Below are 57,671 nucleotides of genomic sequence, written 5' to 3'. Positions count from 1 at the left end.
TCGGTACGCTGACGCACCTCTTTAGGAAGTTCACTCATTTCAGCAACTCCTCCTGCGTTATCGGCAATCGGACCAAAAGCGTCAATAGCCAATTGCATAGCTGTAGTTGCCATCATTGCCGAAGCAGCAATAGCTACTCCGTAAAAACCAGCGAGTTCGTAAGAGCCCCAAATGGCTACCGCAAAGAGTAATACTGAAGAGAAAGTTGATTTCATCCCAGTTGCCAAACCAGCAATAATGTTGGTTGCAGCTCCAGTAGATGAATTTTTAACAATATTTAACACAGGTTTTTTACCCAAAGCTGTATAAAATTCAGTAAACGCAGAAATTAGCAATCCCACTGCTAAACCAACCACAGTAGCAAAAAAGACATTGGTTCTTGATATCTCACGGTATCCTTCACCAAAAAATTTCATTTGAATGGTTTGAGGGAGCATCAAATCAATTAAAAACCAACAAGCTACCAAAGTAAGTGCCAATGCCACGTAGTTACCAATATTCAGTGACTGTTGTACGTGTTTTTCTTTGGCTTCGTTGTTTTTAATACTTACAAAAAATGTTCCGATGATAGAGGCGATAACTCCAACTCCAGCAATAACCAGAGGAAGCAATATTGGTCCCATATTTCCAAAGTTGTCTGAAAAAGCTCCATTTTTTTCAGCCATATCTTTGATAATATAGTTTCCTAACACCATAGAAGCCAATACGGTAGCTACATACGAACCGAAAAGGTCAGCGCCCATACCAGCAACATCACCTACATTATCTCCCACGTTGTCGGCAATAGTAGCGGGATTTCTAGGGTCGTCTTCTGGAATACCAGCCTCTACTTTTCCTACCAAATCTGCTCCAACATCAGCTGCTTTAGTGTAGATTCCGCCACCAACACGAGCAAAAAGAGCGATAGACTCTGCTCCCAACGAAAATCCTGCTAAAGCCTCTAACACCACAGTCATTTCGTGGTAAAAGCTTGCTTTTTCTTCTAAAAAGACATTAATAAATATGATGAAAAAAAGGCTCAAGCCTAGTACAGCTAAGCCTGCTACACCTAAGCCCATAACCGTGCCTCCACCAAAAGATATTTTAAGTGCCTTAGGCAGACTGGTACGAGCGGCTTCAGTGGTGCGTACATTTGATTTTGTGGCAATTCGCATCCCTATATTTCCTGCTAATGCAGAGAAAATGGCTCCAAATACAAAAGCCACAACAATAAGCCAATGTGAGGTTTCCACCATACGCGAAACCACAAAAAGAGCCACCGAAGCAACTAACACAAAAATAGCTAAGATGCGGTATTCAGCATTCAAAAAAGCCAAAGCCCCTTCTTGAATACTCTTTGAGATGCGTTGCATTTTGTCGTTACCAGTAGCTTGTTTGTTAATCCAAATAGCTTTACTGAGCATAAAAACTAAGCCCACAACTGCTAAAATCACAGGTAAATAAAGGATGTATTTTTCCATAAATTCAATATGATTAAAAAATTAAATATATTTGTTAATATAAGGTTACAAATGTATAATTTTTTATAGCATAAAAAAAGAATTTAAGGTTTTTATTTTAACAAGCTATTTACTTTTTATGACTTTTGTTAAGGTTTTTATACATAAATGTATTTTAATAGTTTTCTTCAATTGCCTTTAAAATCTCATAGGCTATGGCATATTGGTCTTCAAAGACGAAGACCTCGGCTTGCATAAAAATTTCTCCTGCAAATCCTGCTAGAATTCCAGATTCAGAACGGTCTTTTACGATGGGCTGAATGCCCGCTTCCTCTAAAGCTGATTTCAATCGTTGCACCTCAATTATTGATCCTTCAAAAAGTTTTCTCAACTTAGTCTCTAACATAATTTAATTGTTAAGTTTCTAAAATAATTTTACAATATCAGTAATTTAAAAATGGTGTAATTTAGTACTGATTTAAGTAGGTGAATTGTCTGACAAAGTTACAAATAAGTTCTTTAGTAAACCAAAAGAGCTACCTTTTTAGGTAGCTCTTTTCAAATATTGCAGAAATTTTTATTTTTTCTCTATTGCAGAACCTTCTTTAGTGATATAGGTCAGTTTAAGAGCATTTACATCTTGTAATTTTTCTTTAATGTCACTGATTAGTCCCATATTGGTTTCTGCGTCAACTTTTAATGCAGTAATAAATTGCTCACGCAGTTCTTGGCGTAATCCGTCTTTGTATTGTAAGATGAATGGCGCTATTTCCGAAACATCAGCAAATTTATCGTTTACCTGAATTTTAGCATTTGTTCCGTACTTATCTTGATACTTAGGAAGAGGCTTCCCAGCATAGATATACACAACAGGGTCTTTTTTGTCTAACCTTTGAACTTGGTCGGCTGACGGAACTTTATTGACTACCATTAGGTCACTATCCTTCATTTCAGTTACTGTCATAAAGAAGAACAGCAACATAAATACGATATCAGGTAAAGATGCCGTTGAAACTGGTGGTAACTCACTACCTTTCTTTTTTGCGAATTTAGGCATTTTAATTCTGAATTTTAATTTTTCTTAGATTCAGCTTCAATAAGTTTTCTTGGGAAAAGCTCTTGAAGCTTTTTAATTTTAGGTTCTAACTCATTCTTACGGCTTTTTGGAGTTCGTGCCGCGTTATATTCGGCATCCATTTCCATAAAGGATACTTCGTTAGGAAATAATCGCACACGCTCACGCTCACGTAACTCGTTGTAGGCAGCAATTAGTTCATTTTGAACAGCTACATACGTTTTGTAAGAAGTTTCACGGTCATTACGCAATGAAATTACTGCTTTGTCAGGGTTTTCTGATGATTCTACCAATTTTTTTCCTTGGCAATGCGCACAAGAACCATCGGCTCCGTTATCCAAAAACTCTTTGGCAGCTTTTCTAACATCTTTCAGTTCCATTAATTGACCATCTACCAACAATTGATTGTTCTTGTTTACAACCACCTCTAAAACGTTTCTTTCTTTAACAGGAGGTGGAGGAGTTTTTAAATCAATTTTAGGTGGCAACTTGGTCATAATACCTGCATTGGTTTCAATAGTTGTTGTTACTAAGAAGAAAATCAACAGAAGAAACGCAATGTCAGCCATAGAACCGGCATTTACTTCGGGTATTGATCTTTTTGCCATAATTGTATTTTTATTTTACAATTGCACTTTTGATTCCGGAGTAAATCATCAATCCTGTAGCTACTGCTCCTAAAATATAGAATGATATAATTCCAGTCTCAACTAATTTTTCAGTATTGTTTTCTCCTGAGGCAAAAGCGTATGATAGTAGCACGATTGCAAAGAAAACACCAGTATAGATTAAAGTTTTCTTTAATTTTTTAGGAGATGATACAATGTTCAATAAACCGAAGACAGTTACCGCTAATATTGATGCAAATAACAATATGTAAGAGGTATAGAACATTAGCTCAGTGTATGGGTCAATGTCAGAGTACACTAATCCTCCGAACAGAATGATAGCCAACACTGCAAAAACCAATGCAACTATTTTTGATATTTTATACATAATATAAAGTTGTTTTTTATGTTTTACAATCTAAAATTATCTTTTGTAGGCAGAAAGCATATCAATCAATGTGATAGAAGCATCTTCCATATCGTTTACAATAGCATCAATTTTAGCAATGATGTAGTTGTAAAATACTTGAAGAATAATAGCTACAATAAGACCGAACACCGTAGTAAGCAACGCTACTTTAATGTCTCCAGCAATCAAAGACGCATCTAAACCTCCTGCAGCACTGATTTTGTCGAAAGCTTGAATCATACCAATTACCGTACCCATAAACCCAAGCATCGGTGCGATAGCGATAAACAAAGATACCCAAGAAACGTTTTTCTCTAATTGTCCCATCTGAACCCCACCATAAGCAATTACTGATTTTTCAGCCATATCAATACCTTCGTGGTAGCGATCTAAACCTTGGTAGTAGATAGAAGCTACAGGTCCTCTGGTGTTACGGCAAACTTCTTTGGCAGCTTCAATACCGCCTGATTGTAAAGCAGCTTCAACATCAGCAGCCAATTTTTTAGTGTTTGTAGTAGCCATATTCAAATAAATGATACGCTCGATAGCAACGGCTAAACCTAAAATCAAACACAATAATACAACCCCCATAAACTCAGGTCCCCCCTCAATAAAACGGGTTTTCAATACTTGTGTAAAACTTTCTTTTGTTTGTTCTTCTTGAGCTACAACAGTTGTTACATTTAAAATTAACATTGCTAGAAGTACTAGCTTAGAATACATTTTTTTCATCTTAATTTTTTTAATTTGTTAGTTAATAAAGATTGTTTCGTTTTAAATAAAGCAGAGAGGAAGGGATTCGAACCCTCGATACGTTTTTGACGTATACACACTTTCCAGGCGTGCGCCTTCGACCACTCGGCCACCTCTCTTTTGAGTTTCAGAAAGCCAAATAACGAATTTTTTTTTGATTATTAAAGAAAATTGAAGTTTTTTTATTCAATTTCCCCATATAAATTTTCTTCAAAACTGTTTTTCAGTGAGTTATAATTTATATTTTTTTTAAGTAAAAACATCATTTTTGTGACTGCTGCCTCTGTGGTAATGTCTTTTCCATTGATGATGTTGAGCTCTTTTAGGTATTCGCTGGCTTCATATTTGCCTAAAAGTACGCTTCCACCAGAGCATTGGGTGACATTTACTATCGAAATTCCTTTTTCAATGGCTTCTTTCAAGGTTTCCAAAAACCATTTTTCAGTAGGGGCATTACCCGAACCATAGGTTTCTAAAATAACTGCTCGTAATCCTTCTATAGAAAAGATACCTTTCAAAATTTTTTCAGTGATTCCTGGAAATATTTTGATAATGATGATATTTTCGTCAAACTCTTTATGAACGATAAGGGGTAAATTGTCTTTTTGAGGTAGCAAATTTTCCCTAAAAACCTTTAGGTGTACGCCACTTTCGGCAAGGGTAGGATAATTCATCGAAACGAATGCCTGAAAGTTCTCAGCATTGATTTTGGTAGTTCTGTTACCACGATATAGTTTATATTCAAAGTATAAGCAAACTTCTTGAATGACCGACTTGCCATTTTCTTTTAAACTAGCTAAATGTATGGAGGTAATTAGGTTTTCACGAGCATCCGTTCGTAAATCTCCAATAGGAAGTTGAGAACCTGTAAAAATGACAGGCTTGGAAAGATTTTCAAGCATAAAGCTCAGTGCCGAAGCCGAATAGCTCATCGTGTCACTGCCGTGTAAAACTACAAAACCATCGTAATTATCATAATTTTGTTCAATTACTTCTGCTATTTTGCGCCAGTGCTTTGGGTTCATATCCGAAGAATCAATCGCTTTGTCAAAAGAATATGAACCGATGGAGCAGTCTAATTGTGAGAGTTCGGGCAATCGTTGTACGATGTTTTCAAACTGAAAGGCTTTGAGCGTCCCTGTGTTATAATCCTTGACCATTCCTATGGTACCTCCAGTGTAGATGAGTAAAATTTTTGATTTTTCGGTTTGCATAACTTATCCAAAAAGCTTATTTTTTACAGGATTTGAGTACATTTCAAGGAATTTTCTTTTAGAAATATCGCTCTCCGATTTGCTCCGATTGTTCATTCTTCGTTCAAATTGACGAATTTCTTTTTCGCTATAATATTGTTGATGCGCATTGGTTTGGTACAACATATCGTAAGCGATGTAATTGGTAGGAAATAGTTTATATTGTTGATGAATTTTTTGGTCTAAATAATCGGCAAGTTGCTGTAATTGTTTGTTTACGTGAGTATTTTCAATTTCAATCTTGTCAAAAATATCGTTTAGCGGAGTGCCTACCGAAATATGTACCCTGCCTTTTTGCCCCACAAGCCCTTGGAAGATGTTTTCAAAATCTTCTTTTTTTGATTTTACGTATTCAACACCGTAATGTTGCGCCATTAGTGCTGGTATTTTCATCATATCGGTAGGATCAAATTCGTACGAAATTGCCATAGGAACAATGTTCAGTTGCTTGAAATATTGCATAACCGACTGATTTTCGGGTTTTGCTAAGGAAAGCATTTTCAGTACGCCCTGTTGGGTTCTGTCGTCACCATCTTTGGTTCTTCCTTCGCGCTGAGCAATCCAAACTGAACGATTCTGAGCCGTAATACAATATTTTATGTATTTGGAAACGATTTTAGATTTTTCAAGAGCCTCACGTGGTGGCAAATTTCGATGAATGATAAAGTTCCGATTTAGCAACGATAGCGCTTTGAGTACTTTTTTTCGAATCAGATTATCACCCACTGCCGATGCGGTCATTTTTAAGTTGTGGTCGTGAAGAGTAACATTGAGTAGTGACGTATCTAAAATAATATCCCGATGATTGGAAATGAAAAGGTAAGCCGTGTCGGGCTTTAGTTTTTCAAATCCTTCAAAGGTAAAATCGTCCATACTTTTGGCAATGGCTTTCTTTACCACTTGATACATAATTTGCCTTTGAAAGTCAAAAATACTATGATTGGATAGTAATTTTTCGTTACGCTGCTCTTGTGAGAGCTCAGGGAAGGCATAAAGCATCATAGCTTGCATCAGCGAATGCTCATAAATATCTTCTAAAATATTATGGATTTCACTGTCGTGATAGGGTCGTATAGATTCAAAATGGTCCAAAATATGCCTTCAAGCTGTTAAAATTTGTAGCAAAAAAACAAAAAAGTTTTTTAAAAAGCAATTAAATTCTAAAAACACTTTTGGAGTTTTCCGTGGTAATACGTGCAATTTCTGTTTCGGGAAGTGCGTATATGCTTGAAAGTTTTTTGACCACCTCAACAATATAGGCACTTTCATTGCGTTTTCCACGATAGGGCACGGGTGCCAAGTACGGAGCATCAGTTTCTAAAACAATATGCTTTAAATTGATATTTTTTAAAAAGGTATCTATTTTTCCGTTTTTGAAAGTAACCACACCGCCAATACCTAATTTTAAACCGTATGAGATGGCTCGTTGTGCTTGTGCTTCATTGCCCGAAAAACAATGAAAAATCCCGAATAAATCATCTGATTTTTCGCTTTCAAGTACTTCAAAGACTTCATCAAAGGCGTCACGACAGTGAATAACGATGGGCAGTTTGTGTTTTTTTGCCAGTTGTATTTGTTTACTAAAGGCTTTTTGTTGTTCTGAAAGAAAAGTTTTATCCCAATATAGGTCGATTCCCGTTTCGCCTATGGCATAAAAAGTATGTTCTTCGAGTAACTTTTCGACAATAGATAATTCCTCCAAATAGTTTTCTTTGACGTGTGTAGGGTGTAAGCCTGCCATCAAAAAGATGTTTTTCGGGAAATTTTTCTGCAACTCAAACATTCGTTCCACATACGTAGAATCAATGGCTGGGATAAAAAAACGACTTACCCCTGAGGAAATGGCTCGGTGTATCATTTCATTTCTATCCTCATCGAAAGCTTCACTATATAGATGTGTGTGGGTATCGGTAATATTCATTTTTTGTATTTATATTTGCAAAAGTACGATAAAGATTAACAAGTAGCAATAAGGCTACAAATCCATTTTGAACCTTTTACGATTCTATTATTTATGACTTCATTGAAGAAAATTCTTAAGGAACAAGGCTATAGCGCTATTGAATTGTTACCCACTAAAACATTGCATTTGGAGCTGAAAGTCAGTATCAATGGGGTAGAGGGACGCTTTTTGTTAGATACAGGAGCCTCTAATACGTGTTTGGGACTGGATAGTATTGATTTTTTTAATTTGCAGACCGATTTTTCGGAAATTAAGGCTGCTGGAGCTGGAGCAAGTGAAATGGACACCCAAATTTCACTTAAAAATACACTTGAAATCGGGAAATGGAAACGAAAAAATGTTTCCTTAGTATTATTTGATTTAAGCCACGTGAACAACGCTTTGCAACGATATGATACCCAGCCCATTCACGGAATCATCGGTGCTGATATTCTCAAAAAAGGCAAAGCAATTATAGATTATCCTAAAAAAACACTTTTTTTGAAATAAGCTATTGTTGTTGAGTAAAATAGAGAATAAGCAAAATCCCGACTACGATACGATAGTATCCCCAAATTTTAAATCCGTATTTTTTGATGGTGTTTACAAAGCCCTTGATTGCCAGTATGGCTACGATATAAGCGATAACATTTCCTAAGATGAAAAGACCTAATTGGTCGGTGCTGTTCATCAAAAATTCGTAGCCCTTAAGTGGGATTTCATTTTCTGTCCAAGTCTTTAAAAATAAAGAATAAACCATTACGGCAAGCATAGTAGGCACAGCCAGAAAAAACGAAAATTCGGCGGCTGTTTCGCGGGTGAGTTTCTGTTGCATCCCACCAATAATGGAAGCTGCAGAACGGCTGGTTCCAGGCATCATTGCCAAACATTGCCAAAAACCGATGATTAAGGCACGCTTAAATCCGATTTTTTCTTCGCAGTCAATAGGTTGGGTTTTAAACAATTTATCGACGAATAGCAAAACGATACCGCCTAAGACCAACACAAAAGCAATATATATGGGTTCACCCATTACTTTTTCTATCTTTTCATCAAATAGCTTACCTAGTATCAGAGCGGGGATTACTGCCAAGGCTAATTTGGCATAAAACTGCCATCGAGAAAAATCAAAGAATTTTTTCCAATAAAGGGTAACCACTGCTAAAATAGCTCCAAACTGGATGCATAATTGAAACATCTTTACAAATTTATCTTCCTGAATGCCCATTAACGAACTTGTAAAAATCATATGGGCAGTTGATGAAATGGGGAGATATTCTGTAAGTCCTTCAACGATAGCGATGATGATTGCCTCTAACGTGTTCATTTACTTTTGTTTTTTCTTTGGATTATACAAAATAGCTACCACTTCAATAGCAAAACCTATCAAAACTAAGGTAGGAGCCAGACGTATGCGTTGAAAATTAAATACCGAATCATCAAAAACTTCAGGATTATCGCTACCACCACCGCTCATTAGTATAAATCCTAAAGCGATAACGGCTAATCCGATAATCATAATAATGTAATTTTCACGTTTGAAAATCAATTCTGAATGATGTTTATTCTTCTCTGTCATAGGTTTATTTATGTTTTATCACTGAGTTATACTTTAGTAATATAAGTCGTTGGTATTCAGGTTTAGAAAACGTTGTGCAGCAAAAAAAGTGCTTAACCAAGTAATCAAAATGCCGATAATCAAAATACTTGAAAAAACCATAATGGTAATACTACGGTCAGTCATTAGTCCGAATTCAGGGAAACTATTGTTTAAATAGCTGATGCAACCATACAAAAGCAACATTGCAAATACAGCACCGTAAATTCCTAAGCGAACATTGGTTATAATAAACGGACGACGAATAAATCCGCGTGTAGCTCCTACCAATTGCATCGTTTTTATGGTGAAGCGCTTCGAATAAATGGAAAGACGTATTGATGAGTTGATGAGTAATATGGCAATTATGGTGAATAAGCCGCTTATAATGAGAATGATGAGGCTTATTTTTTCTACATTTTCGTGGATTAAAGCCACCAAAGGTTTATCGTAAGTTACCTCCGTAACGAATGGATTTTGACCGATTTCTTTAGCAATTTCTTCCATCTTTCCAGGTTCGGCATATTCTGCCTTCAAACTCAAATCAATAGAATTTTGTAGCGGATTCACACCAATAAATGATAAAAAATCCTCTCCAATTTCTTGGCTGAATTGTTCGGCAGCTTCTTCCTTAGAAACAAATCGAACGGATTTGGCAAATTCAGCAACCGAAAGTGTTTTTTGCAGATGAAGTACATCGGCTTCTTTGGCGTCGTCTTTTAAGGAAATACTTACAGAAACTTGCTCTTTGAAATAGTTTGCCAAACGTTGGGCATTGAGGAGTAAAAACCCGAGCAATCCGAGCAAAAAAAGCACTAATGTTATGCTTAAAGTGACTGAAAAGTACGAAGTTATCAGTCTTCTTTTGTTGAATTTATCTATTGATTTAGCCACTGTTTTTCAAGGTTCTGTTTAACGATTGGGTAAAAGTACAAAAACTTTAAAAATAATAAGGTCTTATGTAGGCGAAATATTTTTTCATATCACCAAACAAGATTTATTTTCCTTGTATTCGTTCCCACAAAGCAGAGAACAATTCTTTAGCCCGACTTTTAGATTTGTTAGCCACTTCTTGGGCTTGTAGTACTCCATTTTGCTGGTAGAGTTTGTAGCTAAAGGCATATTCGGGCTCGGGTTGGTCGTATCCTAATACTCCGAATCGGATGTCGTTGAAAAATAATTCATTGTTCTTTTCAGTAATGACCCACCAGTCTTCCGAAATCCAAAAGAGTTGTTGTAGCACTTTTTCTGATTTTTTATCGGAAATCAAATGCGGTTGTTTCGGATAGAAATTAAAACTTATTGGCGAAGTATCAAAAAAGGAATAATCGCCCATATAATACCCTTCTTCAGTTTCAAAAATCCCATTCCAGAGAATGATGTTTAGCGGAGCAGGTTTTACTATTTTTCGGGAATACTGAATGTTTTGAGCTTGTAATTGATTTTCAAACTTGTTTTTAACGATTTGCTGAACCAAAACGGTAATAAGCAAATAGCAAGAGCTAATGATAAGCCCAATGTTATTCCATTTTCTTCGTTTTGGATGGTCGCGTTTTAGTCGCATCACCATAATTAAACAAAATGAAAACGGAAGCGTGTACAAGGGGTCAATTACGAAAATGGAGTGTTGTGCCAAACGAAGGTTAGAGGGGTAAAAAAGCTGTGTTCCCCAAGTGGTAAAGGCATCTAATAGGGCGTGGGTGAGTAGTCCTAAAAACCAAAAAAGTGTTGTCTGTTTGAAAGAAAGTTGTTTTTTGTATTCCCATTTCTGTAACAGGATTCCTAGAACGGGGGATAAAATCAAGAAAAAAAGGATGGAATGACTAAATCCTCTATGGATGGTTATTGCGGTTATGGGGTCGTATAGTTTCCCTACAAAAACATCTAAATCGGGTATAGTACCTGCAATGGCTCCGTATAAAAGGGCTTTGTTGCCTAGTTTCTTACCAAGTATAGCTTCTCCGATTGAAGCTCCCAAAACAATTTGTGTTAACGAATCCATATATTATGTGTCAGCTGTTATTTTCTTCAAAAGTAATAAATACAAAAAAGCCTTAAAACACTATTGTTTTTAAGGCTCTTGCTTTGTACCTGAGGTGGGAATCGAACCCACACTCCGAAGAACACGAGTTTGAGTCGTGCGCGTCTACCAATTCCGCCACTCAGGCTTGCTATTTCATTGCGGTTGCAAATGTATAAAACTTTTTGGAAGATGCAAAAAAATAAATGAAAAAAATGAAAATATTATTTTTATTTTTAAATTTGCACTGTCAAAGAAACAAACCAAAAAAACTAAAATAAATTATATCAGTATATTATGGCATATATTGTACCCGAACCTAAAATTTTTGCTTGTACACAAAGCGTAGAATTGGCTGAAAAAATAGCTAAGGCATACGGAACTCAACTCGGAAATGTAAAATTTTCTCACTTTAGTGATGGAGAATTTCAGCCTTCTTTTGAAGAGCCGGTTCGTGGGGCGAGGGTATTTATAATAGGGTCAACAAATCCTGGGTGTGAAAATTTAATGGAAATGTTGTTAATGCTTGATGCTGCTAAAAGAGCTTCTGCGCGCCATATTACAGCGGTAATGCCTTATTTTGGTTGGGCAAGACAAGACCGAAAAGACAAACCTCGAGTGCCTATAGCTGCTAAATTGGTAGCCAATCTTTTAGAAACGGCAGGGGCAACCCGAATTATCACTATGGATTTACACGCTGACCAAATTCAAGGTTTCTTTGAAAAACCCGTTGATCATCTATTTGCCTCTACAATCTTTTTGCCCTATTTGCAAAGCCTTAGCCTAGAGAATATGAGTATTGCTTCACCTGATATGGGAGGTTCTAAAAGAGCCTATGCGTACTCAAAATATTTGAACAGCGACGTGGTAGTGTGTTACAAGCAGCGTAAAAAGGCTAATGTTATTGAAACAATGGAGCTTATCGGTGAGGTAAAAGATAAAAATGTTGTTTTGGTAGATGATATGGTAGATACGGCTGGAACTTTGGTTAAAGCGGCTGAACTGATGAAAGAAAAAGGAGCAATTAGCGTTAGAGCCGTTGCAACACACCCTATTTTGAGCGGTGGAGCATATGAACGTATAGAAAATTCTGAATTAGAGGAGTTAATTGTAACAGATTCCATACCTTTGCAACGCCAGAGCAATAAGATAAAAGTGTTGAGTTGTGCTGAGCTTTTTGCCGAGGTGATGCATCGAGTACACGATAATAGCTCAATCAGCTCCAAATTTTTAATGTAAACTAATTTTTAATACTAATATTTTTTAAATGAAATCAATTACAATCAAAGGATCTCAAAGAGAAAGCGTGGGCAAAGCAGCAAGCAAAGCCCTACGTAATGCTGGAAAGGTACCTTGCGTATTATACGGAGGGGATAGTGCTGTACACTTTTCGGCAGAAGAAATGGCGTTCAAAGGCATCGTTTATACTCCTAACGTATATACTGCTGCAATTGAATTAGATAACGGACAAAAATACAACGCTATTTTGCAAGACATTCAGTTCGACCCAGTTTCTGATAAAATCCTTCATATTGACTTCTATCAACTACACGATGATAAAGAGGTGACTATTGAGGTGCCAATCAAAGTAACGGGTACTTCTCCTGGTGTTATGGCAGGTGGGGTTTTACGTATCGTAAACCGTAAATTGAAAGTTAAGGCATTGCCAAACAATTTACCTGATTTTGTTACTGTTGATATTTCAGGTATGGAGATGGGTAATAAGTTATATATTACTAAATTACCACAAGAAAACTACAAAATTATGCACCCAGATAATACCGTGGTTCTACAAGTAAGAATTTCACGTGCTGCGATGAAAGCTGCTCAAGAGGCTGCCAAAGCAGAAAAAGGTGGGAAAAAGAAATAATTTTACCAAATAACATAAAAGAAGCCTTCCAAATCAACTTGGAAGGCTTTTTAAATTTTTACAGTTTTACATAAAAAAGTTATTCCTCTTTTTCCTAAAATTTAGGTTTACCTTTGAGGAATGTTCTTCAAAATTTCAAGCAAATATTTCCAGAATTTTTGAACAGATTTAATATTCACTTTTTCATCAGGAGAATGTGCTCCTTTGATGGTAGGACCAAAGCTAATCATCTCCATATTCGGGTAATTTTGCCCTAAAATTCCGCATTCTAATCCTGCGTGACAAGCAACCACATTGGGTTTTTCTCCAAATAATTTTTCGTATTGTTCTTTTAAAACCTTTAATATAGAAGAATTTACATCAGGTTCCCAACCTGGATAACTTCCTGTAAATTCCACCTCGAATCCTGAAAGCTCGAAAGCAGAACGCAACGCATTTGCCAAATCAAATTTTGCCGATTCCACCGAAGAACGTGTCAAACAATGAATTTTTATTTCTCCGTCTTTAACAACCACACGTGCAATATTGTTGCTGGTTTCTACCAAATCCGAAATACTTTTACTCATCGCGTAAACGCCATTGTGTGCCGTGTAAATGGAACGCAAAACTCCTTCTTGAACGCCCAATTCCATAACGTTTTCGGGCAAATTTGTACTTTCCAAAGCGATAGACAGATTAGGCTCGGTTATTTGCAATTCGTGTTTTATTACTTCAGTAAGTTGCTTGAATTCAAATTCAAACGCTTCATTTTGGATTTTATCAACTACCACAATGGCAGTACTTTCACGAGGAATTGCATTACGCAATCCACCGCCATTTATTTCCGAAATTCGTAATCCAAAATTTTCAAAACCATCGAAAAGCAAACGATTCATTATTTTATTGGCATTGCCAAAACCTTTGTGAATATCCATTCCGCTGTGTCCGCCTTGTAATCCTTTCACAACGATTTTGTAAGCAACCACATCTTGCGGAATTTCTTCTTGGTCGTATTCACGGAAAGCGGTAACATCAACACCTCCTGCACATCCTATATCAATTTCATCATCTTCTTCAGTGTCCAAATTCAGAAGAATATCGCCATTGAGTAATCCGCCTTTAAGTCCCTTTGCTCCAGTCATTCCAGTTTCTTCATCAATAGTAAAAAGAGCTTCAATATCAGGATGTTCAATATCAGCGCTTTGTAAAATAGCCATTATTGCCGCCACTCCAATTCCGTTATCAGCACCAAGGGTGGTTCCTTCAGCTTTTACCCAATCGCCTTCAATTTTCATTTTGATACCTTCTGTACTAAAATCGAAAACGGTATCGTTATTTTTTTGATGAACCATATCCAGATGCGACTGAAGGACGACTTTTTTGCGATTTTCCATTCCTTTTGTTGCTGGTTTTCGGATAATTACGTTTCCCACCTCATCTTTTAGGGTTTCCAAACCTAATTTCTTTCCGAAATCCATCATAAAAGCAATTACTTTTTCTTCCCTTTTTGACGGACGAGGCACCGCATTCAAATCCGCAAAATTTCCCCAAAGGGATTGGGGCTGTAGTTTTTTTATGTCTGTATTCATTTTTTGTTATTTTTGTGTGATGCTACAAAGTACCTAAATAAAATCTATTTATGAAAGTAAAATCAAAAGTTTTTAAGGGAATGGTAATATTGATACTGGTGGCTATTTGGCTCTTGTTTCGTAACTTTCCGCACATTACTGAAAAGTTTTACAGCCTTTTTCTGTATCCGATAATAGCTCAAATCTTTCATTTTTTATTCGGATGGTTACCTTTTTCCGTGGGTGATATTTTTTATACCGTTTTGATAGGTTTTGTAATTTTTTATTTAGTAAATAATAGAAAGAAAATTCGTCAACAGCCAATAATTTTTTTAGGGAAAGCTACTTTTTTTGGAGTACAACTGATATTTGTCTTTTTTTTGCTTTGGGGATTCAATTATTTTCGTCTTCCGCTTGAAAAATCACTTAAAGTAGCGCAGGAACATTCTAAAGTCGCTCTTCTTCGTAGTACACAAAAGCTTGTCAATAAAGCCAATGTATTACACTTGCAACTGACCTTAAATGCTGATGAAAAAGTAGTTTATAAGCAATCCTTACAAAATATTTATCAAGAAGCATTTCGCTGTTTTTCAACTGATTTTATCATTCCTTTTGCTTTTGAATACCGATATAAAAGTGTTAAAAACTCGTTATATAGCCCATTGCTCACTTATATGGGGTATAGTGGTTATCTGAATCCGTTTACTAATGAAGCTCAGGTAAATGCCTTAATGATTGGCTATTCACTTCCTGTGACGGCTTGTCACGAAATTGCTCATCAGATGGGGTATGCTGCTGAAAATGAAGCTAATTTTATAGGTTACGTGATGGCAAAAGAAAGTCAAGACCTTTATTTTCAATACAGTGCTACTTTGTTTGCTCTCAAATATTTACTTGCAGAAGTACGTAAAAATGATACTCAAAAATATAATGAATTTATTGGGCAACTTCGTCAAGGAATTTTTGAAAACTACAAGGAAGTACGCCAATTTTGGCAACAATATCAAAATCTAGCAGAACCCTTATTTAAAGCTAGTTATGATGCATTTTTGAAAGCAAATAATCAACAAGAAGGAATCCGTAGTTATGACTTTGTAACTAAACTGATTATTTGGCAGTTAGAGCAGGAATAAATTATTTAATAAATTTATAATGAAGTTCAAAATTAAGAGCCTGTTTAAAAAAGATATTACAAAAATTCGTATTGAGAATTTTTATAAAAACAAAAAAAATGATTGTCAGCTGTTGATATTAAATATTTTTTCGTAACTTTTTGGTGAATAAACAATTATGTTACGATGAAAAATTATCCAACAGATATCACTGACAATCAGTGGCAATTTATAAAAAAAACTTTGAATTTCAATGAAAGAAAGCGAAAACACGATTTAAGAACTATTTGGAACGCCATAATGTATCTTGTAAAAACAGGATGCCAATGGCGGATGTTATCTGGTGATTTTCCAAAATGGCAATTGGTTTACTACTACTATAACAAGTGGGCAAATGCAGAGGATTTTGATTTACTTCTTTCCAAATTACGCGAAGAAGTAAGGACTAAAAGAAACCAAAACAAAGTACCTAGTCTCGGAATAGTGGACAGCCAGAGTGTAAAATGGGGCAATAATCGTTCGTTGAAAGGATTTGAAGGAAACAAAAAAGTGAAAGGCATTAAACGACATATAGTAGTGGACAAAAACGGATTTTTATTAGCAGTAATAAGTAATAGCCACAGTAGCCAATATTCACGATGGTAAGGCGACAGATTTTCTGATGAGAACTTTGGCATATTTATTCATTCCTTTAAAGATTATCCTTGCCGATGGAGGTTATAGGGGAGAGATTATCGAACAAGTGAAGAATAAATTTGGTTATATCATTGAGGTAGTTATGAGAAATGATCAAAGGAAAAAGGATTTTCATCCCATTTCTAAAAGATGGGTGATAGAACGCACTTTTGCTTGGCTAGACAATGATCGAAGATTATGTAGAAATTATGAATTACTGCTAGAAAACTCAGAAAATATGGTCAAATTATCCGCTATAAAATTTTACTCAAAAAAATTTAAACAGGCTTTAAAAATTGAAGGGTATTATTTTGGTTTAAGTATTGATAATTTCAATAAAAAACGTTACCTTGTAGCCGTTTTAACTTTTAAAATTTTTCTATTTTGAACGAAATTATCTTGGAACTAACCGATGTAAGTCCTCAACAATTTTTTGGAGAATCGGAATCAAACATTAAAAAAATAAAAGAATATTTTCCAAAGCTAAAAATTGTTGCTCGTGGTAATAAAATTCTTGCTTTCGGAGAGGAACTACTTCTGAAAGAATTTGAAGAAAAAATAACAGCTTTGGTAAGCTATTTAGGAAAGTACAATCAGCTTGATGAACGAGCCATTGAGGGGATATTTGCCTCTGGAGGAATGCCTCAACCTGAGGTGTCTGCTCAAAACAGTAAAGATGTTATTGTTCACGGGGTAGGAGGGAAGATAATCCGTCCGCAAACCAAAAATCAAACCAAATTGGTAGATTTGATGCAGAAAAACGATATGGTTTTTGCCGTAGGACCTGCTGGTACAGGGAAGACATATACTGGGGTGGCATTGGCTGTAAAGGCATTGAAAGAGAAGCAAGTAAAACGAATTATTCTCACGCGTCCTGCGGTGGAAGCGGGCGAAAACTTAGGGTTTTTACCTGGTGACCTTAAAGAAAAGTTAGACCCCTATATGCAACCCTTGTATGATGCTCTTCGTGATATGATTCCGCACGAGAAATTAGCAGGGTATTTAGAAACGGGAGTCATTCAAATTGCTCCTTTGGCCTTTATGCGTGGACGTACCCTCGACAATGCCTTTGTTATTCTTGATGAGGCGCAGAATACCACACACGCACAAATGAAAATGTTTCTTACTCGTATGGGGCGTAATGCCAAATTTATGATAACGGGCGACCCAGGACAGGTCGATTTACCTCGCAGAGTTACCTCTGGACTTAAGGAGGCGTTGCTTATATTGCGAAACGTAAAAGGTATAAGTATATTGCATTTGGACGATAAAGATGTCATTCGTCATCCTTTGGTAAGAAGTATCATTGAAAGCTATAAAAATGTAGAGTCAGGAAATTAAAGTCTTTTTTTCTTTTTTTTGACCTGCAATTTTTGTATTTTAGCGTCTGTTTGAGAAAAAGTTTTTTAAAGTGATAAATTATTGAATAACAATCAAAAATTTAATATAATGAAGATAACATTAGCCGTATTGGCCGCAGGATTAGGAACTCGTTTCGGTTCCGATAAACAGTTAGAAGGAGTTTATAACGGAAATACGCTGTTCGATTATAGTATCTATGATGCTTTGGAAGCAGGTTTTGACGATGTGGTGCTAATCATTCGTTCCGAAATTGATGAGCTTGTCCGAAAACATTTTGAAAATCGTTTTAAAGGATTGCCTGTTTCGTTTGTTTATCAAGATAAGATGGCGCCTAAAGGTATTGAACGCCAAAAACCTTGGGGAACGGGTCACGCGATGCTCTGCTTGAAGGAGAAAGTGAAAAATCCGTTTTTAATTATCAATGCCGATGACTATTACGGAAAGGATGCTTTTGAACATATGGCTAAGGCACTAAAGTCGGGAAAAGGAAAAACTTTTTTTGCAGCGGGTTACAAACTTTGTAATACTTTGAGTGAAAACGGAACCGTAGCTCGTGGTATTTGTACTGTCGATGCAAATAATCATTTGAAGTCTATTGTTGAAGCCGTTAAACTCAGAAAAATTGACCAAAATACGGTACTCGACGAAGAAACTAATGTAAAATACGACATTAACAGCTTCGTTTCGATGAATTTCTGGGGCTTTACCGAAGCGGTTTTTGAGGTTTCTGAAAAACTTTTTGCTCAATTTGTTCAAGAAAACAAAAATAATCCGAAATCGGAGTTTTTCATTCCGCTAATTGTACAGCATTTTATTGAAAAAGAAGGATATGTATTGGAAGTATTGCCTAATAATGATGCTTGGTTCGGAATGACGTATCGTCAAGATTTGGAAATGGTACAAAACGAAATCACTTCACTAGTTAAGGCTGGTAAATATCCTGAAACATTATAAAAAAAACATTTTTAAAGAGCTGTAAGTATTTTACTTACAGCTCAATAAATAATATAACTTTAAAAATAATGAAAACTACAGCAGAAAAAATAGCGCCTTTGTTTGATATGAAGGGCGAAATACAATCCGTAACTCCTTTTGGAAACGGACATATAAACTATACTTTTTTGGTAAAAACCTCACAAACAGAATATGTTTTGCAAGGGATTAACACCAATGTATTCAAAAAACCACACGCTATAATCAAAAACATAGAATTGCTTTGGGAATCTGAACCTAATAATGAAATCATTTTAAATATGATACCCACCAAAGCAGGAGGTTATTCCGTGGAGGCGGACAATGCCGTTTGGCGTGTTGTACCTTTTGCCAAAGGATATACCGCCTATGAATTTGTACAAGAGCCTTGGCAGGCAGAAAAAGCAGCCTCGGCTTATGCAACTTTTATAAAAACCTTTGCCAATATTGACACCCAAAAATTAGAAGATACTATTCCTGATTTTCATAATGGAATGCTTCGTTATCAGCAACTTGAACAAGCTTACGCACAGGCTAAACCCGAGCGTATCGAAAAAGCCAAAGAATTGTATGCCTTTGCTCAATCCCACAAGGTGATTTTTGACGAGGTTCAAAAAGCTGTTGATAGTGGTAAAATTCAGAAAAGAGTTACGCATAATGATACCAAGATAAATAATGTACTGATTAACGAGGAAAATCCAGATGATTTCAAAGTTATTGATTTGGATACAGTTATGCAAGGTATTTTGCTTTATGATTTTGGGGATATGGTGCGTACTTCGGTAAGCCCGACCAATGAAAATGAAATGGATGATAGCAAAATCGTTTTTAATGTTTCATTTTTTGAAGCTATCTGTAAAGGCTTCTCCGTAATGAAAGAAGTAATGACGCCAACGGAAAAGGCAATGATTCTCGATGGTGCGAAATATATGATTTTTATCATCGGGGTACGTTTCTTGACCGATTATTACAATAACGATATCTATTTCAAAACTCATTTTGAAGAAGAAAACTTCATCAGAGCTCGAAATCAATTTGTATTATTACAACGATTGGAAGCTAAGGAGGCAGAATTACGCCAAATCACCCAAAAATATTTTGGATAGATAGCTTTAAAATTCGTACAATTTTATACTACAAAATATCCTAAAGCAAGGTTTTGTTAAGGTTAAGATGTGATATCATAAAAAAAAATCGTATTTTTGTAACTAGCAGATTTTCTTATCGATGATATTATGAAAAAAACTATAAAACCATTGCTTTGGGGTATTTTTTTATTTATAGTAGCTTGTAAGAGTGAAAGGGAGACATACCAGCCACGATTGGCAGCACTTTCCCAGATGAAATCCTTTGAAATTGAGGCAACAAGTGTTAGAGCAATGACACTTTTGGATGAAAAAAATGTCGGATTTGCAGGTAGTGGAGGTGTTTTTGGATTTATTGATACTAAGAATGCTACTATTTTTCATAGTACTCTCAAAAATAAAGGAATAGATGCTGATTTTCGTTCGGTAGGAGCAACACAGCAAGACTTTTTAATGCTTTCGGCAGGAAATCCTGCGATGATTTTTAAAACTTCGGATAGTCAAATGAGAGAGGTGTACCGTGAGCAACACGATGCTATTTTTTATGATAGTATGCTGTTTTTTGACTCCGAAAATGGTATGGCAGTAGGCGATGCTACTGAGGGTTGCCTTTCGGTACTGACCACCAAAGATGGTGGCGCTTCTTGGAAGAAAATCACTTGCGAAAAACTTCCTAAAATGGCACAAGATGAGGCTCTTTTTGCGGCAAGTAACTCTAATATAGCTCAAATTTTCGGTAAGGTATGGGTCATTACAGGAGGTAGTCAAAGTCGTATATTTATTACCGATACACAATGGAAAAACTGGGAAGCAGTAACCTTGCCAATCATTCAAGGCAGCAGCTCTCAAGGAGCTTTTTCTGTAGATTTCTACGATACTCAAAAAGGAATAGTTATGGGAGGGGATTATTTGCAACCTGAAAATAAAAAAGCAATAGGGGCTTTAACTTTTGATGGTGGAAAAAAATGGCAAACCATTGATGAAAAATTTGCTCCAGGATATGTAAGTTGCGTAAAATATATACCAGACACAAAAGGCAATGAACTTTTGGCAACTGGCCCAAATGGTATTTGGTTTTCCAATAGTGGTGGGAAACAATGGCAAAAGGTGGACGAAGGGGCTTATCACGCGATGCTGTTTCTCGATAGAAATACTTTTGTTGCCTCTGCGAATGGTAAAATAACCCTTTTCCGTATTAAATTCACATTACAAAAATAACCCTTTTTTGGAGTTTATCTCATCATATATTTAAGTAGAAAAAGCATCAAAAGAAAGAAAACGAAACCTAAGAGAATATATCTGCTACCCTTGTAATATTTCTGGTGTAGTTTTTTATCCTTGCGGTAGCTGTATGTGGTAATTAGTACAAAGCCAATGAAGAAAACTATGGCAAAAATTAGTTGTCCTTGAGTAATCATATTATTTTTTGGGTAAATGTAGCGAAAATATTATTTTAACTCAAAACAAATTCTACTGATATTTTTTAGCTTTTTCAAACTGTCCTTGTTGTGCATAAAGGGTGTAGAGCGCATAGCGGAGGTCTTTGTGATCTGCCCATTGTTGTAATCCTTTTAGAAAAATATTTTCAGCTTGTTTTACTTTGCCCATTTCTTGTAGTAGCAATCCGTAATTGTAGTAAACGCGTGGGTTTTTATCCTCTAATTGTATTGTTTTTTCAAAATATTTGAGGCTTAATTCGGGTTGTTCCATTTCATAAGTCAGTAGCGCAAGCCGAAAAACGATTTGAGCATTTTTAGGTTCATACGATGCCGCTTCTTGTAACATTTTTAAGGCTTCTGAGTTGCGTTTTTGCCCATTTAATAGGGTAGCCAAATTCAAACGTACGTAATTGAGTGTTTTGTCTTTATGTAAAGCACGTTGGTAAAATTTCAATGCTTTTTGGTGCTGTTCGGTTTTTGCATAGAAATCACCTGCAATGGCACTTCCGCTGGCAAAATCAGATTGATGCAAGATAAAACTTTCCAATTCGTTAAAGGCTTTTTGAAATCCGTTTTTAGTGAGTGCCGCTTGTAGCCCGTAGTGATTTAGACATAAATCGGCTGTAGCGATACGTACGGCTCTTATTTTATCTTTCAGAAGAGGTAAAATTTCAGTTTCGTAATAAGTAATTGGGAAATTATTGAGCCCTCGAACGGCTTGGTATCTAATTTGTTCGTTGTTGTGATTAAGATGTGATTTTAGCAACTCAATGCTTGTTTGAGTAGGGATTTCACTTGTATAATGTAAGGCTGTAGCTTTTATGATTTCAGGATAATCTTCCGAGGCTAACAATCGTTTTAAATTTTCAATACGATTTGGGTTTTTAGAAGAGCTTCCTAATATTAAATCTTCATCGAAATGGTTGTTTTTGTTTAAGTTACCATACCATTTTTTGGCGTGAGTATTTGCCCATTGCGCCGATTTGTCACTGTGGCATTCGTTACAAGCGTTAGGTACGTTGTATTTGGCAGAAAGGTCAGGGCGCGGAATGCGAAATACGTGGTCGTGACGAATGTCATTTCCCATATAAGTTTTGGTAGGCATATGGCATTTTACACAAAGGCTACCTTCACTCTGAGGCTGATGAAAGGTATGAGTTTGATGATTATATTTTTCCGTATCGTGACATTGTAAGCACAATTGATTGCCTTGTGCTTTGAGCTTGGTGGTGTGTGGGTCGTGGCAATTACTACATCGAACACCGTGCTGATACATTTTACTTTGCAGAAAGGAAGCATATTTGTAATTCTCTTCTAAAACTTGTCCATCAGCATAATAGTTGGGGGTACTTGGTATTTCGGGTAAATAATTGTCTAAAAAAGAATTCGAATCAATAAATTCTCCTCCAATTTCGCCCCTTCGGGAATGACACGGAGCGCAACGCAATATCTCGGTGTGCTGTTCCGATATATTCCACAAAGAATCACTTCCCTTTACATAATTTTTGTCTTTAACGGCTTGTAAATGTTTTTGTGTATTGCCGTGACAACTCTCACAACTTACTGTTAGATGCGTATAGGTGGTTTGGTAAGTATCGTCGGTAGGATTGTAATTCTTTTTTAGGTTGGTGCTATGACAGGAGGCGCACATTAGGTTCCAGTTTTGGGCATTTCCTGTCCAATGTAACCAATCATCGTGCGGAATGTGCTGTTTTTCATATTGATGAAACCAACGTTGCTTTCTACTATCCCAACTTTGTCGAGTTACTTGTAATCTTCCACCTTCAAAGGCAACCAAATATTGTTGTAGCGGATAAAAACCAAAGGTATAGCGTACTTCGAAATCGTGAGGTTTACCATCACTATCCGTTGTGGTGATGTAGAATTTATCTTCTTTTTTATAAAAATGTGAGGTTACCCCATCGGCAGTGTAAGTGGTGTTATTGAAATCTCCTAAAACGGTTTCTTGCGTAGCAATTTCCATTGCTTTGAAGTGATGCGACGATTGCCAATCGGTATATTCTTTTTGGTGGCAATCTCTACAAGTTTCAGGGCTGATGGGTTTTGAGTGTTGATTTTCAGAAGAAACAATATTAGTATATCCTTTTTCCGAAGTTTTTGGTAGGTGAAAAAAGAATCCTACTCCTATGAGAATAATAACCAGGGGAATGATGATATAAAGATATTTTTTTTGCATAGGTTTTCAATGTCAGCTACCGACAAAGGTACAACAATGTTATCATTTTCCGAAGCGTATTTTTATGAAAAAAGCCGATAGTTGTTCTCTATCGGCTTAACGTTTTTTCTATTTGCGTTCAATTTCTCGCAAGTTTTCCATTTTTTTCTTTTGTAAGAATCCGTAAATGTCTTCAAGGTGTTCGGTAACTTTACCATCAGCGAATTCATATACTTTTGATACTAATCCGTCCAAGAAATCTCGATCGTGTGACACTACAATTAGGGTGCCGTCAAATTCCAAAAGAGCTTGTTTTAGAATATCTTTGGTACGCATATCTAAGTGGTTTGTAGGTTCATCTAGAATAAGTAGATTTACGGGTTCCAGTAGTAACTTTATCATAGCTAGTCGCGTACGTTCGCCTCCGGAGAGTACCTTTACCTTTTTTTCACTCGCTTCCTTATTAAACATAAACGCTCCGAGGATGTCACGAATTTTAGTTCGGATATCTCCCACGGCAATATCATCAATAGTTTGAAAAACAGTAAGTTCATCATCTAAAAGGGAAGCTTGATTTTGAGCGAAATATCCAATTTGGGCGTTATGACCTAAGGTTAGCGTTCCATCGTGCTTGATTTCCTGCATAATACACTTAATCATAGTTGATTTTCCTTGCCCATTTTTACCCACGAAAGCTACTTTTTCTCCTCGTTTTATGGTGAAATTGGCATCAGCAAACACTTTTTTGCCTTCGTACGATTTACCTACATCTTCAGCGATTACCGGATAGTTCCCTGAACGAGGTGAGGGCGGAAATTTCAAACGTAAGGCTGAAGTATCTTCCTCATCAACCTCAATGATTTGTAATTTTTCAAGCATCTTTACTCGTGACTGTACTTGCAAGGTTTTTGAATAGGTACCCTTGAATCGTTCAATAAATTCTTGCGTTTCGGCAATCATTTTTTGCTGTTCTTCATATTGTTTTTGCTGTTGTGCCCGACGTTCTTTACGTAACTCCAAATAGTGTGAATATTTGGCTTTGTAGTCGTAAATACGCCCCATTGTAACTTCAATGGTTCGGTTGGTGATGTTATCCACAAAGGCTCTGTCGTGTGAAATTACCACTACGGCTTTACCCGAACCTATAAGAAAATCCTCAAACCAACCGATGGAGTCAATATCCAAGTGATTGGTAGGCTCGTCTAAAAGGAGTACATCGGGCTTTTGCAGTAGTAATTTGGCAAGTTCAATACGCATACGCCATCCTCCGCTAAATTCATCGGTTTTTCGGTGAAAGTCATTACGGGTAAAGCCTAATCCGAGTAATGTTTTTTCAATTTCGGCATCTGTATTGGTATCCTCTATGTTGTAGAATTTTTCGCTCAATGCAGATACTTCTTCAATGAGCTTCATATAATCGTCTGATTCGTAATCGGTTCTTCGGGTAAGTTCATCATTGAGGAAATTGATACGCTCTTCCATTTGGTGTAGATGCGAGAATGCTTGTGCCGTTTCTTCAAATACGGTACGTCCGTCACGAGTCATTAAATGCTGAGGCAGATAGGCAATATTACAGTCTTTAGGAAAGGAAATACTGCCTTTGGTAGGCTGACGCACACCTGCCAAAATTTTTAATAAAGTGGATTTACCCGCGCCATTTTTGCCCATTAAAGCAATTCGATCTTGCGGATTGATTACAAAAGAAACGTCTGAAAATAGGGTAGTTCCCCCAAATTCTACTGATAAACCATTGACTGAAACCATTACATTAAACTCAAAAATTAGTCTGCAAAGGTAAACAAAAAGACCAAGTACAAAATTTGTATATCAAAATTTTAAAAAAATCATCAAAAATCATTATGTTTGTACCCTGCGTATGCCCTATTGAAGTGTACAGAGGATGATTTTTATAATTTATTGATAAATAAAAAGTTAATGAATACTGTTTTAAGAGAAGTATCAGTTTCTAAAAAAACTTTTTTTCGGGAGAAAGTTGCCTTATGGTGTTTTCGCTCGGTTTTATTGCCCAAGTTCCCTTTTGTTGTACTACAAAAGGGGCTTTGGTCGTTGCGTATTTGAGATTTTTTGAGCTATTTTAGGATGTGTTTCCTATAAAATATTGATTTTATAAGCATTATAACTTAATTACTCACTCCTTTTTAGGATAAAAAATCATCAAAAATGAAAAACAAATACATCGACCTAATAGATCAAACCTACTACTTCCCACAAGATGAATTCCGTTTAGAGGCTGACGAGCTTCGTTTCCATAATATTGATTTAATGGAGCTAGTTCGCCAATACGGAGCTCCTCTAAAATTTATGTATTTACCCCGAATTTCCGAAAATATTCAACGCGCAAAACGTTGGTTTGACAAAGCCATCAAAAAACATCGTTATAAAGGGGTGTATAATTATTGTTATTGTACTAAAAGCTCTCATTTTAAGCACGTAATGACTGAGGCACTTAAAAATGATATTCATTTAGAAACCTCATCGGCTTTTGATATTGATATCATCAATAATTTGATAAAGGAAGGGCGCATTACCCAAGATAACTACATCATTTGTAACGGATTCAAACGAAATGGATACATCGACGGTATTGCTGATTTGATAAATCGCGGATACAAAAATTGTATGCCTGTGATTGATAATTATGAGGAAATCAATCTTTTCGACCAAAAGGTTGAAGGTCAGTACAATATCGGTATTCGTATTGCTTCAGAAGAAGATCCTCGTTCGGAGTTTTATACCAGCCGCCTCGGTATAGGATATAAGAATATTGTTCCTTTTTACAATAAGGAAATTAGAGATAATAAAAAGGTAACTCTTAAGATGTTACATTTTTTTATCAATACAGGTATAAAGGATAATGCTTACTATTGGAACGAGCTTTTGAAGTGTTTAAAGGTGTACATACAGCTTAAAAAAGCAGCACCAGAATTAGATAGTTTGAACATTGGCGGAGGTTTTCCTATCAAAAATTCATTGGCTTTTGAGTATGATTACGCTTATATGGTAGATGAAATCATTCGCCAGATAAAAATTGCTTGTGATCAAGAAAAAGTGCCTGTACCTAATATTTTTACCGAATTCGGAAGCTTTACTGTAGGTGAGGCTGGTGGAGCCATTTATGAAATTATGTACCAAAAGCAACAAAATGATCGCGAGAAATGGAATATGATAAACTCTTCGTTTATCACCACTTTACCCGATTCTTGGGCAATAAACAAGCGATTTGTGTTGCTGCCGATAAATCGTTGGAATGACGAGTACGAGCGTGTTTTACTCGGAGGGCTCACTTGTGATGGTGACGATTATTACAATAGTGAGCAAAATATGAATGCAATTTATCTTCCTAAATATAACAAAAACAAGCCTTTGTATATTGGTTTTTTCAATACAGGAGCCTATCAGGATACCATCGGTGGAGTAGGAGGATTGCAACACTGCTTAATTCCACAGCCTAAAATTATACTCATCGATAAAGACGAAAATGGTAAAATCACTTCTCGTTTATTTATGGAGCAACAAAAGGCAGAAGAAATGCTGAAAATATTAGGATACTAAATAATTACAAGAAGAAAAATGAGAACTTATGCAGCTATTCCAGAGAAAAATGCAACGCTGGAAAATTCAAAAGTAATGCTAATTACCGTGCCTTATGACGGAACTTCAACTTGGGGGAAAGGGGCTGATAAAGGACCTGAACTTTTTTTGAATGCTTCCGAAAATATGGAACTTTATGATATAGAAACCGATACGGAGCCCTATTTGGAAGGTGTTTATTTGGCAGGAGAGGTTTCAGAAAATGCTTCACCTGAGGCAATGACAGAAGCAGTTTATCAGAAAACCAAAGAATTGCTTAAAAATGAAGGAAAACTATTTACTCTCTTTGGAGGAGAGCACTCGGTATCAATAGGTGCTATTCGTGCGGTGGGCGAAAAATATGATAATCTGACCGTTTTACAGTTAGATGCTCATACGGATTTGCGTCCTGATTTTCACGGCTCGGCTTGTAACCACGCTTGTGCGGTTTTTGAAGCTAACCAAAAGCATAATTTGGTGCAGGTAGGTATCCGCTCTATGGATGCTGAAGAAAAACGATATTTGCCAGAAGGTCGTGTTTTCTTTGCGCATCAAATAGCTAAAAATCCGAATTGGATAGATGAGGTATTGGCTAAGGTTTCAGGTAATGTATACATAACCATTGATTTAGATGCTTTTGACCCTGCCTTTGCGCCTTCTACAGGAACCCCTGAACCAGGCGGATTGCAATGGTATCCTACTTTGGAATTATTACATAAGGTATTTAAAAAATGTAATGTGGTAGCCTTTGATATTGTGGAACTTATGGATAGCCCTGCGGCTAAGCCTACTGCCTTTTTAGCAGCTAAACTTTATTATAAAATGTTAGCTTATTATCATACTGCTAAAAAATAGAACGTTAATAAGCCGAGAAATCCAATTTTTTTTCGGCTTTTTTCTAAATCGTTTTGATTTTAATAGGCTGAATTTTTATTAAAAATAATAATCATATTTGTATCAAACATAAAATAAAGAAAAACAATGAGTAAAGGACCTATTTCACAATTTATAGAAAAGAATTTCTTGCATTTCAACGCTGCGGCATTGGTAGATGCGGCAAAGGGCTATGAAACGCATCTTTTGGAAGGCGGAAAAATGTTGGTTTCTCTTGCCGGAGCGATGAGTACTGCCGAGCTGGGGATTTCACTGGCAGAGATGATTCGTCAGGGGAAAGTGGATATTATTTCTTGTACAGGAGCAAACCTTGAGGAAGATGTGATGAACCTTGTGGCACATTCGCATTACAAACGTGTACCAAATTATCGTGACCTTACGCCTCAGGACGAGTGGGAACTTCTTGAAAATCATTACAATCGAGTAACGGACACCTGTATTCCTGAAGAGGAGGCTTTCCGCCGTTTGCAAAAGCATTTGGAAGAGGTTTGGCATAAAGCAGAAAAGAATGGAGAACGTTATTTTCCACACGAGTTTTTATACCAGGTGGTAAACTCAGGCGTATTGGAACAATACTACGAAATTGATCCGAAAAACTCTTGGATTGTAGCTGCTGCTGAACGTAACTTACCTATTGTTTGTCCAGGTTGGGAGGATTCAACTACAGGAAATATTTTTGCGTCGAATGTTATTAAAGGCAACTTGAAGGCTTCGACAGTGAAATCAGGTATTGAGTATATGGTGTACTTAACAGAGTGGTACAGAGCTAACTCTGGCGGAAAAGGTGTAGGCTTCTTCCAAATTGGTGGAGGTATTGCAGGAGATTTCCCTATTTGCGTGGTGCCGATGATGTACCAAGATTTGGAATGGACTGATGTACCTTTTTGGGCGTATTTCTGTCAAATCTCTGATTCAACAACCAGTTATGGTTCCTATTCAGGTGCCGTTCCGAATGAAAAAATCACGTGGGGAAAATTGGATATTGACACTCCTAAGTTCATCGTTGAATCCGATGCAACAATTGTAGCTCCACTAATTTTTGCATACATTTTAGGGCAGTAAATAATGAAGTCAATAAAGCTAAAAAATATTTGAATTATTTTATTTTTTAATTTTAAAAATTCATTTACCTTCGCCGTCCAAAAATAATTTTTTATATGAAGAGAGTAATCGTTGATTATAAGAAACTAACAAATGAAATTTTATCCATTTTGGTAGAGAAATATCCAGATGGTTATGGAGATGACGATGTGATTCGCTTTAAAAATGCGAAAAATGAAACCGTAGAGGCTTTGGAGGTACGTACCGACGATGTTATTTACTTGGTTAAAGTAAGTACTCGTTTAGCCGATACGATGGAGAATTTCGATGAAGACGATGACTTTAATGCCGATGCTTCTGGCGATATTGAATCGGCAACTTTGGAAATTCCAGAAGAAAGTATGGAAGAAGAAGATTAGTTCGGGCTATCACAAAGTATGAAAAGAGGGATTACAATTTTGTAATCCCTCTTTTTACGTTTACACGATTCCGAAAAGTCGCTGTATATTCTTGTAAGATGATTTCACGATTTTTTCCAACTTATCTGGTTTTTTCCAGCATACTTTTTCAATATCTTCAGCAGTTTGTGGGGTGAGTTTGCCTTTGTAATCACTGGTCATTTCGTACCAATAGGTTTCTTTGAGCTGATATTTTCCATCTCTTTTAAAAATATGGTAAGTAATGGTTTTAAAGTTATTGATTTTCAATTTTTTAACTCCTGTTTCTTCTTCCACTTCACGCAAAGCGCTGGTAGCTATATTTTCTCCTTTTTCTTTTTTCCCTTTGGGCAAATCCCATTTATTTTTTCTTTTGATAAACAGAATTTTTCCTTTTGAATTGGTAACAATACCCCCTCCTGCCTTGATAACCAATAGTTTCTTTTTGAATTTTTTGAGTAGTTTTTCTGATTTTGGATGATATAGATACAATTTTTCAACTTCTTTTTTCTCCAACTCTTCCATAATAAATTCGATAGAGACATCTTTTAGCGGAAAATATTTGATAGTATCCGTATTATCTTTTATATTTGTCAAAATGATTGACTTATCATTAACAAAAATTTCATACATCATAAACAATGGTTTTAGATAAGAATACAGCTCAAAAAACAGCCGATTATTTACTGCAAATAAAAGCAATAAAATTGAATTCTGAAAATCCTTTTACTTGGGCATCGGGCTGGAAGTCGCCCATCTATTGTGATAATCGTGTAGTGCTTTCATATCCTGAAATTCGTAATTATATAGCCCAGCAAATGGCAAGAGAGGTTCAAGAGCGATATCCGCAAACGCAGGTAATTGCAGGAGTTGCCACTGGAGCTATTGGTATGGGTATGCTTGTGGCAGATAAGTTGGGCTTACCTTTTATTTATGTACGTCCTGAGCCTAAAAAACACGGAAGGCAAAATCAAATAGAAGGTGCTTTGCAGTCAGGGCAAAAAGTAACGGTAATTGAGGATTTAATCAGTACCGGAATGAGTAGTTTAAATGCCGTTAAAGCACTTAAATCGGCTCAAGCTGAGGTGTTAGGAATGTTGGCAGTCTTTTCTTACGGTTTTGAAACAGCTCACCAAAATTTTAAGCAAGAAAATGTAGTGTTGCACACTTTAAGCAATTATGAGAATTTACTTTTACAAGCTTTAAATATAGGGTATATTTCTGAAAATGAGTTAGAAATGCTTAAGAGTTGGCGTGAGAATCCGTCGAAATGGCGACAATAATTATATATTATGAAATTGGAATCTAAAAAAGTAGTAATTCAGAAAAAAGATGAACAGGTTTACAGTTTTTTAAATCATCTTGAAAATTTTCAAAAATTGATGCCTGAATCTATAGAAAAATTTGAAATGTTAGGAGCAGATGCTTTTGTATTTGCCTTAAAGGGGATGCCAGAAATTGCTTTGGAAAGGGCAGAGGCATCTGCTTATCGTCAAATGGTTTTGAAAGCCAAGGATGGTAAGATTCCTTTTTTATTAAAAGTTGATTTAGAGTCGATTTCGGAAAATGAAACACAAGTGCAGTTCTGTTTTGAAGGGAATTTTAATCCGATGATGGCTATGATGATAAAATCGCCTATTGCTAAATTTATTGAAACCTTGGCAGATAAAATGACAATTCTTTAATTTTTAATTTATTGATATTTTTGAATTTATTCTTTTCTAAAAAGCAACGAAAATAAGGTAAATCATTCATTGAAATTCTTATCTTTGCTGGGTAAAATTTTAAGAATATGATTTATAAATTCAGAGTAATTCTCGATGTAAAAGAGGATGTTATCCGTGATATAGCTATTGAAGGAACCGCTAATTTGGAGGATTTACACAATGCTATTACTCAAGCTTTTGGGTTTGCTGGAGATGAAATGGCGTCGTTTTATTTGTCGGATGACGATTGGAATCAAGGTGAAGAAATTACCCTTTTTGACCTTTCCGAAAATGGAGAAACTCGTTTGATGCAAGAAGAAACCATAGAAAATGTGGTAGATGAAGACCAACCCAAATTACTCTATGTTTATGACTTTTTCAATATGTGGACATTCTTTGTGGAATTGAAAGAAATTTCGCAAGAAACAGAGTCTTTAAGCTATCCTGCACTTTTATTTGCTCACGGAAGTATTCCTGCTGAAGCTCCTGAGAAAAACTTCGAATCAGACGATTTTAATGAGTTTGAAGACGAATTCAGTGATTTTGATATGGATGAAGAGGACTATGGCGAGTTCGGTTATGGAGACGATGATTACCGTGAAGATTATTACTAAAACTTAAAAATTTGAAAAAATAAGGAAATAAATATGCTTAATTTATACAATACGCATATCGATAGTTTATCTATTCATCGCATTGGAAATCAAAGTAAAGGAGAACCTCTTTTTATCTCCGAGCAACCCTATGCACTCAACGATGAAATTATTGGATTGCTTAAAGAATATTTTTTCAAACCCTTTCGAGAAAAGGAAGAAAATTATTTTCGATTTTCACACGATGCAGATGTGGAATTCAACGAACTTTATCAATTGATAACTTCCATTTTTGAAAATGAAAATTCAATTCATCAAGTCTCTAAAAAAATAGCTCAACATCTTTACAATCAGTCCAATCATCCGCATATCAAAAGTGGTGAGTTATATGTTACCCTTCTTCACGATATTTTTTTGGATAATCAGAAAGTGAGTGCGGTGGGTATCTTCAAGTCGGAAATGAAACATAACTTTCTACAATTTGAAGAGCAACAAAATCAGCTGGAAATCATTATACAAGAAGGTGTAAATATTCATAAATTGGACAAAGGCTGTATCATCTTCAATGTGAATAAAGAAGAAGGATATAAGGTACTTTCGGTAGATAGCAATCGTTATGATACTAAGTATTGGCTTGAAAATTTCTTAGGGGTTGATGCTTTGATTGATGAAAATTTCTTTACTAAAAAATATTTGAAATTCAGTCAGGATTTTGCCAAGGAAGTTATACTTCCAGCGGAAGACAAAAAAGAAGAAGTGATGTTTATGAATCGGGCAATCAATTATTTTGCTAAAAATGATGAGTTTGAGGAAACTGCATTTATGAATGAGGTTATTGATAATCCAGATTTAATCCCTGAGTTCAGAAACTATAAAGTAGAAAAAGGACCTAAATACAAAATAGAAGATGTGTCTAGTTTCCCAATAGCTAACAAGGCAGTTTCAGATGTTCGTAAGAAAATCAAAAACGTAATTGATTTGGATACGAACATTCAAATTCGTTTGGATTTTATCAATCCGGAATCAGCCGAAAAATTTGTAGAAAAAGGTTGGGACCAAGAAAAACAAATGTATTACTATTTGGTTTATTTCAATAAAGAACAAAAAAGTTAAAAGTTAACAGGAAAATAAATAAGGCGGACTGAAAGTCCGCCTTATTTATTTTTAAATAAAATATTTAATTATTTAGATTTTCCCTGATTAGCTACATTGTTGATAGCCGCTGCAATAGCTTCTTGGTCGCCTAAATAGTAGCTTTTAATAGGTTTTAAATTGGCATCTAATTCATATACCAAAGGTACTCCTGTAGGAATGTTTAGTTTTAGGATTTCTGCCTCGCTAAGGTTGTCTAAAAACTGAACCAAAGAGCGAAGGCTATTTCCGTGAGCAGCTATGATAACACTTTTTCCGCTTTTTACAGCAGGAGCAATATCGCTATGCCAAAACGGAAGCAAACGATCATAAGTGTCTTTAAGACTTTCTCCAGCAGTTTTATCTGTTGCTGAGAGCTGGTCATAACGACGATCGTGTGAAGGATGGCGCTCATCAGTTTCTTCAATTAGTGGCGGACGAACATCGTACGAACGTCTCCATAAAAGCACTTGGTCTTCACCGTATTTTTCAGCTGTTTCCGCTTTATTCATTCCTTGAAGCGCTCCGTAACTTTTTTCATTCAAACGCCAATTTTTGTGAGTAGGCACCCATAAATCACCCATAGCTTCTAAAGCGTGATTGAGGGTTTTGATGGCTCTTTTAAGTACAGAGGTATAAGCAACATCAAAACGGAAACCTTCCTCTTTCATAATTTTTCCTGCTTGACGAGCCTCTTCAACTCCTTGTTCTGTTAGGTCAACATCGTGCCAACCTGTAAATAAATTTAATTTATTCCATTCACTTTGTCCGTGGCGTAATAAAACCAGTTTGTACATTTTGATTTATTTTTTGGTTATTATTTATTTTTTAAACTCCTACAAAGGTAGTAATTTTATGTAGAATAAAGATATTTTTATCCGTTTTTATTTGTAATCTTTTTTCTCGAAAGGCTTCAATAAAGTATTGCTAACTTCTCCGAATCCGATACGAAGTTCTTCATTTTTACAATATCCTTTTATGGTTATTGTATCATTATCTTCTAAGTAAGTGCGTTTTTGTCCGTTATTGAGTGTAATTTTTTTCTTTCCACCCTCGGTGATTTCCAAAAGACATCCACCACTATCTGGGGTATTCCCCGATATGGTACCACTTGCCATAAGGTCGCCACTATTTACTTTACAACCACTAATGGTGTGGTGTGTAAGCTGTTGAGCAATACTCCAATAAGTGTTTTTAAAATTCGTTTTGGATAGCGCTGTAGTATTTCCTTTTTCAGTGGTTAGAAAAACCTCTAAATTGATATCATACGTATGATGGTTTTTCTTTTGAAGATAAGCGGGAGGTAATGGGTTTTGATTTTCCTTTTTGATACGAAAAGGTCTTAACGCATCTAAAGTGATAATCCACGGAGAGATGGACGAAGCAAAATTCTTCCCTAAAAATGAACCTGGTTGGGTATATTCCCATTTTTGAATATCTCGGGCACTCCAATTGTTAAAAAGTACCATACCGAAAATATAATCCTCTGCCTCTTCAATAGAAACACTCTCACCAAGGCTGTTTGCATCGGTAGTGATAAAAGCCATTTCTAACTCGAAATCTACCTCGTTAGAGGGCAAGAGCATTAGTGAATTAGCATTTTTAGGTAAGATTTGACCGTGCGGACGATGAATTCCAATTCCAGAGGGTACAATCGAAGAACTTCTTCCGTGATACCCTAACGGGAAGTTTAACGGAGTATCCAATGAGCATTCTTCATTTCGAATTTTCATCAGTGTTTCCATATAGGTGATTTGATTTCTGTACGAATAAAAATCGGTATAATCACCAATTTGAACAGGCAATTGCATTTCAATTTCATCCAAATCGAACAAAATGGCTTTTCGGTGTTTCAAGTTATCACGAAGGGTAGGATTGTTTTGGTCAAAAACATCGGCAATGCGTTGGCGTACTAAACGCCAAGTTTTTTTTCCATCAGAAATAAAATCGTTTAGACTATCTTGTAAAAAAATATCATCAGTAAGCGAAATACCTTCAAAATAGCCCAGTTGGTGCATAGCCCCGAGGTCAATAGCGGTGTCACCTATGCGTGTACCGATGGTAATAACATCTTCGGGAGTAAGAAAAACGCCAAAAGGGATATTTTGCAACGGAAAATCCGAGTTATCAGCAACTTCCAGCCACGACTTCCGTGACGCTGCAATGATTTTTTCTGCCATTATGATATTAGTTTATATTTTTCTGCCAACAAATATATCATTTATCAGACAAAATCAAACCAAATGGCTAATATTTTTAACGAGTAAAAATCAATTGAGAATGGTTTTTATCAAATCTTAATCCATTTTTTTAGCTTTAGAGAGAAGAGCGTTACGTGTAACTTCAACGTGCTATAGAAAATCTTTGTGAATTTAGTTTTCTTGATATAATTCTTGTAGTTTGGTAAATAAAACAAAATTAGATATTTACCATTTTAATTAAAAAATTTCATTTCATAAAATACTATTTTTACCCACTAAATGTTTAGATTTGTAGCAACATAGCAAAAAGTACATTATCTAAAGTAACTCATTGATTTATGAAAAAAAAGGTAAGCATTGATAATAGAGAAAAAACAATTCAGTTGACTAAGAATTCTGTCTTATTGCAATTTATTAGCGGGTTATTGCTTATGGCTTATGGTTATATTACGGTATTGACACCCAATTGGATGGCTTTTGACTCGAATGCTCCCAAATTTTTCACTTTTGCTATTTTGAACCTTGTTGTGGCTTCAGTTGTATTTTTTAATAGGGAATTTCGAGCTAAAACTCGTGTGCTTTTAGGTTTTTTTGGTAATAAAATAGGTATTGCTTTCAGTGTTTTGATGTTATTTGCTTTATTTTCCTTTACCAAAGCGATTAATATTCCCGAGGCGATACTCCACTTCTTTAAGCTTTTTACAGCGTTTATGGCAGCTTGGATGGTTTCGGCACTAGTACTTTATCATCCTAAAAGTGTGATTATTTTAGCAATTGCGATGACTTTATTGCTTCTTTTTGATGTTTTGCAGACTTTAGGAGGGGTTTCCAAAATAGTAAAAGGTATAGGAGCCGATTATGATATAAAAGCCTCATATTCCAATAAAAACATATTAGCCTCTGCGATGTTTATTAAAATACCTTTCGCCGTTTGGCTTTTCTATTTTCAAAAAGATTGGAAACGCATTTTTGGAGGGATTGCCGTAGTTTTGGGTACTTTATGTATCTTTTTTATGAGTACACGTGCCTTTTATTTGGCAACTATCGTAACTATGGTGCTTTTGCTTATTTACGGATTTTTGAATTATATCTTTCTGAAAAATAAGCAAACGGGAGTTAAAGCGCTAAGTCATCTAGGATTGGTGCTACTTGCCTTTGGGGTATTCTCTTTCGTACAGCACTATATGTATCCTAAGGAAAGACGCGAAGCTACTAGTTTCTCTACACGAATGGCAAGTATTGCTAATAAAGATGGTAATAATGATTTACGTTTGACAGCTTGGAAAACCTCCATCGAAATGATTCAAAAAGACCCTATATTAGGAGTAGGGGTTGGTAATTGGAAGGTAAGATATTTGGAATACGAAAACAGATATAGCCCTCATTACATTTATATGTATAAGAATCATAATGATTTTTTGGAAATTCCTGTCGAATCGGGTATCTTTGCAGGACTTGCTTTTTTAGCGATTTTTATTCTATCAGCATACTATTTCTTGATAGCTACCTATAAACGTAAGGACACCGAGCAAGAAAAATGGTTTTTTTTACCTTTGTTAGGGCTTTTTGCTTATGCTTTTGATGCTTTCTTTAATTTCCCACAAGATCGCCCTGAAATTCAGTCACTTTTTGCTATTTACGTAGGAATTGCAGTTGCCTTTGGGGTAATTTATTTTTCAAAAGCCAATTCGAAAAACCCAAAACATAGAAATCTATGGGTAATTCTGCTTGGTATTGTAGTATTTGTGGTTAATTTTGGAAATGTTGTGGTTCAAAAAATGTATTTCGATTCCTCAAAAATACAACGAATGGTAAAGGAGGAACAAAATAAGATACGTAAAACCAAGTCGCATTCAAGCTATCTTATTGATAATTATCCTACAATACCTAATCTTACTGCTGTAGCTGAACCTGTAGATGTTGAAAAAGCACGTTATTTAATGGATGAGAAAAAGTTTGAGCAAGCACGTAAAATATTGAAAAATATCAACTACAGCCCTTGGGATGCTCGTAAAGAATATTTTTTGGCGTTATCTTATTTTTTACCAGAAGAAAAAAATTATGATAGTATTTACAAGTATGCCCATCAAGCAAGAGGCATAAAACCCAACTTTTTTGGTAGTTTGAACTTGGAAACTTTTGCCTTGAATAATATGGGAAAAGAGAAAGAATCCATTGAGCTTTGGCAATCGTTCCTTAAAAATGTGAAAAATGAACCTCAAGCTTGGAATGCTTTGGCGTATTTGCAAGAAAAAAATAACCTAATTCACCAAGCTAAAGCCACTTTAGATAGTGCCTTTGTACATCTGCCTAAAAACGAATCTGTTATAAGTAATCGTAATAAAATTACCACAAGGGTACAGATGGAACAATTTGCACCGATTCTTGTTAAAGCTCAGCAATTTTATCTCCAAAAAGATTATGTTAAGGCTCTTGATGCGTACACTTCTTTTTTAGAAAAAGTACCCAATCATATTGACGCTTACGGATTTAGAGCCATTTGCTTTTATTACACGCAAAAATATAAAGAAGCCCTAACAGATATGGTTAAACAAGAACAACTCGGTGGAACCCTAACTCCCAGTATGAATAATATCAGAGCTTCTTGTTTTTATTTGCTTGGCGACCGTAAAAATGCTAAAAAATATTATGAAAAAGCTTGGAAAGCAGGAAGTAATGAAGCAAAAACAAACTTAGACAGATTAACTTTTTAACACTATGATAGAACAAAGTGAACAACATAAAAAAACACTACTTAGTCCATTAGAAATTAACGTAATTCTGAATCGGTTGGCGTGTGAATTAATTGAAAATCACGGAGATTTTTCAAATACAGCCTTTGTAGGGATACAACCAAGAGGTGCTTTTTTGGCAAAACGTTTAGTAGGACTACTTGAAGAGAAATACAAAATTGAAAATATTTCCTTGGGTTTGTTGGATATCACCTTTTTCCGTGATGATTTCCGCAGAGGAACTAAGCCTCTGGAAGCGAATTCTACCAAAATTGATTTCATTGTCGAGAACAAACGAGTGGTTTTTATTGATGATGTGCTTCACACAGGAAGAAGCATTCGTGCAGCACTCACAGCGATTCAGTCCTTTGGACGTCCATCTGAAATTGAACTTTTGGTACTTATCGACAGACGTTTCAGTCGGCATTTGCCTATTCAGCCCGATTACAAAGGAAGGCAAGTAGATGCGATTAATGAAGAACGCGTTGTGGTAAAATGGAAAGAAAACGATGGTGAAGACGCCATTTATATTATGAATAAAGGATAAGGATTAAGAAGATTTTATCTTCTTCAAAAAAGTATATACAACAATATGAGTCAGTTAAGTGTAAATCATTTATTGGGAATTAAATATCTGACAGAGAAAGACATACAATTAATCTTCGAAACCGCCGACCATTTCAAGGAGGTTATCAACAGACCGATAAAAAAAGTTCCTTCACTGCGTGATATTACCGTTGCAAACTTATTTTTTGAAAACAGTACTCGAACCAAACTTTCGTTTGAGTTGGCTGAAAAGCGTTTGTCCGCAGATATTATCAATTTTTCGGCATCGCAATCCTCTGTGACTAAGGGAGAAACGCTGATAGATACGGTGAATAATATCCTTGCAATGAAAGTAGATATGGTAGTTATGCGACATCCTAACCCAGGGGCTGGAGTTTTTCTGTCGAAACACGTAAAGGCTTCCATCATAAATGCAGGAGACGGAGCTCACGAACACCCCACACAAGCTTTGCTGGATTCGTATTCCATTCGGGAAAAATTGGGAGATGTAGCGGGTAAAAAGGTTGTAATTGTGGGAGATATATTGCATTCGCGAGTGGCGTTGTCTAATATTTTTGCATTGCAATTGCAAGGTGCTCAAGTGAAAGTTTGCGGTCCAAAAACACTCATTCCTAAATATATACACGAGCTCGGCGTTGGAGTTGAAACTGATTTGCGTAAGGCTTTGGAATGGTGCGATGTGGCGAATATGCTTCGGATACAAAATGAACGTCTGGATATCAGCTATTTCCCTTCCACACGCGAGTATGTTCAGCAATACGGACTTACCAAAGAAATATTGGATTCTTTACCTAAAGAAATCGTTGTAATGCACCCAGGACCGATTAATCGAGGAGTAGAAATTACCAGTGAAGTTGCTGATTCTAAGCAATCTGTAATTCTTCAGCAAGTCGAAAATGGAGTCGCAATCCGAATGGCAGTAATTTATCTGTTGGCTTCAAAAATAAATCAATCATAACCAAGTTTTTTAATATGACTAAAGAAAAGGATATAAAAGTTTTAAAGATTTCAAAATCAGATTTTTCGGATTTTATTTCAAATTTTAAAAATGATGAAAATTTAAAATCATTCCATTTGATATTAGATTTATTGTCTGTTAAAGATTTGGAAAATAAGGATTTAAAGCCTTTTGTTGAGATTTCAAAATTTCATAATAAAACGAATAAAAGGTCAATTGTTATTGTAAATGATGAGATTACGTACGGAAATATTCCTAATGAAGTAAATGTAACTCCCACATTACAAGAGGCTTACGATATTATTGAAATGGAAGAAATTCAACGAGATTTAGGTATCTGATGGAAATCACTATTTTAGGTTGTCATAGTGCTACACCTCGGGCAAATACTCGTCCGTCTTCGCAGGTTTTGGAAATGCGAGGGCATTTGTTTTTGATTGATTGCGGGGAAGGTTCGCAAATGGCACTGCGTAATGCTAATGTTAAATTTTCACGCATCAAACATATTTTTATTTCGCATTTGCACGGTGACCATTTTTTTGGCTTACCAGGGCTGATTTCCACCTTTCAACTTTTGGGAAGAGAAACCGAATTACACATTTACGGACCAAAAGGCATCAAGGAAGCGATATTACTTCTGCTGAAATTAGGCGGAGCTTGGTCGTCTTTTTACATACATTTCCACGAATTGGAATCAGAGGTTTCCGAAATATTGCTTGATGATGAAAAAGTACAAGTGCGGACTATTCCTTTGAAACATCGTGTTTATACTAACGGGTTTCTATTTCAGGAAAAACAAACCGAACGTCGTTTGAATATAGATGCTATTCAAAATTACGGAATACAAATTTGTGATTATCAGAATATAAAAAATGGAAAAGATATTGAGTTAGAAAATGGAGAAGTGGTTCCAAATGAGCTTTTAAGTTTCGACCCAATTCCTCCGCAAAGTTATGCCTATTGTAGTGATACACTGTATTTTGAAGCATTAGCTGATGCGATTCAGGGGGTGAGGGTGGTTTATCACGAATCTACATTTCTAAAACAACATAATGATTTGGCAACCAAAACGATGCATTCCACAGCCTTTCAAGCGGGATTGACCGCGAAAAAAGCCCACGCGGAAACGCTTATTTTGGGGCATTATTCGTCAAGATATTCCGATAAAAAATTGTTTTTAAATGAAGCACAAGAAATTTTCCCTAATGTTCATTTAAGCGAAGACGGAAAGAAGTTTGTTTTTCATAATTAACGAAATGATGATGCAAGAAGATTTAAGTAAATATCGAAAAAGTTACGAAAAGTGGGAGTTGTTGGAAGCAAACGTTCCTGACAATCCCATACAATTGTTTCAAACTTGGTTTTATGAAGTTGAGGAAAATGGTGGGGTTGAGGAAACTAATGCAATGTCCGTTTCCACTATTGGGCTTGATGGATTTCCGAAAACACGAGTCGTTCTCTTGAAAAAATATACTTACGAAGGGTTTATTTTTTATACGAATTATTTGAGTGAGAAGGGCAAAGCGATAGCTCAAAATCCGAATGTTTGTTTGTCGTTTTTTTGGGCAAGTATGGAGCGACAGGTGATTATCAAGGGTGTAGCAGAGAAATTAGCTGAAAATCTTTCCGATGGATATTTTGAATCGCGTCCCTTAGGGAGTAAGCTCGGAGCAGTGGTTTCTCCGCAGAGTGAGGTCATTCCGTCGAGAAAATTTCTGGAAGAGGAATTAAAAAAATTGGAAGAAGAATATACCGATGAAGTGCCTCGTCCAGAGTACTGGGGCGGATTTTTAGTACGTCCACAATCCATTGAATTTTGGCAGGGTCGTCCCAACCGATTGCACGACCGCATCAGATACACGCTAACTGATGATTACGATTGGAAGGTAGAACGTTTGGCACCTTGATATTAAGTATTTCATACCCAATTTTATACTTTTCTTTTAAAATTTTTATATTTGCATATTCAATAATTTAAAGACCAATTATGTTTGATAATTTAAGTGAGAAATTAGATAAGGCGCTCCACGTACTCAAGGGGCACGGGCAAATAACTGAAATTAATGTTGCTGAAACTCTTAAAGAAGTACGAAGAGCCCTACTTGATGCTGACGTAAACTATAAAATAGCTAAAGATTTTACTAACAAGGTAAAAGAAAAAGCACTGGGGCAAAATGTACTGACCAACTTGCACCCTGGGCAATTGATGATTAAAATCGTAAAAGATGAACTCACAGAGCTAATGGGAGGTGATGCAGCAGGAGTAAATCTTTCTGGAAATCCGTCCATTATCTTGATGTCAGGCTTACAAGGTTCGGGGAAAACTACCTTTTCGGGCAAATTGGCTAATTTCTTAAAAAATAAAAAACATAAAAAGCCTTTGTTGGTCGCTTGTGATGTGTACAGACCTGCCGCTATTGACCAGCTTCATATCGTAGGAGAACAAATTGGAATTGAAGTTTTTTCTGATAGAGGGAATAACAATCCGGTAGATATTGCTCTAAAAGCATTGCAACACGCTAAATCCAACGGATTCAATGTGATGATTGTCGATACAGCAGGGCGATTGGCGGTTGACCAACAAATGATGGATGAAATTTCGAACATCCATAAAGCGCTCAATCCGCAGGAAACCTTATTTGTGGTGGATGCGATGACGGGTCAGGATGCCGTAAACACCGCTAAAGCCTTTAACGATGTACTTAATTTTGACGGGGTTATCCTTACCAAATTGGATGGAGATACTCGCGGGGGGGCAGCTATTTCTATCAAATCGGTAGTCAATAAACCCATTAAATTCATTGGTACGGGTGAGAAAATGGATGCTATAGACGTGTTCTATCCTGAACGTATGGCTGACCGTATTTTAGGAATGGGAGACGTGATTTCATTGGTAGAACGCGCCCAAGAACAGTTCGATGAAGAACAAGCTCGAAAACTACAGAAAAAAATAGCTAAAAATCAATTTGGCTTTGATGATTTCTTAGCTCAAATTCAGCAGATTAAAAAAATGGGAAGTATGAAAGATTTATTAGGAATGCTTCCTGGGGTGGGTAAAGCTGTGAAAGACCTTGATATTAGTGATGACGCGTTCAAACACATTGAAGCTATTATCTATTCGATGACGCCAAGTGAGCGTTCCAATCCTGCACTGATTGATGCCAGTCGCAAACGTCGTATCGCTAAAGGAAGCGGACGTGATGTTCAGGAAGTCAATCAATTACTCAAACAATTTTCTCAAATGAGTAAAATGATGAAAATGATGCAAGGCGGTGGCGGCAAAAAAATGATGCAGATGATGCGTAATATGCCTAATATGGGAAGATAATCGAAACAACCTATAAAATAATATTTTATGAAACTATTAGATGGAAAAAAAACATCAGAAGACATTAAAAATGAGATTGCTCAGGAAGTAAAGGCATTAAAAGCTCAAGGCAAAAAAGTGCCTCATTTGGCAGCGGTTTTGGTGGGAAATGATGGGGCTAGTTTAACTTATGTGGGCAGTAAGGTAAAGGCTTGTCAGCAAGTAGGGTTTGAATCTACCTTGATTAAACTTCCTACAGAAACCACAGAAAAAGAACTACTTGAGAAAATCAAGCGATTGAATGAAGATGAGAATATAGACGGATATATCGTACAATTACCACTGCCAAAGCATATTGATAGTCAAAAAGTACTCTTGGCAGTTTCTCCTGAAAAAGATGTAGATGGTTTTCACCCTGCAAATTTCGGTAAAATAGCTTTGGATATGGAAGCCTTTATTCCCGCTACTCCTTTCGGAATTATGGAGTTGCTTAAACGCTACCAAGTACCTACACAAGGAAAACACGTGGTTGTGGTAGGACGTTCGCACATCGTAGGTCGCCCAATGAGTATTCTTTTAAGTCAAAAAGGAAATCCTGGCAATGCAACAGTGACATTAACACATAGTCATACCGAGAATTTGTCGCAAATTACTCGACAAGCTGATATTATAATAATGGCATTGGGAATTCCAGAGTTTTTAAAAGCAGATATGGTAAAAGAAGGAGCTACTGTAGTAGATGTTGGAATTACTCGATTGGAGGATAAGAACAATCCGAAGGGATACCGAATTGTTGGCGATGTTGATTTTGAGCAAGTAAAAGACAAAGCCGATTTTATTACGCCCGTACCTGGAGGAGTTGGACCAATGACTATTGCGATGCTCTTGAAAAATACACTTTTAGCAAGAAAATGGAAATCTGATGTTTAGTACATCATTTGTCGAATATAGAAAGAAACTTATTAAACTAAACGCAAGAAATTATCAATTGCTAATTCACTGATTTGAATCGTTTTCTTGATATTTAGGATTAGTAGAAAAGCAAAATTTTCGTAAATCGGGTTTAAACCACATAGAAGCACTAAGAATAAATATGATGTTTCTATGTGGTTTTTGCAATGTGCTGAAAATCGTTTTCTTGCGTTTAACCCATAGAAATGTCATTTATTTATACAGAAATGGTATTTTTGCATCCGAAATAAAAGAACAAAAATCAAAATGCAGGAAAAGAAAAAAGTAGCATTTTATACTCTTGGTTGTAAACTGAATTTTTCAGAAACCTCTACTATTGCTCGAAGTTTTGAAAATGAAGGCTTTAAAAAAGTAGAATTTGAAGAAAAAGCCGATATTTATGTGATAAACACTTGTTCGGTGACTGATAATGCCGATAAACAATTCAAGCAAATCGTTCGTAAAGCGCTTAAAACCAATAAAAATGCTTTCGTAGCGGCTATTGGTTGCTATGCACAACTCAAACCTGAAGAACTTATTGCTGTTGATGGAGTTGATTTGGTATTGGGGGCGAAAGAAAAGTTCAATATTACCCAATATATTGATGATTTAACTAAGCTCAACGAGGGGCAAATACATTCCTGTGATATAGATGAAGCTGATTTTTATGTAGGGAGTTATTCTATTGGCGATAGAACTCGTGCTTTTTTGAAGATACAAGACGGATGTGACTACAAGTGCACGTATTGTACTATCCCGATGGCGCGAGGTATTTCGCGTAGTGACACTATGGAAAATGTCCTTAAAAATGCTCACGAAATTGCACAAAAAGGCATTAAGGAGATTGTACTTACAGGGGTTAATATTGGGGATTACGGCAAGGGAGAATTCGGTAATAAAAAACACGAACACACCTTTTTAGAGTTAGTACAAGCCTTGGATAAAGTAAAAGGTATTGAACGCCTTCGTATTTCTTCCATAGAACCAAATTTGCTGAAAGATGAAACTATTGATTTTGTATCAAAAAGCAAAACTTTTGTTCCCCATTTTCACATTCCGCTACAAAGTGGGAGCAACGAAATTTTAAAAAAGATGAAACGCCGTTACTTGCGGGAATTGTATCAAAATCGGGTTGCGAAAATTCGTCAAGTAATGCCTGATGCTTGTATTGGAGTGGATGTTATTGTAGGATTTCCAGGAGAAACCGATGAACTTTTCTTGGAAACCTATCGTTTTTTAAGTGAACTTAATATTTCTTACCTACACGTTTTTACCTATTCGGAACGCGACAATACCGAAGCTGTACTTATGGAAGGAGTGGTTCCTGCTGAGGTTCGGGCGAAACGTAGCCGTATGCTTCGCGGACTTTCGGCTAAAAAGCGTCACGCCTTCTACCAAAGCCAATTAGGTACAGAACATATCGTACTTTTTGAGGGAGAAAATAAAAAAGGATACATTTACGGATTCACAGAAAATTACGTAAAAGTGAAAACGCCTTGGAACCCAGAGTTGGTAAATACACTCCACCAAGTGAAACTTATTTCCATTGATGAAGATGGTAGCGTTCGCGTTGAATTTTTACTCTATTAAAGTGGTAGAAGGCTTAAAAAAGAGATTTTATTATGTAATACATATTCAAAAAAAATGTATCTTTGAAAAGAAATTTTAGGTAGTTCATTGAGCTACATAATAAATCTTTTTTTGGGTATGATACGGAAATTCTTACTAAGTTTTGTTGCACTATGTTTTAGTCATTTTATTTTCTCTCAAGATGTTCCTAAGCAGTGGATAGATTGGCAATTAGAGTCAATAGAATTGCCAAACAGTAAAGGACTTAATGGAGCTTTTGTGGGTAAACACAACGGAGTTATTATATTTGCAGGTGGAACTAATTTTCCCGAAAAGCCTGTGTATGAAGGAGGTAAAAAGGTATGGTATTCCGAAATTTATACCTTTCATAAAGAAAAATTGGGTTGGCAAGTAAAAACACATACCACTAAACTTTCTAAGCCGTTAGCCAATGGTGTGGCAATTTCCACCGAAAAAGGCATCTACTGTTTTGGTGGAGACAACGCTCAAAGTATTTCTAAAAGTACATTTTTACTCAAGTGGGATGATGCTCGTCAAGAAGTAACTCTTGAAAATCTGCCTGATATGCCTTATCCTTTAGCTCATATGGGAGGAGCACATATAGCAGGAAATATTTATTTGGTAGGGGGGCAGCGTGAATTGGCAGGTGACGCTACCAAATCTTTTTTATCCTTTAGCATAACAGCTTCACTTGAAAATACGTTACATCAGTGGAGGCAATTACCTGACTTTGAAGCCGAAGCACGTATTCAACCTGTGGTAGTAGCCCAGAGTGATGGTAAAGAACAGTGTTTATATGTGTTCAGTGGGGCAAACAGCAATGCAAAAGCGGATATTTCTTACAAAATGTTAGGTGATGTACACGCTTATAGTCCCAAACAAAAACAATGGAGGCAAAAACAATCCGTACCCAATAACGGAACTCCACAGATTGACTATGGTTATATTGCTGCGGCTCCTGCCCTAAAAATGGGCGATTCGCACATCGTGATTTTTGGAGGAGCTGGAGGAAAAAATCAATATTTGTATCAAAGATTACAACTTCAAAAACAATTATCTGAAAATCAAGACCCCAATATAATTGATTCCATAAAACAAAAAAGTAAAGAATTCTTACAAAAGACTACTTTTTCTCAAACTATCTGGGCATATCACACCATAACCGACACTTGGGTAACAAAAGGAGAATTTCCCTCAGAAATGCCCGTAGTTACCTCTGTAATACAACATACTCCTGATGAATTATTTATGGCAGGGGGAGAACTTCGTCCAGGGCAACGAACCTCAGCTGTTTGGAGTGGTAAAATACAAAAATTTAAACCGAGTTTTGGGTGGATAAACTATCTTACACTTATAGCATATTTAGGACTAATGATTTTCATCGGTTGGTATTTTTCTAAAAACAACAAAAGTACCGCTGATTATTTCTTAGGGGGAGGGCGTATTCCGTGGTGGGCTGCGGGTTTGAGTATTTACGCTACTATGCTTAGTGCCATTACTTATCTTTCGCAACCTGCTTTGGCATATTCCTTTGATTGGCAAGCATATTTGGGCTATTTCACTATCATTTTAATCGTTCCTATCGTTATTACCTTCTATCTTCCTTTCTATAGAAAACTTAAAATTACCACCGCTTATGAGTACTTAGAAAAACGATTTAATGTTTCGATTCGTATGTTTGGTAGCGCTTCATTTATGCTGTTCCAATTGGTGCGTATGGGGATTGTAGTGTATTTACCTGCTTTGGCAATTTCTACCGTTACAGGAATGGATATTTACACGGCAATTGTTGTTATGGGGGTTTTGTCGGTGATTTATACCGTAATGGGCGGTATGGAAGCCGTGATTTGGACAGATGTTATTCAAATATTTGTGCTTATTGGTGGACTAATTATAGGGTTGGTTTACATAGGCTATGAAATAGGAGACATTGGTAAAATTTATGATATAGCTATTGCTAATGATAAATTTAGGATGTTTGATTGGCGATTGAGTACCACCGAAGTAGTAACTTGGTCGCTCTTTTTGGGGTCTTTTGCTTTAAACTTTGCTCCATACACTACAGATCAGGCTGTAGTACAACGATATATGACGACTTCCGATGAAAAACAAGCCCGAAAAAGCATTTGGATGAACGGAATCATTGCCATTCCAGCTGGAATTCTAATCTTCTTGATGGGTACTTTTCTGTTTGTTTATTTCAAAGAAAATCCGCAATACATAAATGTAGGAATGGCTAACGACGGAATTTTTCCACTCTTTATTGTTGAACGGCTTCCGCAAGGAGTGGCTGGTTTAGTTATTGCTGGAATTTTTTCGGCTTCAATGTCTAGCTTGGATAGTAGTATCCATAGTATTTCTACTGCTTTTACAGTAGATTGGTATAAACGATTTTCCAAAACATATAGCGAAACACAAGCCTTTAAAGTTGCTAAATGGGTAACTATTTTAGTAGGAATTTTCGGAACTCTGGTAGCTTGTCTTATGGCAATGTATCCAGTAACCTCATTGTTTTTCTTCTTTCAGGAAGTAGTAGGGCTTTTCGGTAGTGCTTTGGCAGGAATTTTTATTTTGGGTATCTTTTTTAGGCGAACTAACGCTTTCGGAGCGGTTATGGGTGCAGTTTTAAGTGTACTTTCATTGGTATTTGTAAAATATTATACATCGTTAAATTTTTACATATATCCGTTAATAGCCATTCCTGTGTGTATTATTTCAGGAGTCATATTCAGTTATTGCTTTCCGCAGAAAAAGGAAGTTTCGGAGTTGGTTTATTCAAAAAAAGGTAAAAAGGACATCTAAAGTGTAGTCAAATTAATTCGTAAAAAAGAGATGATAAACATTGTAGTATGAAGCTGAATGATGCTTGTTTATTGAAAATCTTTTTGATAATATTGCATTGTAATTCTGGTGATTTTAACAATCTTATTTTTTTAGTAAATGGAAGACACTCAAAGAAAAGAATATCAAATGGTTTTTATGCAACCTAAAAAAAGTAATTCTATGGGAATTGCGGGGTTTGTAATGGCTTTAATCAGTTGGATTTTAGTATGGATACCTGTATTTGGCTGGATAGCAGGAATTATATTTTGGTTTTTAGGTCTGATTTTTTCATTCATCGGGATATTTAGAAAACCCAGAGGACTTGCTATTGCGGGGCTAATTATTTCTTTAATTTGGATTATCTTCTTTGTGTTGTTTGTTGCTGCTGTTGTATTTACGGCGCTTTTAAAAGAACCCTATAAGGGGTAAAATGTAACTTACAGAATGAAAAATTAAGCAAAATCAGGGCTAACCTTTAAAGGTTAGCCCCGATTTTGTATCTTTCAAAGTAAAATATCCTTTTTTAAAAATGAAGTTGTAATTTTTTGATAATATTTAAGTTGAAGAATCCTTGTAAAGATCTCTTTAAGTTGCAAAAAACAAATTACCGATGGCAAATGTACGATTCAAAGTACCATTATGTACTCTCCTGAACTTTTAAGTTATCTACCACCCAAACAGATTTTATCTATCTCTATTCCTTAATTTTGTTTCTTTCTTATAAATTCTCTTATTGTGTTAAAATATAGGTTTCGCTACGCTTGGGCAACGTTTTTCCTAAGAAGCGGATTTGAACCTTATCGGAAATCTTCACCAAATGATACCCCTCACTATTCTTAAACAGATAATAGTCGGACTGAGGATGTGTATCTAAACTACAACCAAGCCGATACCCTGCATAGATGGCGAGTAGTTCCCATTGTTCACTTCGTATGAGTTTTCGATTGAAATGATACAGATATTCACCATCATCGTACAAGCCGTTTCGTGTCATTTTAAAGGAAGAAGGCGATACATTCTTTACGATAAATAATCCTTCTTCGTGGTCGAATTGATATAAATGGTCTTTATCTTTGAAGAAAAAACCTTCGGAGGTAAAGGTTTTTGCATCGGCTTGAAGAGGTTTTCCGTCCCAATAAATGGTATTGTTGGCTCGGTACAAATTATAGTCAAATACCTCTTTTACAAATACTTTATCGTTGATGTTTGTTAGTTTAGCCCCTGTGGTCTTAATCAAATGCAGTTGTTCATCGGTCAAATTCTTAAAGAGTTGCGGAGTGTCTCCCCACGGATAAACCACCTGATTTCCGTAGATAAAATGATTATTCACATAAGTAGCCGTTTGTAACGATACGGGTTCTTTATAGATAAAGGGCATTTTAATATTGACCAAACTTTCTGTTTTTTCATCATATTCACGCTTATAAATTCCGTGTTTGTCATAATAGAAATCCGATTTTGGGAACATTCCGAAGGTAGCCGCATCAAGCCCTTTCCGTAGAATGCTATCGTTCTGATAAATCACGCGTCCGTCCGTTACGTACTGACTATTCACTTGGTCGAAAACCTTAACAAAGGCAAGTCGGTCGGAGGCAATAGGTACAGGAGCGATTCCGCAATATACGTGATTTTTGTCTTTGCTATAACTTGGTGAAAGCCCTTGTAGGGTTTCTGCATCAAAATTGCCTGTTGCTTTTTCTAAAACGGGAACTTCACCACTCCAAGCAGTATTGATAAGTACATACTTTGAAGTTTTATACAGCACTCTATTTACTCGTTTTACCACTTCGCCCTCGTAATAGAGTTTTTTCCCTTGATGATAAACTATGGTTGAATCGATTTCGGTTTTGGCAATCTTCTCGAAGATTGGTGTTTTTTTATCGAAGTCGATATAATAAAAATAGGCTTCGTCTTCAAAATCATTTCCGTTGAAATATTGGGTTGCTCGGAAGGTTTTGGGTTGAGCCACGTCTAATTTTTGTGTACCGAAAAAGGCAAATTGGTCGGTTTTCCAGAAGTAATCTTCTCCGTAATAATTGCCTATTTTATCTCTGGAACGGTGTTTTCCTGCCACTACTTCAAAACCCTCGGTGGCAATGGGCATCGGCTTTCCGCGATAGTAAATGTGGTTTTTGTCGGTGGCAAGGACTTGTCCGAAATGTTTAAAACGTTTAAAAGTAGCCATATCAGGGTAAAAAATGTGCAAACTATCGCAGTCTTGATAGATAACATAGTTGGCGTTAACAAGGTAGCAGCCGTTTGTTTCGGAAAATTTGCAGTGCGAACCTCCTGCTACCCTCAAAGATTTATTGATAATTGGCTCTTGAATTTCTACATATTTCAGTGGAAGTTTTTGCATAGTATCAAGGGGTGTTTGTGGGCAACTTTTAAGCGAAAACATAGCAATAATATGAAGGATTAGCGTTTTCATAGGCGGATTTTTTGACGTTTCTACTTAGTTTTCAGCAATTTTTATACCAAATATATTAGGATAATTTTATTTTTTAAGTTCCTCATATATTTTCATGTCTTTGTAAATTATAAAATCAAGTAGTTATGAAAATTTTTAATGGTCAAAATCCTTTCTATAACGACAATTCACCAAATTCAACAACCTTATTAAACGAATGATTGACAGGAAGTTTTTTATTGTAAATATTTGATAAATAACCAAATAAAGAGATTAAAAAGTTATTTCATAGACTAATTACGGATTTAAAAAAGTTTTTCTCTCTTTCTGGTAAAAGCCATCAAAAATATAAAAAAACTCAAAAAATAAGCAATTCGAGCTATATAATCGCCCCATTTTACATAAAGTGTGAGCTCGTTATTGAGTTGAAACTCTGCCTTTAAACTTCCTTGTTTTTGGTAAGGCAAATAAGCAATAATGTCGCCCCTTTGATTGATAAAGGCAGAAATACCCGTATTGGCACTTCTGGCAATGGCACGACGGGTTTCCACCGCTCTTAGGCGCGTATAACTGAGCAGTTGTTTATGTCCTTGGGTGTTTTTCCACCAAGCATCATTGGTTAAAATAGATAAAAAGTTAGCTCCGTTTTGAATATATCCGTTAACAAATTCGCCATAAATTGATTCATAACAAATTACAGGAGCAGCTATCCCAGAGGTGTTATTCCCTTTGAAAACACTGCGTTGCGGTTGTGTCGTTTTTAGGGCTACTGTTCCGCCCAAATCGATAAGGGTTTCTCCAAAAATAGGTTTTAATACTCCTTGATACGGAAAATTTTCTACCCCCACTACGAGTTTGGATTTGTGGTATAATTCTGTATTTCTTTGTTTATTAACTAGTAAAGCGGAATTATAGTCGTTATACCAAATGCCGTCGCGCCAATAATTGCTTTGTGAAGTCTTTTGCGAAGCGTCAGAAAAGAAATCAATCATAGCTAACCCCAAAATTACGTTCAGATTTGGGTTTTTATTTACATAGGATTGCAGTAAGGTCAGAGGGTAAGAATGAGACAAATCTTGCAAACGAATATTGTCGGCCAAAACGGTTTCGGGAGTAATGAGAAAGTGAACGTTATCATCTATTTTATCTTGGCATAAATCAATGAGCAATTGTATGATTTGTTCGTTGGAAAAAACATATTTTTCGGTGTAAGGGTCTATATTGGGTTGCACGACTACAGCCGAAATCTTTTCACCTTTTTCTTGATGATTTATATACATCACATACGAAATGATGATAGGCAAAGCAAATAGTAAAACTACAGTTCCTATTCCTTGGGATAAATATCTCTTATTACGATATTTTAAAAAATGATCTAAAACAAGAAATAATACTACATTTACCGTCAGTATCCAAAGTGAGCCACCAAAGGCTCCCGTAAATTCATACCATTGTATCCAAGCGATTTGCTCGGAGAAAACATTTCCTAAATGCAACCAAGGCCAAGATACGTCCCAAGAGAGATGAAATTTTTCAAAAGACAACCAGATGCAAATCAGGAAAATATAGGCTATTTTAGGTTTTGTTCGTTTAGCTACAATGTGAAAGATCATAAAAGTAGCCGACATCAGTAGCGTGTTGGCAGCAATAGCAAATACCGCTCCTGCTTTTGTGGAATACCAGAGCCACCAAGTGATGAAGATATTCCAAATCAAAAAGGATAAATAGCTTAAAAAAAAGACTTTTCGTTTGGTGCGTTTTGCTGAAGCACGAAGTTTTTTTTCAACAAACAAAAGTGGGACAAATGCCACGAAAATAAACGCAGAATATCCGTATGTGGGCCAAGCCACCGATAAAAGCAACCCTGATAAAACTGCCAGTAACAAATTCTTTTTCATACTAATAGAATACGATTCTTTTAAGAAAATCCGAAACGAGCTACCGTATTGAGTTTCCCGATTAAGTTTTGTGCAACAGCACTCGAATACATTTTTTTCCGATATTTGGTAACAGGCTGAATACCTACAATGCTGTTTGAAATGAATAATTCGTCAGCTTTTTGAAGTTCAAAGGGTGAAATGGAAGTTTCTACCAAGTCAAATTCAGTCGTTTTTTTAAGGATTTTCAACAGGATTTGACGAGTAATTCCGTTTAAGCAACCATCGGTAATGGGTGGCGTTTTTATGGTATTGCCTTCCACCATAAAAAGATTCCCGTTTAAAGCACACGCCAAATTTTTGCTGTTATTGAGCAGTAAACAATTCTGATAATCATTTTCTTGGGCAAATACGGAACCAATGATGTGAATTGCCTTATTGGTATGCTTTACATTTGCCAATAAATCAGGATTGATGTAAAAATCTTTAAATAATTCCACCTCATAAGGTTCTTGATTAAGTTCAAAAAACGGTTTTTTAAGTTCTTGAACTTCAATGATAAAATCTACTTCGTTAGTTGATGGGGTGTACAATCCGCCTGATTTTCTAAAAACGGTAATACGAACCCGAGCGGAAGCTTTTTCCAATCGATTTTCTTCAAGTAACTTAAAAACCTCTCCTTCAAAAAATTCCATCGTAAAACTAATTGGAATTTCCATTCGTAAAATGCGCATTCCTGCCATCAAACGCAAATAATGCTCTTCCCAAAAAAGAAGTTTTTGATAAACGTATTTGGAAGTATCGAAAACGGCATCGCCAAACTTAAATGCCCTATTTTCAGTAGCAAAAGAAGCCTCAACAAGGCTTCCGTTAAAATTTATTTTCATACTACAAAAATATATCAATTAGATAGAACCTAATACGTGCTTAAGTTCTGCTATTTGATTATTCCACAACATTTTAGATTCCTGCATTTCAATTTCATCATCAGCAAAATCCGTGATGATTAAAGATACATCTTTGGTAATTTCATCAACAACAATGAGCATTTCAAAATAAGAATCGTCTTCTACGTGTAACCAACGAAATTTGACCAATTCATCCATTTTTTTTCGTAGAAGTTTGGCTTTTTCTTCGGCTTCATCCCATATAAAGGTGTAAATATCTCCCTGAACATTTACATTATCAGCATACCAACCTGAAAGCCCCGAAGGCGATGAAATATACTGATATAACAACTGTGGCGAAGCGTGTATAACAAACTCCAATTCATACTTTATCTTATCTGTATGCATAATATTTTTAATGAAATTAAATAATCGGTTGGGCAATATATAATTTTTAAATTAACTATGCAAAATAAAAGTAATGTTTTACAGCTTTTATTTACTATTTAAATACAACTATATGAAAATAAATGTCTTACGTGAAGAATTAAATAAAAAAGTTACAAATCAAAAACAGAACTACGTTTGGCGTAAAACAAATCTTTCATTCGAAGTAAAAAAGCTAAAAGTAAATAAACGCCAAACCAAGCACCAAGTGTAGCGAAAGTACCATAAATGAAAAAAAGACGCACATCTTTAGCACGTAAGCCTAAACGCTCAGAAAGCCGCGATGAAACCGCAAAACCATAGCGTTCAAGGAAAAAGCGAAATCGGGAAAACTGCATATTTGTTTGTTGTTGAGTTTCATTTTGCCAAAGATACTTTCTTAATTTGAAATTCAGAAAAAAAAATCACGTTTTATATAAATTCCTATTTCTTTCCTAAATTCAGTTGTTAATTTGCACCGTAATTAATATTAAAAAATAAATAAGATGAAAACATTTTCTAAAATTGTTCTGATTTTCGTAGCTTTTTTTGCCTTTAATACTGTAACGGCACAAAATCAAATTCTGACCTTTGAGCAGTTGCCTCAAAAAGCTCAAACTTTCATTAAAAAGCATTTTGCAGATAAACAAATCACTACTGTTTATGAACAAACCGAATTTTTACAATCAAAAGAATACAATGTTATTTTTTCTGATGGCGTTGAAATTGAATTCTATTCTAACGGAGATTGGGAAGAAGTAAACTGCAAAAACTCTCCAGTTCCTACTGAAATTATTCCACAATCTATTTCACAGTACGTACAGAGAAACTTCCCTAATGTTTTTGTAAAAGAAATTAAAAAACGTAGAAATGGTTACGATGTGGAGATTTCTAATGGATTGGATTTAGAATTCAATAAACAAGGAAAGTTTGTACGAATAGACGACTAAAAAGAGCTGTATTTTTGAATTTGGAGTCACTTAATTTTTTAAGTGGCTCTATTTTTTGGCATTATTTTTGTTGCTTTTCCAAAATATATAAATTTATACTTTTAACAATAAAAAAATACAGTTATGACAAAAAAAATTATGGCTATTATGGCTTTTGTACTGCTGGGAAGTAATTTTCTTTCTGCACAGGAAATAAAATGGATGACTATGGATCAGGCTATTGCGGCACAAAAAACAAAACCTAAGAAAATTTTTATGGATGTTTATACCGTTTGGTGCGGACCTTGTGTTATGCTTGAAAAGAACACCTTCAAAAACAAAGATGTTGTAAAATATATCAATGATAATTTTTATGCCGTTAAATTTAATGCTGAAGGAAATGAGGTGGTAAATTACAAAGGTCAAAAATTTGATAATCCGCACTATGATCCTGCAAAAAGTACTCGAAGAAATTCATCACATCAGTTTGCTTCTGCTTTGGGGGTACAGGCTTACCCTACAATGATGTTTTTTGATGAAAATGCAGATCCTATTCTTCCAATTTCAGGATATATGAAACCTTCACAAATTGAAATTTTTCTTAAATTGATCGCTCAAAACGATTATAAAAACCTAAAAACACAAGAAGAATTTTCAAAATATCAGAGTGCTTTTAAAGGGACTTTTAAAGACTAGTCTTTTTAAAATCTAAAATACAGAGATTATTTAATACATAATCAGGAGTCAAACAAAAAGCCCAATTTATATTGGGCTTTTTGTTTCTTATTTTGTTTTAAAAAACTACAAAAAAACTCATTTTTTCCTTTTTGCGGATTATTTAAAAATCACAGATTTAGGTAAGCATACCTCCGTCAACGTTCAATACCTGCCCAGTGATGTAATCACTTATATCCGAAGCCAAGAAAACACAAGCATTAGCAACGTCTTCTGGGGTTCCGCCTCGTTTCAAAGGGATATTGTCACGCCAGCCTTGAATAACTTTTTCATCTAATTTTGCAGTCATTTCTGTTTCAATAAAACCAGGAGCAATGGCATTACAACGGATGTTTCTTGAGCCTAACTCCAAAGCGATTGATTTAGTAAAACCGAGCATACCTGCTTTTGAAGCCGCATAGTTTGATTGCCCAGCGTTTCCTTTAACCCCCACCACACTACTAATGTTAATTATAGAACCTTTACGTTGTTTAAGCATTGTGCGTTGTACAGCTTTGGTCATATTGAACACAGATTTTAGATTTACCTCAATAACTTTGTCGAAATCTTCTTCACTAATACGCATCAGTAGGTTGTCTTTGGTAATTCCTGCATTGTTAATCAAAATATCAATGCTACCAAATTCGGCAAGTACTTCATCGGCTAATTTTTGAGCTTCTTGAAAATCAGCGGCATTACTTTTGTATCCCTTAGCTTTTATCCCTTCTTGGTTAAGTTCTTTTTCCAGCTCATTGGCAGCCTCTACCGAAGCACTATATGTAAATGCAATATTAGCGCCGTGTTTTGCAAAAATTTGAGCGATACCACGCCCGATACCTCTACTAGCTCCAGTTATAATGGCTGTTTTGCCTGTTAATAATTTCATAATACTATTTAATTTTAATTATATTTTTCTTTACAGAATATCAATTCGATTCCAAAGATACTGATAAATTTTTAAATCTGTTTTTTAAACGATGTTTTTAATAAATCTAATTTCGCTTTTGAGAGAATTTTATTACGAATTGACAGATTTTTTTGTACTTTAATAACAGATGATAATTAAGTAATTATGGTGTTTAAAGCATTGTAAAGCAGATGTGTAGGAAGCCCCATTACGTTATTGTACGACCCTTGAATACTTGTAACCCCTACCGAGCCTATCCAATCTTGTATGCCATAAGCTCCAGCTTTGTCGTAAGGCATATATTTTTCTATATAGAAGTTGATTTCGGCATCGGAGAGTTTTCTTAGTGTTACTTTGGTGGTATCTGTCAGAACCATTTGTTGGGCGGAAGTGGTTAAGCCTACAGAAGTAATTACTTCGTGCTGTTTATCAGAAAGTAAACTCAGTATGGCTTTTGCTTCGTTGTGCGATTGAGGTTTCCCTAGTGCTTTGTCTTCACACCAAACGATGGTGTCGGACGTGATTAAAATATCCGTTGGAGTTAATGTATTTTTAAAAGGTTCGGCTTTTTTCTTTACCAAAAATTCGGTAATCTCTTCCCTTGTTAAATGCTTAGGATAGGTTTCTTCTACTGGTTTTATAACCACATCAAAATCAATAAGTAAATCTTTTAGAAATTGTTGTCTGCGGGGCGAAGCCGAAGCTAAAATAATGTGATAATTTTTAATCTTTTCGTATAACATATTCTATATTAAAACGTTATTTTTCGATGTATATGAGGTATTTTTTACGGATTTTTAAAAACTTGTTTAAATCTTTTTGCCAAGTTTTTCGGATTTCATCTTCCGTCATTTTATTTACAATTTGTTTTTTTAATTCAGGAGTTCCAGCGAGTTTATCGAAAAAAGAGTTAAAAAAAACAGTTTTAACTCCAACACTTTCTGTGTGAGCTTTTTGAAGCCAAATCAAGTTCAATTTTGATTGACGTGGTGTAGCACTTAAATCTTCACCATAGCAAACTTGTCCTTGATATAGTGGTTTTTTATCTCCTACATTTGGGGCAGGAACGAAAGAGAAATTCGTTTTGTTTAAATAAGGTGCACCATAGATTTGAAATTGCATTTCGGTACCTCTTCCCACACTGATATGGGTTCCCTCAAAAAGGCATAGGCTAGGGTAGAGGTTAATGGCTACAGCGTTGGGCAAATTCGGCGAGGGACGAACGGGTAAATCATACGCCTGTTCGCGTTTATAAAGCGCAAGAGGAATTACGCGTAAAGGAGCTTTTATTGCCTTTGAAAGCCAACCTTCGCCATTGATCATTTGAGCATATTCACCAATGGTCATTCCGTAAACAATGGGTACGGGGTGCATACCTACAAAACTTTTTTGGCTGGATTTCAATACTGGCCCATCCACATAATGCCCGTTTGGGTTAGGTCGGTCAAGTACCCATATCGGAATGTTTTGTTCAGCACAAGCCTCCATAACATAATGAAGTGTAGAGATATAGGTGTAAAAACGCACCCCTACATCTTGTAAATCGAACAATACAAGGTTGATGCCTTTTAGGTGTGCTACGGAAGGTTTTTTGTCTTTGCCATAAAGAGAAATGATTGAAATTCCAGTTTTTGTATCTTTTCCGTCTTTGATGATTTCTCCAGC

General features: G+C 35.9%; 58 protein-coding genes and 2 tRNA genes (2 of these 60 only partly in view). 31 read left to right on the top strand and 29 right to left on the bottom strand.

Annotation, left to right across the window (positions count from 1 at the left end):
• The 10 genes from CGC47_RS03145 to CGC47_RS03100 form a co-directional block, all read right to left on the bottom strand.
• Positions 1-1,460, bottom strand: the 5' portion of a protein-coding gene (locus CGC47_RS03145) for a sodium-translocating pyrophosphatase (RefSeq protein WP_041999487.1). The gene continues 1,285 nt to the left of window position 1, outside the view; only the first 1,460 of its 2,745 coding nucleotides appear in the window; the start codon lies at positions 1,458-1,460; the stop codon falls past the left edge of the window.
• 154 nt (positions 1,461-1,614) lie between these two features.
• Complete coding sequence (locus tag CGC47_RS03140; protein WP_041913620.1) at positions 1,615-1,845, bottom strand: putative signal transducing protein; 231 nt, start codon at positions 1,843-1,845, stop codon at positions 1,615-1,617.
• Between the two features lie 171 nt (positions 1,846-2,016).
• Positions 2,017-2,496 (bottom strand): ExbD/TolR family protein, encoded by a 480-nt coding sequence (locus CGC47_RS03135; RefSeq protein WP_013997627.1) that lies wholly within the window; start codon positions 2,494-2,496, stop codon positions 2,017-2,019.
• 14 nt (positions 2,497-2,510) lie between these two features.
• The gene (locus CGC47_RS03130; RefSeq protein ID WP_013997626.1) at positions 2,511-3,122 is read right to left on the bottom strand and encodes an ExbD/TolR family protein; all 612 of its coding nucleotides are present in this window, start codon (positions 3,120-3,122) and stop codon (positions 2,511-2,513) included.
• A 10-nt stretch (positions 3,123-3,132) separates the two neighbouring features.
• Positions 3,133-3,510, bottom strand: coding sequence for a hypothetical protein (locus CGC47_RS03125; RefSeq protein WP_013997625.1), 378 nt, complete (start codon positions 3,508-3,510; stop codon positions 3,133-3,135).
• A 36-nt stretch (positions 3,511-3,546) separates the two neighbouring features.
• A complete protein-coding gene (locus CGC47_RS03120; RefSeq protein WP_013997624.1) occupies positions 3,547-4,263 on the bottom strand; it encodes a MotA/TolQ/ExbB proton channel family protein in 717 nt (238 codons plus the stop codon).
• 52 nt (positions 4,264-4,315) lie between these two features.
• Positions 4,316-4,403: transfer RNA gene (locus CGC47_RS03115), tRNA-Ser, on the bottom strand.
• A gap of 63 nt (positions 4,404-4,466) precedes the next feature.
• Positions 4,467-5,498: an asparaginase gene (locus tag CGC47_RS03110; protein ID WP_095899967.1), complete on the bottom strand. Its 1,032-nt coding sequence runs from the start codon at positions 5,496-5,498 to the stop codon at positions 4,467-4,469.
• A gap of 3 nt (positions 5,499-5,501) precedes the next feature.
• Entirely contained in the window at positions 5,502-6,632 is a 1,131-nt protein-coding gene (locus CGC47_RS03105) for a 1-acyl-sn-glycerol-3-phosphate acyltransferase (protein WP_041999484.1), read from the bottom strand.
• A gap of 58 nt (positions 6,633-6,690) precedes the next feature.
• A complete protein-coding gene (locus CGC47_RS03100) occupies positions 6,691-7,458 on the bottom strand; it encodes a TatD family hydrolase (RefSeq protein ID WP_172458710.1) in 768 nt (255 codons plus the stop codon).
• Between the two features lie 93 nt (positions 7,459-7,551).
• Here CGC47_RS03100 and CGC47_RS03095 point away from each other — a divergent pair, with 93 nt between their 5' ends.
• A complete protein-coding gene (locus CGC47_RS03095) occupies positions 7,552-7,989 on the top strand; it encodes a retropepsin-like aspartic protease (RefSeq protein WP_013997620.1) in 438 nt (145 codons plus the stop codon).
• Between the two features lies 1 nt (position 7,990).
• On the opposite strand, the gene CGC47_RS03090 is transcribed toward CGC47_RS03095, so the two are convergent.
• The 5 genes from CGC47_RS03090 to CGC47_RS03070 form a co-directional block, all read right to left on the bottom strand.
• The gene (locus CGC47_RS03090; protein WP_041999482.1) at positions 7,991-8,806 is read right to left on the bottom strand and encodes an undecaprenyl-diphosphate phosphatase; all 816 of its coding nucleotides are present in this window, start codon (positions 8,804-8,806) and stop codon (positions 7,991-7,993) included.
• Positions 8,807-9,058, bottom strand: a complete 252-nt coding sequence (locus CGC47_RS03085; protein WP_013997618.1) for a DUF3098 domain-containing protein — start codon at positions 9,056-9,058, stop codon at positions 8,807-8,809.
• A gap of 33 nt (positions 9,059-9,091) precedes the next feature.
• Positions 9,092-9,970, bottom strand: a complete 879-nt coding sequence (locus tag CGC47_RS03080) for a cell division protein FtsX (protein WP_041999480.1) — start codon at positions 9,968-9,970, stop codon at positions 9,092-9,094.
• Positions 9,971-10,073: 103 nt separating this feature from the next.
• A complete protein-coding gene (locus CGC47_RS03075) occupies positions 10,074-11,078 on the bottom strand; it encodes a metal-dependent hydrolase (protein WP_041999479.1) in 1,005 nt (334 codons plus the stop codon).
• An 86-nt stretch (positions 11,079-11,164) separates the two neighbouring features.
• Positions 11,165-11,244: transfer RNA gene (locus CGC47_RS03070), tRNA-Leu, on the bottom strand.
• A 149-nt stretch (positions 11,245-11,393) separates the two neighbouring features.
• Between CGC47_RS03070 and CGC47_RS03065 the strand changes: the two genes are divergently transcribed.
• Positions 11,394-12,335, top strand: a complete 942-nt coding sequence (locus CGC47_RS03065) for a ribose-phosphate pyrophosphokinase (RefSeq protein WP_041999477.1) — start codon at positions 11,394-11,396, stop codon at positions 12,333-12,335.
• A gap of 28 nt (positions 12,336-12,363) precedes the next feature.
• Positions 12,364-12,966: a 50S ribosomal protein L25/general stress protein Ctc gene (locus CGC47_RS03060; RefSeq protein WP_013997614.1), complete on the top strand. Its 603-nt coding sequence runs from the start codon at positions 12,364-12,366 to the stop codon at positions 12,964-12,966.
• A 107-nt stretch (positions 12,967-13,073) separates the two neighbouring features.
• On the opposite strand, the gene CGC47_RS03055 is transcribed toward CGC47_RS03060, so the two are convergent.
• Positions 13,074-14,534: an aminoacyl-histidine dipeptidase gene (locus CGC47_RS03055; protein ID WP_095899966.1), complete on the bottom strand. Its 1,461-nt coding sequence runs from the start codon at positions 14,532-14,534 to the stop codon at positions 13,074-13,076.
• A gap of 50 nt (positions 14,535-14,584) precedes the next feature.
• Here CGC47_RS03055 and CGC47_RS03050 point away from each other — a divergent pair, with 50 nt between their 5' ends.
• From CGC47_RS03050 to CGC47_RS03025, 7 genes are all read left to right on the top strand, one after another.
• Positions 14,585-15,646, top strand: a complete 1,062-nt coding sequence (locus tag CGC47_RS03050) for a DUF3810 domain-containing protein (protein WP_041999976.1) — start codon at positions 14,585-14,587, stop codon at positions 15,644-15,646.
• 165 nt (positions 15,647-15,811) lie between these two features.
• Positions 15,812-16,270, top strand: coding sequence for an IS5 family transposase (locus CGC47_RS10895; RefSeq protein ID WP_231552269.1), 459 nt, complete (start codon positions 15,812-15,814; stop codon positions 16,268-16,270).
• 16 nt (positions 16,271-16,286) lie between these two features.
• Positions 16,287-16,688 carry a transposase gene (locus CGC47_RS10890; protein WP_232779684.1) on the top strand — a complete coding sequence of 134 codons (402 nt, stop codon included), beginning with the start codon at positions 16,287-16,289 and terminating at the stop codon, positions 16,686-16,688.
• Complete coding sequence (locus tag CGC47_RS03040; protein WP_095899965.1) at positions 16,685-17,641, top strand: PhoH family protein; 957 nt, start codon at positions 16,685-16,687, stop codon at positions 17,639-17,641. Before CGC47_RS10890 ends, CGC47_RS03040 begins: the two co-directional genes overlap by 4 nt.
• 108 nt (positions 17,642-17,749) lie before the next feature.
• Positions 17,750-18,616, top strand: coding sequence for an NTP transferase domain-containing protein (locus CGC47_RS03035; RefSeq protein WP_095899964.1), 867 nt, complete (start codon positions 17,750-17,752; stop codon positions 18,614-18,616).
• A gap of 68 nt (positions 18,617-18,684) precedes the next feature.
• A complete protein-coding gene (locus tag CGC47_RS03030; protein WP_041999985.1) occupies positions 18,685-19,740 on the top strand; it encodes a phosphotransferase in 1,056 nt (351 codons plus the stop codon).
• Positions 19,741-19,869: 129 nt separating this feature from the next.
• Positions 19,870-20,937: a WD40/YVTN/BNR-like repeat-containing protein gene (locus CGC47_RS03025; protein ID WP_041999988.1), complete on the top strand. Its 1,068-nt coding sequence runs from the start codon at positions 19,870-19,872 to the stop codon at positions 20,935-20,937.
• A gap of 252 nt (positions 20,938-21,189) precedes the next feature.
• Here CGC47_RS03025 and CGC47_RS03015 read toward each other — a convergent pair whose 3' ends face one another.
• Both CGC47_RS03015 and CGC47_RS03010 read right to left on the bottom strand, forming a co-directional pair.
• Entirely contained in the window at positions 21,190-23,355 is a 2,166-nt protein-coding gene (locus CGC47_RS03015) for a multiheme c-type cytochrome (protein WP_041999991.1), read from the bottom strand.
• Positions 23,356-23,463: 108 nt separating this feature from the next.
• The gene (locus tag CGC47_RS03010; protein ID WP_041999994.1) at positions 23,464-25,098 is read right to left on the bottom strand and encodes an ABC-F family ATP-binding cassette domain-containing protein; all 1,635 of its coding nucleotides are present in this window, start codon (positions 25,096-25,098) and stop codon (positions 23,464-23,466) included.
• A gap of 417 nt (positions 25,099-25,515) precedes the next feature.
• Here CGC47_RS03010 and CGC47_RS03005 point away from each other — a divergent pair, with 417 nt between their 5' ends.
• The 4 genes from CGC47_RS03005 to CGC47_RS02990 all read left to right on the top strand — a co-directional run bounded on the left by CGC47_RS03005 (position 25,516) and on the right by CGC47_RS02990 (position 29,279).
• Complete coding sequence (locus CGC47_RS03005) at positions 25,516-26,907, top strand: type III PLP-dependent enzyme domain-containing protein (RefSeq protein ID WP_013997603.1); 1,392 nt, start codon at positions 25,516-25,518, stop codon at positions 26,905-26,907.
• An 18-nt stretch (positions 26,908-26,925) separates the two neighbouring features.
• Positions 26,926-27,780, top strand: a complete 855-nt coding sequence (gene speB, locus CGC47_RS03000) for an agmatinase (RefSeq protein ID WP_042000003.1) — start codon at positions 26,926-26,928, stop codon at positions 27,778-27,780.
• Positions 27,781-27,906: 126 nt separating this feature from the next.
• Complete coding sequence (locus CGC47_RS02995; protein WP_013997600.1) at positions 27,907-28,881, top strand: deoxyhypusine synthase family protein; 975 nt, start codon at positions 27,907-27,909, stop codon at positions 28,879-28,881.
• 95 nt (positions 28,882-28,976) lie between these two features.
• A complete protein-coding gene (locus CGC47_RS02990; RefSeq protein WP_013997599.1) occupies positions 28,977-29,279 on the top strand; it encodes a hypothetical protein in 303 nt (100 codons plus the stop codon).
• A gap of 60 nt (positions 29,280-29,339) precedes the next feature.
• On the opposite strand, the gene CGC47_RS02985 is transcribed toward CGC47_RS02990, so the two are convergent.
• The gene (locus CGC47_RS02985) at positions 29,340-29,930 is read right to left on the bottom strand and encodes an NUDIX hydrolase (protein WP_013997598.1); all 591 of its coding nucleotides are present in this window, start codon (positions 29,928-29,930) and stop codon (positions 29,340-29,342) included.
• An 8-nt stretch (positions 29,931-29,938) separates the two neighbouring features.
• Between CGC47_RS02985 and pyrE the strand changes: the two genes are divergently transcribed.
• The 4 genes from pyrE (at position 29,939) to CGC47_RS02965 (ending at position 32,709) form a co-directional block, all read left to right on the top strand.
• Positions 29,939-30,580 (top strand): orotate phosphoribosyltransferase, encoded by a 642-nt coding sequence (gene pyrE, locus CGC47_RS02980; RefSeq protein WP_042000007.1) that lies wholly within the window; start codon positions 29,939-29,941, stop codon positions 30,578-30,580.
• Between the two features lie 9 nt (positions 30,581-30,589).
• Positions 30,590-30,982 (top strand): orotate phosphoribosyltransferase, encoded by a 393-nt coding sequence (locus tag CGC47_RS02975; RefSeq protein ID WP_013997596.1) that lies wholly within the window; start codon positions 30,590-30,592, stop codon positions 30,980-30,982.
• A gap of 107 nt (positions 30,983-31,089) precedes the next feature.
• Positions 31,090-31,617, top strand: coding sequence for an IS1096 element passenger TnpR family protein (locus tag CGC47_RS02970; RefSeq protein WP_041986710.1), 528 nt, complete (start codon positions 31,090-31,092; stop codon positions 31,615-31,617).
• Between the two features lie 33 nt (positions 31,618-31,650).
• Positions 31,651-32,709, top strand: coding sequence for a nucleoid-associated protein (locus CGC47_RS02965; RefSeq protein ID WP_013997594.1), 1,059 nt, complete (start codon positions 31,651-31,653; stop codon positions 32,707-32,709).
• Between the two features lie 68 nt (positions 32,710-32,777).
• Here CGC47_RS02965 and gpmA read toward each other — a convergent pair whose 3' ends face one another.
• A complete protein-coding gene (gene gpmA / locus CGC47_RS02960) occupies positions 32,778-33,524 on the bottom strand; it encodes a 2,3-diphosphoglycerate-dependent phosphoglycerate mutase (RefSeq protein ID WP_042000010.1) in 747 nt (248 codons plus the stop codon).
• An 87-nt stretch (positions 33,525-33,611) separates the two neighbouring features.
• Positions 33,612-34,907, bottom strand: a complete 1,296-nt coding sequence (gene fahA, locus CGC47_RS02955; protein WP_042000013.1) for a fumarylacetoacetase — start codon at positions 34,905-34,907, stop codon at positions 33,612-33,614.
• A 359-nt stretch (positions 34,908-35,266) separates the two neighbouring features.
• Between fahA and CGC47_RS02950 the strand changes: the two genes are divergently transcribed.
• From CGC47_RS02950 to CGC47_RS02900, 11 genes are all read left to right on the top strand, one after another.
• Positions 35,267-37,642, top strand: coding sequence for an O-antigen ligase family protein (locus tag CGC47_RS02950; RefSeq protein ID WP_095899963.1), 2,376 nt, complete (start codon positions 35,267-35,269; stop codon positions 37,640-37,642).
• Positions 37,643-37,646: 4 nt separating this feature from the next.
• Positions 37,647-38,207: a bifunctional pyr operon transcriptional regulator/uracil phosphoribosyltransferase PyrR gene (pyrR, locus tag CGC47_RS02945; protein WP_095899962.1), complete on the top strand. Its 561-nt coding sequence runs from the start codon at positions 37,647-37,649 to the stop codon at positions 38,205-38,207.
• Between the two features lie 45 nt (positions 38,208-38,252).
• Positions 38,253-39,185, top strand: a complete 933-nt coding sequence (locus CGC47_RS02940) for an aspartate carbamoyltransferase catalytic subunit (RefSeq protein ID WP_018279200.1) — start codon at positions 38,253-38,255, stop codon at positions 39,183-39,185.
• Positions 39,186-39,199: 14 nt separating this feature from the next.
• Positions 39,200-39,526, top strand: coding sequence for a hypothetical protein (locus tag CGC47_RS02935; protein ID WP_013997588.1), 327 nt, complete (start codon positions 39,200-39,202; stop codon positions 39,524-39,526).
• Positions 39,526-40,437: a ribonuclease Z gene (locus tag CGC47_RS02930; protein WP_095899961.1), complete on the top strand. Its 912-nt coding sequence runs from the start codon at positions 39,526-39,528 to the stop codon at positions 40,435-40,437. Before CGC47_RS02935 ends, CGC47_RS02930 begins: the two co-directional genes overlap by 1 nt.
• Before the next feature lie 10 nt (positions 40,438-40,447).
• A complete protein-coding gene (gene pdxH / locus CGC47_RS02925) occupies positions 40,448-41,092 on the top strand; it encodes a pyridoxamine 5'-phosphate oxidase (protein WP_042000039.1) in 645 nt (214 codons plus the stop codon).
• Between the two features lie 80 nt (positions 41,093-41,172).
• Complete coding sequence (gene ffh / locus CGC47_RS02920; RefSeq protein WP_013997584.1) at positions 41,173-42,513, top strand: signal recognition particle protein; 1,341 nt, start codon at positions 41,173-41,175, stop codon at positions 42,511-42,513.
• A 27-nt stretch (positions 42,514-42,540) separates the two neighbouring features.
• A complete protein-coding gene (gene folD / locus CGC47_RS02915) occupies positions 42,541-43,422 on the top strand; it encodes a bifunctional methylenetetrahydrofolate dehydrogenase/methenyltetrahydrofolate cyclohydrolase FolD (protein ID WP_042000016.1) in 882 nt (293 codons plus the stop codon).
• A 288-nt stretch (positions 43,423-43,710) separates the two neighbouring features.
• Positions 43,711-45,033 carry a tRNA (N(6)-L-threonylcarbamoyladenosine(37)-C(2))-methylthiotransferase MtaB gene (gene mtaB, locus CGC47_RS02910; protein WP_095899960.1) on the top strand — a complete coding sequence of 441 codons (1,323 nt, stop codon included), beginning with the start codon at positions 43,711-43,713 and terminating at the stop codon, positions 45,031-45,033.
• Between the two features lie 117 nt (positions 45,034-45,150).
• Positions 45,151-47,835 carry a sodium:solute symporter family transporter gene (locus tag CGC47_RS02905; protein WP_095900360.1) on the top strand — a complete coding sequence of 895 codons (2,685 nt, stop codon included), beginning with the start codon at positions 45,151-45,153 and terminating at the stop codon, positions 47,833-47,835.
• A 138-nt stretch (positions 47,836-47,973) separates the two neighbouring features.
• Positions 47,974-48,285, top strand: coding sequence for a hypothetical protein (locus CGC47_RS02900; RefSeq protein WP_042000024.1), 312 nt, complete (start codon positions 47,974-47,976; stop codon positions 48,283-48,285).
• A gap of 301 nt (positions 48,286-48,586) precedes the next feature.
• Here CGC47_RS02900 and CGC47_RS02895 read toward each other — a convergent pair whose 3' ends face one another.
• The 5 genes from CGC47_RS02895 to CGC47_RS02875 all read right to left on the bottom strand — a co-directional run bounded on the left by CGC47_RS02895 (position 48,587) and on the right by CGC47_RS02875 (position 53,815).
• Positions 48,587-50,287: a DKNYY domain-containing protein gene (locus CGC47_RS02895; protein ID WP_095899959.1), complete on the bottom strand. Its 1,701-nt coding sequence runs from the start codon at positions 50,285-50,287 to the stop codon at positions 48,587-48,589.
• A 284-nt stretch (positions 50,288-50,571) separates the two neighbouring features.
• On the bottom strand, positions 50,572-52,164 hold the full coding sequence (gene lnt / locus CGC47_RS02890; protein WP_095899958.1) for an apolipoprotein N-acyltransferase: 1,593 nt from the start codon (positions 52,162-52,164) through the stop codon (positions 50,572-50,574).
• 20 nt (positions 52,165-52,184) lie between these two features.
• Positions 52,185-53,030, bottom strand: a complete 846-nt coding sequence (locus tag CGC47_RS02885) for an aminotransferase class IV (RefSeq protein ID WP_042000033.1) — start codon at positions 53,028-53,030, stop codon at positions 52,185-52,187.
• Positions 53,031-53,048: 18 nt separating this feature from the next.
• Positions 53,049-53,438, bottom strand: coding sequence for an START-like domain-containing protein (locus CGC47_RS02880; protein ID WP_042000042.1), 390 nt, complete (start codon positions 53,436-53,438; stop codon positions 53,049-53,051).
• Positions 53,439-53,590: 152 nt separating this feature from the next.
• Positions 53,591-53,815: a hypothetical protein gene (locus CGC47_RS02875; RefSeq protein WP_041913882.1), complete on the bottom strand. Its 225-nt coding sequence runs from the start codon at positions 53,813-53,815 to the stop codon at positions 53,591-53,593.
• A gap of 147 nt (positions 53,816-53,962) precedes the next feature.
• On the opposite strand from CGC47_RS02875, the gene CGC47_RS02870 reads away from it, so the two are divergent.
• Both CGC47_RS02870 and CGC47_RS02865 read left to right on the top strand, forming a co-directional pair.
• Positions 53,963-54,406 (top strand): PepSY-like domain-containing protein, encoded by a 444-nt coding sequence (locus tag CGC47_RS02870; RefSeq protein ID WP_013997575.1) that lies wholly within the window; start codon positions 53,963-53,965, stop codon positions 54,404-54,406.
• A gap of 123 nt (positions 54,407-54,529) precedes the next feature.
• Positions 54,530-55,081 carry a thioredoxin family protein gene (locus CGC47_RS02865; protein WP_042000036.1) on the top strand — a complete coding sequence of 184 codons (552 nt, stop codon included), beginning with the start codon at positions 54,530-54,532 and terminating at the stop codon, positions 55,079-55,081.
• A gap of 157 nt (positions 55,082-55,238) precedes the next feature.
• On the opposite strand, the gene fabG is transcribed toward CGC47_RS02865, so the two are convergent.
• The 3 genes from fabG to CGC47_RS02850 all read right to left on the bottom strand — a co-directional run.
• The gene (gene fabG, locus CGC47_RS02860; protein WP_041998492.1) at positions 55,239-55,985 is read right to left on the bottom strand and encodes a 3-oxoacyl-[acyl-carrier-protein] reductase; all 747 of its coding nucleotides are present in this window, start codon (positions 55,983-55,985) and stop codon (positions 55,239-55,241) included.
• 176 nt (positions 55,986-56,161) lie between these two features.
• Positions 56,162-56,749, bottom strand: coding sequence for a Maf family nucleotide pyrophosphatase (locus CGC47_RS02855; RefSeq protein ID WP_013997572.1), 588 nt, complete (start codon positions 56,747-56,749; stop codon positions 56,162-56,164).
• A 16-nt stretch (positions 56,750-56,765) separates the two neighbouring features.
• Positions 56,766-57,671: the 3' portion of an exo-beta-N-acetylmuramidase NamZ family protein gene (locus CGC47_RS02850; protein ID WP_232779683.1), read on the bottom strand. Its footprint extends 345 nt past the window's final position; the window shows 906 of its 1,251 coding nt (coding positions 346-1,251); the start codon falls outside the window, past its right edge; its stop codon occupies positions 56,766-56,768.

The sequence above is a fragment of the Capnocytophaga canimorsus genome, from assembly GCF_002302565.1.
GTDB classification, from domain to species: domain Bacteria; phylum Bacteroidota; class Bacteroidia; order Flavobacteriales; family Flavobacteriaceae; genus Capnocytophaga; species Capnocytophaga canimorsus.
The sequence above is the reverse complement of the archived record's forward strand: the minus strand, read 5'-3'. Positions and strand labels throughout refer to the sequence as shown.

Coding starts and splice junctions, on each gene's coding strand:
- CGC47_RS03075 (WP_041999479.1), bottom strand. CDS start 11,078: ATGGATTCGTTAACACAAATTGTTTTGGGAGCTTCAATCGGAGAAGCT.
- CGC47_RS03015 (WP_041999991.1), bottom strand. CDS start 23,355: ATGCAAAAAAAATATCTTTATATCATCATTCCCCTGGTTATTATTCTC.
- CGC47_RS03050 (WP_041999976.1), top strand. CDS start 14,585: ATGAAAGTAAAATCAAAAGTTTTTAAGGGAATGGTAATATTGATACTG.
- fabG (WP_041998492.1), bottom strand. CDS start 55,985: ATGAAATTATTAACAGGCAAAACAGCCATTATAACTGGAGCTAGTAGA.
- CGC47_RS02885 (WP_042000033.1), bottom strand. CDS start 53,030: ATGAAAATAAATTTTAACGGAAGCCTTGTTGAGGCTTCTTTTGCTACT.
- CGC47_RS02905 (WP_095900360.1), top strand. CDS start 45,151: ATGATACGGAAATTCTTACTAAGTTTTGTTGCACTATGTTTTAGTCAT.
- CGC47_RS02940 (WP_018279200.1), top strand. CDS start 38,253: ATGAGTCAGTTAAGTGTAAATCATTTATTGGGAATTAAATATCTGACA.
- CGC47_RS02875 (WP_041913882.1), bottom strand. CDS start 53,815: ATGCAGTTTTCCCGATTTCGCTTTTTCCTTGAACGCTATGGTTTTGCG.
- CGC47_RS03085 (WP_013997618.1), bottom strand. CDS start 9,058: ATGACAGAGAAGAATAAACATCATTCAGAATTGATTTTCAAACGTGAA.
- CGC47_RS02990 (WP_013997599.1), top strand. CDS start 28,977: ATGAAGAGAGTAATCGTTGATTATAAGAAACTAACAAATGAAATTTTA.
- folD (WP_042000016.1), top strand. CDS start 42,541: ATGAAACTATTAGATGGAAAAAAAACATCAGAAGACATTAAAAATGAG.
- CGC47_RS02870 (WP_013997575.1), top strand. CDS start 53,963: ATGAAAACATTTTCTAAAATTGTTCTGATTTTCGTAGCTTTTTTTGCC.
- CGC47_RS02975 (WP_013997596.1), top strand. CDS start 30,590: ATGAAATTGGAATCTAAAAAAGTAGTAATTCAGAAAAAAGATGAACAG.
- gpmA (WP_042000010.1), bottom strand. CDS start 33,524: ATGTACAAACTGGTTTTATTACGCCACGGACAAAGTGAATGGAATAAA.
- CGC47_RS03030 (WP_041999985.1), top strand. CDS start 18,685: ATGAAAACTACAGCAGAAAAAATAGCGCCTTTGTTTGATATGAAGGGC.
- CGC47_RS02950 (WP_095899963.1), top strand. CDS start 35,267: ATGAAAAAAAAGGTAAGCATTGATAATAGAGAAAAAACAATTCAGTTG.
- pdxH (WP_042000039.1), top strand. CDS start 40,448: ATGCAAGAAGATTTAAGTAAATATCGAAAAAGTTACGAAAAGTGGGAG.
- CGC47_RS10890 (WP_232779684.1), top strand. CDS start 16,287: ATGAGAACTTTGGCATATTTATTCATTCCTTTAAAGATTATCCTTGCC.
- CGC47_RS03035 (WP_095899964.1), top strand. CDS start 17,750: ATGAAGATAACATTAGCCGTATTGGCCGCAGGATTAGGAACTCGTTTC.
- CGC47_RS02995 (WP_013997600.1), top strand. CDS start 27,907: ATGAGTAAAGGACCTATTTCACAATTTATAGAAAAGAATTTCTTGCAT.
- CGC47_RS02935 (WP_013997588.1), top strand. CDS start 39,200: ATGACTAAAGAAAAGGATATAAAAGTTTTAAAGATTTCAAAATCAGAT.
- CGC47_RS03140 (WP_041913620.1), bottom strand. CDS start 1,845: ATGTTAGAGACTAAGTTGAGAAAACTTTTTGAAGGATCAATAATTGAG.
- CGC47_RS03095 (WP_013997620.1), top strand. CDS start 7,552: ATGACTTCATTGAAGAAAATTCTTAAGGAACAAGGCTATAGCGCTATT.
- mtaB (WP_095899960.1), top strand. CDS start 43,711: ATGCAGGAAAAGAAAAAAGTAGCATTTTATACTCTTGGTTGTAAACTG.
- CGC47_RS02965 (WP_013997594.1), top strand. CDS start 31,651: ATGCTTAATTTATACAATACGCATATCGATAGTTTATCTATTCATCGC.
- speB (WP_042000003.1), top strand. CDS start 26,926: ATGAGAACTTATGCAGCTATTCCAGAGAAAAATGCAACGCTGGAAAAT.
- CGC47_RS03120 (WP_013997624.1), bottom strand. CDS start 4,263: ATGAAAAAAATGTATTCTAAGCTAGTACTTCTAGCAATGTTAATTTTA.
- CGC47_RS03090 (WP_041999482.1), bottom strand. CDS start 8,806: ATGAACACGTTAGAGGCAATCATCATCGCTATCGTTGAAGGACTTACA.
- CGC47_RS03135 (WP_013997627.1), bottom strand. CDS start 2,496: ATGCCTAAATTCGCAAAAAAGAAAGGTAGTGAGTTACCACCAGTTTCA.
- CGC47_RS03060 (WP_013997614.1), top strand. CDS start 12,364: ATGAAATCAATTACAATCAAAGGATCTCAAAGAGAAAGCGTGGGCAAA.
- CGC47_RS03130 (WP_013997626.1), bottom strand. CDS start 3,122: ATGGCAAAAAGATCAATACCCGAAGTAAATGCCGGTTCTATGGCTGAC.
- pyrE (WP_042000007.1), top strand. CDS start 29,939: ATGGTTTTAGATAAGAATACAGCTCAAAAAACAGCCGATTATTTACTG.
- CGC47_RS03065 (WP_041999477.1), top strand. CDS start 11,394: ATGGCATATATTGTACCCGAACCTAAAATTTTTGCTTGTACACAAAGC.
- CGC47_RS02865 (WP_042000036.1), top strand. CDS start 54,530: ATGACAAAAAAAATTATGGCTATTATGGCTTTTGTACTGCTGGGAAGT.
- CGC47_RS02930 (WP_095899961.1), top strand. CDS start 39,526: ATGGAAATCACTATTTTAGGTTGTCATAGTGCTACACCTCGGGCAAAT.
- CGC47_RS03010 (WP_041999994.1), bottom strand. CDS start 25,098: ATGGTTTCAGTCAATGGTTTATCAGTAGAATTTGGGGGAACTACCCTA.
- ffh (WP_013997584.1), top strand. CDS start 41,173: ATGTTTGATAATTTAAGTGAGAAATTAGATAAGGCGCTCCACGTACTC.
- CGC47_RS03005 (WP_013997603.1), top strand. CDS start 25,516: ATGAAAAACAAATACATCGACCTAATAGATCAAACCTACTACTTCCCA.
- CGC47_RS03100 (WP_172458710.1), bottom strand. CDS start 7,458: ATGAATATTACCGATACCCACACACATCTATATAGTGAAGCTTTCGAT.
- fahA (WP_042000013.1), bottom strand. CDS start 34,907: ATGGCAGAAAAAATCATTGCAGCGTCACGGAAGTCGTGGCTGGAAGTT.
- lnt (WP_095899958.1), bottom strand. CDS start 52,164: ATGAAAAAGAATTTGTTACTGGCAGTTTTATCAGGGTTGCTTTTATCG.
- CGC47_RS03025 (WP_041999988.1), top strand. CDS start 19,870: ATGAAAAAAACTATAAAACCATTGCTTTGGGGTATTTTTTTATTTATA.
- CGC47_RS02900 (WP_042000024.1), top strand. CDS start 47,974: ATGGAAGACACTCAAAGAAAAGAATATCAAATGGTTTTTATGCAACCT.
- CGC47_RS10895 (WP_231552269.1), top strand. CDS start 15,812: ATGAAAAATTATCCAACAGATATCACTGACAATCAGTGGCAATTTATA.
- CGC47_RS02895 (WP_095899959.1), bottom strand. CDS start 50,287: ATGAAAACGCTAATCCTTCATATTATTGCTATGTTTTCGCTTAAAAGT.
- CGC47_RS03110 (WP_095899967.1), bottom strand. CDS start 5,498: ATGCAAACCGAAAAATCAAAAATTTTACTCATCTACACTGGAGGTACC.
- CGC47_RS03055 (WP_095899966.1), bottom strand. CDS start 14,534: ATGAATACAGACATAAAAAAACTACAGCCCCAATCCCTTTGGGGAAAT.
- CGC47_RS02880 (WP_042000042.1), bottom strand. CDS start 53,438: ATGCATACAGATAAGATAAAGTATGAATTGGAGTTTGTTATACACGCT.
- CGC47_RS02855 (WP_013997572.1), bottom strand. CDS start 56,749: ATGTTATACGAAAAGATTAAAAATTATCACATTATTTTAGCTTCGGCT.
- pyrR (WP_095899962.1), top strand. CDS start 37,647: ATGATAGAACAAAGTGAACAACATAAAAAAACACTACTTAGTCCATTA.
- CGC47_RS03125 (WP_013997625.1), bottom strand. CDS start 3,510: ATGTATAAAATATCAAAAATAGTTGCATTGGTTTTTGCAGTGTTGGCT.
- CGC47_RS02985 (WP_013997598.1), bottom strand. CDS start 29,930: ATGTATGAAATTTTTGTTAATGATAAGTCAATCATTTTGACAAATATA.
- CGC47_RS02970 (WP_041986710.1), top strand. CDS start 31,090: ATGATTTATAAATTCAGAGTAATTCTCGATGTAAAAGAGGATGTTATC.